This window comes from Delftia sp. RIT313 (assembly GCF_000632165.1).
GTDB lineage: Bacteria > Pseudomonadota > Gammaproteobacteria > Burkholderiales > Burkholderiaceae_C > Comamonas > Comamonas acidovorans.
This window is the reverse complement of the sequence record NZ_JFYT01000079.1, coordinates 110,447-167,127: the sequence shown is the minus strand read 5'-3', so window position 1 is coordinate 167,127 and position 56,681 is coordinate 110,447. Positions and strand designations below refer to the sequence as shown.

Genomic DNA, 56,681 nt, shown 5'->3' with positions numbered 1-56,681 from the left:
GGAGCAGCGCGCCAACGCATCGCTGCAGGCGTTCGGCCTGTCCGAGAGCAAGCTCGACGTGCTCATGATCTTCGGCCTGGCCGAGCGCGGGCTGCTGGGCGACACGGTGGTCACGCCGTCCTATATTGCCAGCTACGTCGGCGTGACGCGCTCGTCGGTGACGGGCCTGCTGGACTGGCTGGAAAAGCGCTCGCTGCTGGCGCGCAGCCTGAGCCAGGAAGACCGCCGCAGCTTCGACCTGGCGCTCACCGACCAGGGCCGCGAGGTGCTGGCCCGCGCGCTGCCGGCCTTCTGGCGCATGTGCGAGTCCCTGGTCGACTACCTGGACGAGGGCGAGCGTGCCAGCCTTCAGTCCATCCTCTTCAAGGCCTGGACGAGGATGAAGGCGCAACAGGGCGCTTGATCCTGGGAGCGCGGCATGCCGCCCTGGCTGCCGCAAGCCTGCGCAGCCGGCACGGTGCCATATTTCGCGCGGGCATAAGCTCAATCTTGCCTGTGCAAAATTTCCTTTGCGATCAATGCCTTGCGCCGCACATGGCTCGCTATAAGGAAATGTGAATTCCGTCGTGGTGCGCGCCGGGGCCGGGTGTTGCAATGCCTTCAGAGGCCATGCCGGCAGGCGCCATGTGGGCGCCGGCGCCGGGCCTGGCCGAGCTGGAGGAACCACGCCTTGCCCACGCGCAGAAACACATTGCTCTGGTCGCTCGCCGCCACGCTGGCGCTGCCCGGCCTTGCGGCGGCCGCCGCGCTGAAGATAGGCGTCACGCCCGGCTCGCTGGCCGACTCCGTGGAGGTCGCCGCCAAGGAGGCGCGCGCCCAGGGGCTGGACGTGCAGGTCATCGAGTTTACCGACTGGACCACGCCCAACACGGCACTGGCGGCCGGCGACATCGACCTCAACTACTTCCAGCACCAGGCCTTCCTGGACAACGCCATCCGCGAGCGCGGCTATGCCTTCACCAGCGTGGCCACGGGCCTGCTGCCCAACATCGGCCTGTACTCGCTCAAGACCCAGCGCTTTGCCGACCTGAAGGAGGGAGCGCGCGTGGGCGTGGCCAACGACCCCGTTAACCAGGGGCGCGGCCTGCTGCTGCTGGAGAAGGCCGGCCTGATCCAGCTGCGCGAAGGCAAGGGCCCGCGCGCGGGGCTGGACGACATCGTGTCCAACCCGCGCAGGCTGCGCTTTGTCGAGATCGAAGGGCCGCAGCTGGTGCGCGCGCTGGACGATGTGGACCTGGCCCAGGGCTACCCGGCCCACTTCGTCAACGCCGGGCGGCCGCAGGTGGCCGGCAATGCGCTGCTGTATTCGGGCATTGACGACCTGTACTACGCCATCCGCTTCGTCTCGCGCCAGGACAACGCCCGGGACCCGCGCATTGCGCAGTTCGTGCGCATCTACCAGACCTCGGGCGCCGTGCAGGCGCAGATCCACAAGTCATTCGCCGCCAACGACAGGCTGTACAGCCTGCCGTGGCGCAAGCCGTGACGCGGCCCCTTCCTGCCTTTTTCGAACCTTTTTTTCCGGAGATCCCGATGAAGCTTTCCCGTGCCCTGATCGCCCCGCTGGCCGCCCTGGCCCTGTTCTCCGCCCACGCTGCCGACAAGCTGCGCATCGGCGTGGTGCCCGGCGCCTACGCCGACTCGGTGGCCGTGGCCGCCAAGGAGGCCAAGGCCCAGGGCATCGATGTGCAGGTGGTGGAGTTCACCGACTGGACCACGCCCAACGTGGCCGTGGACTCGGGCGACCTGGACATCAACTACTTCCAGCACCAGCCCTTCCTGGACAACGCCATCCAGAAGAACGGCTACAAGCTGGCCAGCGCGGGCACGGGCATCCTGGCCAACGTGGGCCTGTACTCGCTCAAGCACAAGGCCATCGCCCAGGTGCCGCAGGGCGGCAAGGTGGGCATTGCCAACGACCCCGTGAACCAGGGCCGCGGCCTGCTCTTGCTGCAGAAGGTGGGGCTGATCAAGCTCAAGCCCGGCGTGGGCTACCTGGGCAGCCTGGACGACATCGTCGAGAACCCGAAGAAGCTCAGCTTCGTCGAGGTCGAGGGGCCGCAGCTGGTGCGCATCACGGGCGACGTGGACATCGCACAGGGCTACCCGCACTTCATCGTGGCGGCCAAGGCCTTCGATCCTTCCAGCGGGCTTGCGTATTCGGGCATCGAGGACGCGCGCTTTTCCATCCAGTTCGTGGTCAAGGCCAACCGCACGCAGGACCCCGTGGTGCAGAAGTTCATCCGCATCTACCAGAGCTCCGATGCGGTGAAGGCCGAGGCCCAGCGCGCCTTCTCCAACGACAAGCGCCTGTACAACCTGGCCTGGGTCAAGCCCTGAGCGGCGCGGGGAGGACTTCAGCCATGTCAACCAGCATTGCAGCCAGGCAGCCCCTGGCGGACAGGCCGGCCCACGAGGCGGACAGGCCGGCCCATGAGGCGGGCAGGCGCTCATCGGCAGCGGCCGGCACCACGCGGGAATCCATCCGTGGACCCGGCGCCGTGGCCTTCAGCGGCGTGGGCAAGACCTACCAGTCTTCGGCCGGGCCCGTACAGGCGCTGGACGCGATCAGCCTGGAGATCGCGCCGGGCAGCATCTTCGGCATCATCGGGCGCAGCGGCGCGGGAAAGTCCAGCCTGCTGCGCACCATCAACCGGCTGGAGCAGCCCAGCAGCGGCCAGGTGCGGGTCGACGGCGTGGACATCGGCACGCTGGACGAATCGCAACTGGTGCAGCTGCGCCGGCGCATCGGCATGATCTTCCAGCACTTCAACCTGCTGTCGGCCAAGACGGTGCATGACAACGTGGCCCTGCCCCTGCAGGTGGCGGGCCTGCCGCGCGCACGCATCGATGCGCGGGTGAAAGAGCTGCTGGCCCTGGTGGGCCTGCAGGAGAAGGCAGACACCTATCCGAGCCGGCTGTCTGGCGGGCAAAAGCAGCGCGTGGGCATTGCCCGCGCCCTGGCCACCGACCCCGAGATCCTGCTGTGCGACGAGGCCACCTCGGCCCTGGACCCCGAGACCACGCAGTCCATCCTGGAGCTGCTGCGCACCATCAACCGCAAGCTGGGCATCACCATCATCCTGATCACGCACGAGATGAGCGTGATCCGCGAGATCGCCGACCGCGTGCTGGTGCTGGAGCAGGGCCGCATCGCCGAGCTGGGCGAGGTCTGGAAGGTCTTCGGCAACCCGCAGCACCCGGCCACGCGCGCCCTGCTGGCACCGCTGCAGCATGGCCTGCCCGACGACCTGCGCCAGCGCCTGCTGAGCACCGCGCCCGCAGGCCGCCACGAACGCATCCTGCAGCTGACCTACCGCGGCGAGGACGGGCTGGAGCCCGACTTCCCGCGCATCGCCCAGGCCCTGGGCGGCCGGGTTCGCCTGCTGCATGGCGGCGTGGACCGCATCCAGGGCCATGCCCAGGGGCAGCTGCTGATCGCGCTGGGCGGCGGCACGACCGCGCATGACTGGCACACATTGACGCAGGGCCCGGCGGCCATTGCGCATGACATCAAGGATCTCGGATATGTCGCTGAATCTGTCCATTCCCATTGAGCGCTACGGCAACGCGCTGGCCGACACGCTGATGATGGTCGGCGTCTCGGGCGGCATCGCGCTGGCGGCGGGCATTCCGCTGGCGGTGCTGCTCATCGTCACCGCGCCCGGCGGCTTCCTGGCCTCGCCGCGCACGCACCGCGCGCTGGGCAGCGTGATCAACGGCTTCCGTGCCACGCCCTTCATCGTGCTGCTGGTGGCGCTGATCCCGTTCACGCGGCTGGTGACGGGCACCACCATCGGCGTGTGGGCGGCCATCGTGCCGCTGGCCATCAGCGCCACGCCGTTCTTTGCGCGCATCGTCGAGGTCAGCCTGCGCGAGGTCGATCCCGGCCTCATCGAAGCCGCCCAGGCCATGGGCTGCCGCAAGTGGGACATCGTGCGCCACGTCTACCTGCCCGAGGCCCTGCCCGGCATCGTGGGCGGCTTCACCATCACCCTGGTGGCGCTGATCAGTTCCTCGGCCATGGCCGGCGCCGTGGGCGCGGGCGGCCTGGGCGACCTGGCCATCCGCTACGGCTACCAGCGCTTCGACACCCAGGTGATGCTGCTGGTGATTGCCGTGCTGATCGCGCTGGTCACCGTGGTCCAGGTGCTGGGCGACCGCTACGTGCGCCGGCTGCGCAGCCGCTGACGCTGAAAACAGGCACCACGCCTTTCCCTCCGGGGCCGCCGCCTGGCGGCCCTCTCCCCACCGACTCAGCAACGAGGCACGGAATGACCACACCGGATGCCCTGGGCGCAGCCTTGCCCGGCAACACACACCACACCCCGGGCGGGGCGCTGCGGCGCCTGCCCCTGCCGCCCTCCACCCCGCACCGCATCACCAGCGAGGCCGAGGCCCTGCAGGCCGCCCAGGCCCTGGCCGATGAATGGCGCGTGAACGCAGCGGCCCGCGACCACGAGCGGCGCCTGCCCTGGCAGGAAATCGAGCGCTACACGGCCAGCGGGCTGGGCGCCATCACCGTGCCCCGCGCCTACGGCGGCCTGGGCGCTTCCTACGAGACGCTGGCCCAGGTCTTCGTCACGCTGTGCGCGGCCGACCCTTCGCTGGGCCAGATTCCGCAGAACCATTTCGCCGTGCTGCAGAACCTGCGGGACATGGGCAGCGAGCCCCAGAAGCGCCGCTGGTTCGCCGACGTGCTGGCCGGCCACCGCCTGGGCAATGCCGGGCCGGAGCGCAAGGGCCGCGCGGCCCATGTGCTGGAGGCCACGGCGCGCCTGTCGCGCGATGCCGCAGGCGGCCTGCGCGTCAGCGGCACGCGCTTTTACTCCACGGGCTCGGCCTTCGCGCACTGGGTGCCGTTTCGCGCCCAGGACGAGGAGGGCCGCATCGTGCAGGTCTGGGTGCGGCGCGATGCGCCGGGCGTGACCGTGTTCGACGACTGGGACTCCTTCGGCCAGCGCACCACGGCCAGCGGCAGCGTGCAGCTGGACCAGGTGCAGGTACAGCCCGAGGACGTGGTGCCTGCCTGGCAGTTCGAGGCCACGCCCTCGCTGTCCGGCCCGGTGTCGCAGCTGATCCAGGCCTCCATCGACGCGGGCATTGCCCAGGGCGCGCTGCGCGACGCGGTGGACTTCGTGCGCGACAAGAGCCGGCCCTGGATGGACTCGGGCGTGGCGCGTGCCAGCGACGATCCTCACCTCATCCACGAGGTCGGCCAGCTGCAGATCGAGGTGGACGCGGCCCATGCCGTGCTGCTGGAGGCCGCGCGCGCGCTGGATGCGCTGGCTGCAGCGGCTGGTGGCGCGGTGGACGAGCAGGCCAGCGCCCAGGCCTCGGTGGCCGTGGCCGAGGCCAAGATCCTCACCACCGAGGCCGCGCTGCAGGCCGGCGAGCACCTGTTCGCGCTGGCCGGCTCCTCGGCCAGCCGCGCTGCCCACCGCCTGGACCGCCACTGGCGCAACGCCCGCGTGCACACGCTGCACGACCCCGTGCGCTGGAAATACCACCTGCTGGGCAACTACCTGCTCAACGGCGCCCTGCCGCGCCGCCACCAGTGGAACTGACCGCCATGACACAGACATCGACCCAAGAGCTGCAGGCCCTGGCCTCCACACCGGGCAGCCAGCCCGCTCCCGCAGCGCCTCCGGCCCGGCCCGCCCACATCATCGGCAGCGAGGCCGAGGCCCTCGAAGCGGCCAGCCGCTTTGCCGCCCTCATCGGCCCCGGCGCGCTGGCGCGCGACCGCGACCGCCTGCTGCCCTGGCAGGAGGTGGAGCAGTTCAGCCAGAGCGGCCTGTGGGGCATCACCATTCCCCGGGAGTACGGCGGCGCGGGCGTGTCCACGGCCACGCTGGCGCGGGCCATTGCCCTGATTGCGGCGGCCGATGGCAACTTCGGCCACATTCCGCAGAACCACTATTACTCGCTGGAAGTGCTGCGCGTGGGCGGATCGCCCGCGCAAAAGGCCTTCTTCTATGACCGTGTGCTGCGCGGCGAACGCCTGGGCAATGCGCTGGCCGAGATCGGCCACCGCGACTTCCAGCGCCGCACCCGGCTGCTGCGCGAGAGCGGCGGCTGGTTCGTGCAGGGGCGCAAGTTCTATTGCACGGGCGCCCTGTTCGCGCACTGGATTCCCACCCTGGTCAGCGCGCAGGAAGAGGCGCCGGGGCAAGGCGAGCGCATGTATCTGGTCTTCATCCCGCGCGATGCGGCCGGCGTCACCGTCACCGACGACTGGGATGGCTTTGGCCAGCGCGTGACGGGCAGCGGCTCGGTGCAGTTCGACCGCGTGCGCGTGGAGCCCGAATGGGTGGTGCCCTTCACCAGTTCCTTCGAGCGGCCCACCACCATCGGCCCCTTTGCCCAGATCATCCATGCCGCCCTGGACGCGGGCATTGGCCACGGCGCGCTGCAGGCTGCCCTGCCCTTCATCCGCGAGCATGCGCGGCCCTGGGTGGACGCGGGCGTGGCCAGCGCCACGCAGGACCCGCTGCTGCTGCAGCAACTGGGCAATGTCCACGTGCGCCTGCGCGCCGCCGATGCCCTAGTGGCCCGCGCGGCCCTGGCCGTGGACGCCGCCCAGCGCGCGCCCACGGACGACAGCGTGGCCGCCGCCTCGGTGGCCGTGGCCCAGGCCAAGGCGCTGAGCACCAGCGCCAGCCTGCTGGCGGGCAGCAAGCTGTTCGAGCTGGCGGGCACGGCCTCCACCCTGGCGGGACAGGGCCTGGACCGCTTCTGGCGCAACGCGCGCACCCACACCCTGCACGACCCCGTGCGCTGGAAATACCACGCCGTGGGCAACTACGTGCTCAACGGCATACGCCCGCCGCGCCATGGCGCGCTCTGACCTTTATCAACGACACAGGAATGCAATGATGACAACGACCTCCCCCACACTCTGGCCCCGGCTGGCCGCCTTCCTGGGCGCTGCCCTGCTCGCGGGCAGCGCCCTGGCCGCGCCCCTGAAGATCGGCGTGGTGCCGGGCATCTTCGCGGACTCGGTGGAAGCCGCCGCCAAGGAAGCCAAGAAGCAGGGCCTGGACGTGCAGGTGGTGGAATTCACGGACTGGGCCACGCCCAACGTGGCGCTGGACGCGGGCGACATCGACCTCAACTACTACCAGAACAGCAACTACCTGGCCAATGCAGCGCGCAGCAAGGGCTTCAAGTTCACCAGCGTGCAGGCGGGCATCCTGTCCTACCTGGGCCTGTACTCCACGCGCCACAAATCCCTGGCCGACCTGCCCACGGGCGCCAAGGTGGCCATTGCCAGCGACCCCGTCAACGTGGGCCGCGGCCTGCGCCTGCTTCAGCACGCGGGCCTGATCACGCTGCGCCCCGACACCGGGCTGCTGGGCACCCAGGCGGACATCGTCTCCAACCCCAGGAAGCTGCAGTTCGTGGAGATCGAAGGCCCGCAGCTGGCGCGCACCACGCCCGACGTGGACCTGGCCCAGGGCTTTCCGTACTTCATCATCGCCTCCAAGGCCTTCGATGCCAGCAAGGGCCTGGCCTACACCAGCTACGAGGACGACTCCTGGGCCATCCAGTTCGTGGCCCGCAGCGACCGCGCGGCCGACCCGCGCATCGCCCGCTTCCTGGACATCTACAAAAACTCCGACGTGGTGCGCAAGACCATCCACGCCTTCTACCTGAACGACCAGAAGCTCTACCGCCTGGCCTGGTTGAAGAACTGACGCAACGGACTGCAGGACCCGCCCCATGACGCAAGCCAAGCGCCACATCCACGTCAACGCCTTCAACATGAACTGCGTGGGCCACATACACCACGGCCTGTGGACCCATCCGCGCGACCGCTCCACCGAGTACGGCACGCTGGCCTACTGGACCCACATCGCCAGGGTGCTGGAGGAAGGCCTGTTCGACGGCATCTTCATCGCCGACGTGGTCGGCTACTACGACGTCTACCAGGGCGGCGTGGACCTGACCCTGCGCGAAGGCATACAGCTGCCCGTCAACAACCCCTGGCTGCTGGTCTCGGCCATGGCGGCGGTGACGCGGCACATCGGCTTCGGCCTCACGGCCACCGTGGGCGCGCACCAGCCCTATACCTTCGCGCGCGACGTGACCACGCTGGACCAGCTGACCAATGGCCGCATCGGCTGGAACATCGTCACCGGCTATGTGGACAGCGGCGCGCGCGGACTGGGCCAGAACGGCCTGGCCGAGCACGACAGCCGCTACGACCGGGCCGACGACTTCCTGGAGCTTTCCTACAAGCTCTGGGAAGGCAGTTGGGAAGAGGGTGCCGTGATCGCCGACAAGGCGCGGCGCATCCACGCCCTGCCCGACAAGGTGCACCCGGTGGTGCACGAGGGGCCGTTCTACCGCGCCAACGCCATCCACATGAGCGCGCCTTCGCCCCAGCGCACGCCCGTGCTGTTCCAGGCCGGCACCTCGCCGCGCGGGCTGCGCTTTGCGGGCCGGCATGCCGAGGGCATCTTCATCGGCGCGCGCACGCCCGAGGCCGCGCGCGAGGCCTCGCGCCAGCTGCGCCAGGCCGCCGTGGACGCGGGCCGGCGCCCCGAGGACATCAAGATCTACGCCGGCGTGGCCGTGGTGCCCGGCCCCACCGAGGCCGAGGCGCGCGAGAAATACGCCGACTACCTGGCCCACGCCAGCGCGGAAAGCGGGCTGGCCCACTTTGCCGCCAGCACCGGCGTGGACTTTGCGCAGTACGGGCTGGACGACCCCATCTCCTTCGGCAACACCAACGCCATCCAGTCGGCGGCGCAGGCCGCGCAGAAGCAGGGCTGGACCACGCGGCGCAAGCTGCTGGAGCAGTTCACGCTGGGCAGCCGCTACGCCACCATCGTGGGCGACCCGTCCCAGGTGGCCGACGAGCTGGAGCGCTGGATCGACGTGGGCGAGATCGACGGCTTCACCCTGACCCGCATCGTCGCGCCCGAGACCTGGGAAGACTTCGCCCGCCTGGTCGTGCCCGAGCTGCAGAACCGGGGCCGCTACCGCACCAGCTACGGCGACGACGCCACGCTGCGCCAGCGCCTGTTCGGCCAGGGCGACCGCCTGCCCGCCAGCCACGCCGCCGCGCGCTGGCGGCGTTGAAGTCCTTAGCCACCCTCCCCCACCGGCCCGTGGCCCGGCTCTGCCTTGCAGGCAGGCCGGGTTGGCGGGCCTTTGAATTTGCAAAGCCATGACCACCACCCTCCCCTGCGCCACCGAGCCTGCGGCCTACGCGGCGCCCGGCCCAACCACAGACGGCCCGGCCGATCCCGACGCGCCCTCGCTGCCATCCCTGCAGGCGCGCTTTCGCCCTGTGTTCGACCGCATCGCCCAGGGTGCGGCCGAGCGCGAACGCACGCGCAGCCTGGCCCATGAACCCATCGCCTGGCTGCGTGACAGCGGCTTCACCGCGCTGCGCGTGCCGCGCCGCCTTGGCGGGGCCGGCGCCAGCGTGGAGCAGCTGTTCGCGCTGTGGACCGAGCTGGCCGAGGCCGACTCCAACGTCGCCCAGATCCTGCGCCCGCACTTCGGCTTTCTGGACCGCGTGCTCATCGACCGCGATGCCGCCACCCAGGCCCGCTGGCTGCCGCTGGCCGCGCGCGGCGCCGTGTTCGGCAATGCCACCACCGAGGTCGGCGCAGGCACCCTGGGCACGCTGCAGACCACCCTGGTGCCCGACACGCAGCCCGGCTGGTGGCGGCTGGACGGGCGCAAGTTCTACAGCACGGGCACGCTGTATGCCGACTGGGTGACCGTGGTGGCGCGCGCGGTGGAGCCGGGCAAGGAGGACCAGACCGTGCACGCCGTCGTGCCCACCTCGGAGGCCGGCGTGCAGCGCTTCGATGACTGGCGCGGCTTTGGCCAGCGCCTGACCGGCTCGGGCACCACCGTGCTCAGCCAGGTGCGCGTGCCCGACGACGCCGTGATCCGCTTCCCGCGCGCCCAGCCCACACCCCTGGTGGCCTATTTCCAGCTGGCCCACCTGGCCACCCTGGCCGGCATTGCCCGGGCCTTGCAGCGCGATGCCATCGCCTATGTGCAGGCGCGCCGCCGCGTGTTCAGTCACGGCAGCGCCACCCTGCCCAAGGACGATCCGCTGGTGCAGCACATCGTCGGCCAGCTGGCCGGCACGGCCTACATCGCGGGCCTGGCCGTGGCCGACGTGGCCGCCGAACTGGGCCGCATCGCGCGCGAGCGCGAGGCCGGGCGCGAGGTGCCGCTGCAGCAGCTGCATGCCCTGGAGCTGCGCACGGCCCAGGCCCAGGTGGCCGTGGTCGATCCCGTGCTGCAGGCGGCCGCGCGGCTGTTCGAGGTGGGCGGCTCCAGCGCCCTGTCCGAAGACCTGGCACTGGACCGCCACTGGCGCAATGCGCGCACCCTGGCCTCGCACAACCCCGTGCTGTACAAGGCCCGCTCGGCGGGCGACATCCTGCTCAACGGCGCCGACCCCATCTACTACTGGCACGTGGGCGTGACGGGCGTGGCGGGCTGAAGGCCCTTGCGCGGCCGCGCTGCGCAGGGACGGGCGCAGCGGCCGTGCGCATATCGCCAGAACGCATTAGCACATGCCATGCGCCACAAAATTCCTTTCAGAAACAAGCACTTGCCAAGGCACCCAAACCGATAAGCAAATGCGTTAAGTTTCTTTCGCCATACCGGCGTTCGGCCCTGTAATGAAGGCATCCATCCCACCTCATCCGGGCTGGCAGTCTTCGCAAACCGCATGCCGCGCTGCCTCCTGGAACCCACGCCAAGGAGTTTCCATGAGCCGATCGCTGAAGACTGTCATCGTCAATGGCAGCCTGAGCCGCCCCTCCCGCACCCGTGTCCTGCTGGACGCCCTGCATGCCCGCCTGGGCCAGGAGCTGCCGCTGCAGGCACAGGTCATCGACCTGCTGGACCTGCAGCCCCACCTGGGCGCGGCCCTGTCCAAGAGCGACCTGCCGCCGGCCACGCTGCAGGCCATCGAAGCCATCGAGCAGGCCGACTTCCTGATCGTCGGCGCGCCGGTCTTCCGCGCCAGCCTGCCGGGCCTGCTCAAGCACCTGTTCGACCTCATCGACCTGGACGCGCTGCAGGGCACGCCCGTGCTGCTGGCCGCCACCGGCGGCAGCCCGCGCCACGCCCTCATCCTGGACCACCAGCTGCGCCCGCTGTTCGGCTTTTTCTCGGCCCTCACCCTGCCCATTGGCGTGTACTCCACGCCCGAGGACATCCAGGACGGCCAGGTCCACAGCGAATCGCTGCGCCAGCGCATCGAGCTGACCGTGCAGCTGTCGGCCCCGGTGCTGCGCGGTGCGCTGCAGCAGCTGGTGCAGGCCCAGGCACAGGCCGAGGCACAGCGGCCCGTTCCCGAAGCCGCCGACCTGGCCCTGGCCGGGCAGCCCGCGTGAGCCAGGCAGAGGCTGTCCCTGCGGACCCGATAGCCACTGCGCAGGATCTGGCGCAGCGCCTTGCCGCCACGGCGGCCCGGCGCGATGCCGCAGGCGGCACGCCCAAGGCCGAGCGCGATGCGCTGCGCGCCAGCGGCCTGCTGGCACTGAGCATTCCGCGCGAGCTGGGCGGCCTGGGCGCGGACTGGGTGCAGACGCTGGAGACGGTGCGCATCCTGGCCACGGCAGACGGCTCGCTGGCCCATGTCTACGGCTTCCAGCACCTGCACCTGGCCACCGTGCAGCTGTTCGGCCAGCCCGCCCAGTGGCGGCCCTGGCTGCTGCAGACGGCACGCCACCGCTGGTTCTGGGGCAATACGCTGAACCCTCTGGACCGCCGCACCACGGCCACGCGCCAGCCCGGCCACTGGGAGTTCTCGGGCAAGAAAAGCTTTACCTCGGGCGCGCTGGACTCGCAGATGCTGGTGGCCTCGGCCATCGATGCCGACAGCGGCCAGCTGCTGATCGGCGTGGTGCCCACGGAGCGCACGGGCATCACCTTGCTGCGCGACTGGGACAACATGGGCCAGCGCCAGACCGACAGCGGCTCGGCCCTGTTCGAGCGCGTGCGCGTGGAGGCGGCCGAGCTGCTGCTCGACCCCGGCCCGCTGTCCACTCCCCATGCCGCGCTGCGCCCGCTGCTGGCCCAGCTCATCCTGGCCCATCTGTTCCTGGGCATTGCCCAGGGTGCGCTGGAGCAGGCGCGCGGCTACACGCTGAACGAGGCGCGGCCCTGGTTCAAGTCCCCTGCCGATGCAGCCAGCGCAGACCCCCACATCCAGGCGCTGTATGGCGAGCTGTGGGCCGCGCTGGAAGGCGCGCGCCTGCTGACCCTGCAGGCCGCGCAGCGCTTTGACGCCGCCTGGCGCCGGGGCCCGGCGCTGACCGCCCACCAGCGCGGCGAAGTCGCCGTGGCCGTGACGGCCGCCAAGATTGCCACCACGCGCTCGGGGCTGGACCTGTCCAGCCGCATCTTCGAGGCCACGGGCGCGCGCGCCACGCACGCGGCGCTGCGCTTTGACCGCTTCTGGCGCAACCTGCGCACGCAGACGCTGCACGACCCGCTGCACTACAAGCTGCAGGAGCTGGGCGACTGGGTGCTCAACGGAACCCATCCGCAGCCCAGCTTCTACTCGTGACGCCGCGCCATGAACACCCGTCTGCCCACCTGGCCGCCCGGCAAGTCCTCGGCAACACCTGCGCCCGCGCCCGCAGCCTCTGCCGCGCACGATGACGGCGCCGCGCCCGCGCCGTGGATACTGCAAGACCCGGCCTCGCAGGCCCTGCTCAAGACCATGGGACAGGTGGCCGCCAGCGAGGCCGGCGTCCTCATCCTGGGCGACAGCGGCGCCGACAAGGAAATGGTGGCCCGCCACATCCACCGCCTGAGCCCGCGCCGCCACGGCCCCTTTGTCGCCGTCAACTGCGGCGCGCTGTCCGAGGCCCTGATCAACGCCGAGCTCTTCGGCCACGAAAGCGGTGCGCTGACGGGTGCCTTCGGCAACCTGCCCGGCCGCTTCGAGGACGCCCACGGCGGCACCCTGCTGCTGGACGAGATCGACGACCTGCCCCTGCACATCCAGAGCAAGCTGGTGCGCGTGCTGCAGGACAAGGCGGTCACCCGCATCGGCGCCAGCCAGCGCACGCCGGCCGATGTGCGCGTGCTCGCGGCCAGCAGCGCGCCGCTGCACACCAAGGTGGCGGCGCGGCGCTTTCGCGAAGACCTGTACTACCTGCTCGATGTCGTCACCCTCACCGTGCTGCCGCTGCGCCAGCGCCCGGCCGACATCCTGCCGCTGGCGCGCCACTTCATCGAGAGCTACTGCCAGCGCATGCGCTACGCGCCCATGGCACTGAGCCAGGACGCGCAGCGCAAGCTGCTGGAGCACGACTGGCCCGGCAACAGCCGCGAGCTGGAGAACGTCATCCACCGCAGCCTGCTGCTGACCCAGGGCATGCACATCGGCGCGGGCGACCTGCACATCGCCAGCAGCCAGGGCGAGCCCGATCCCGTCCCCACACGCGAGGCCGAACACGGCGCCCAGGCCGCCGCCGCCGAACTGGCCCTGGGCGAAGCGCTGGACAGCCTGTGCGACGTGCATGCCGAAGGCCTGGAGCAGCACGTGCTGGGCGCCCTGCTGCTCAAGGCCTGGCAGCGCAACCGCGGCAACCAGGTGCAGACCGCGCGCCAGCTGGGCATCAGCCGCAGCGTGGTGCGCGCGCGGCTGCAGCGCCTGGGCCAGGTGCCGGGCGAGGCCGCGCCACCGTCTTTTCCATCGTCCCCGGAGATCCCATGAGCCAAGACCCCCACGCATCGCCAGACATCTTCTGGTTCCTGCCCACCTCGGGCGACACGCGCTACCTCGGCACCTCCGACTTCGGCCGCGCCCCCACCAACGCCTACATGCGCCAGATCGCCGTCACGGCAGAGGAGCTGGGCTACGACGGCCTGCTGATCCCCACCGGCAGTTCCTGCCTGGACCCCTGGGTGGTCGCCTCCAGCCTGGTGCCCGTCACGCAGCGCATCAAGCTGCTGGTGGCCCTGCGCACCTCGCTGGGCGCGCCCGTGTCCAGCGCGCGCCAGGCCGCCACGCTGGACCAGGCCCTGGGCGGGCGCCTGCTGCTCAACGTGGTGCCCGGGGGCGATGCCACCGAGCTGGAGGCCGACGGCATCTTCCTGGCCCACGACGAACGCTATGCCTACGCCGATGAATTCCTGACCATCTGGCGCCGCCTGCTCGCCGGCGAGGCCGTGGATTTCGACGGCAAATACTTCAAGGTCAAGCAGGGCCGCAACTTCTTTCCCCCGGTGCAAAAGCCGCATCCGCCGCTGTACTTCGGCGGCTCCTCGGACGCCGCCCATGACCTGGCCGCGCGCCAGGTGGACGCCTACCTCACCTGGGGCGAGCCCCCCGCCGCCGTGGCCGAAAAGTTCGCCGACATCCGCCGCCGCGCCGCGCAGCAGGGCCGCCAGGTGCGCCTGGGCGTGCGGCTGCACGTCATCGTGCGCGAGACCAACGAAGAGGCCTGGGCCGATGCCGAGCGCCTGATCAGCAAGCTCACCGACGAGGACATCGCCCGCGCCCAGGCCGGCTATGCGCGCATGGACTCCGTGGGCCAGTCGCGCATGGCCGCGCTGCACGGCGGGCGGCGCGACCGGCTGGAGGTGGCGCCCAACCTCTGGGCCGGCGTGGGCCTGGTGCGCGGCGGCGCCGGCACGGCCCTGGTCGGCGATGCCGCCACCGTGGCCGAGCGCCTGCGCGAGTACGCCGCGTTGGGTGCGGACAGCTTCGTGCTTTCGGGCTACCCGCACCTGGAGGAATCCATCCGCTTTGCCGAGCTGGTCTTCCCCCTGCTCGGCAAGCGGGCGGTCACCACCAGCGACCAGGCCCAGACCGGCGGCGCCTTCGATATCCGCAGCATCCAGCGCAGCCAATCCGCATCGTGAGCCGCCCGGGGCCGCGCCCCCGGACAGACCGGAGTCTGTGCACGCAACGCGATCAACGCCACAATCCGCCCGTCCCCCACGATGAGAGCGTGACGTTGCCATGAGCCTGAGAATCGATGACGAAATAACCTTCCGCAGACTGGAGGTGCTGCTCGCCTTCCTGGAGACAGGCAATCTCGCCAAGACGGCGGAACGGCTGGAGACCAGTTCGGTCAGCGTGCACCGCGCCCTGCACGCGCTGGAGGCCGGCATGCGCTGCGCCCTGTTCCGGCACGAGGGGCGCAACCTCAAGCCCACCGAGGCAGCGCAGACCCTGGCCGATGTCTCCAGGGAAGTGCTGGCCACCATGTCCGAGGGCATACGCGCCACGCGCGAGGTGGCAGGCTACTCGGCGGACCGCATCCGCATCGGCTCGCTGTACTCCCTGACCAACCGCACCGTGCCGGCGCTGGTGATGGCGCTGAAGCTGCGCCGCCCCGATCTGCAGACCGAACTGGTGCTGGGCTCGAACGCCGGCCTGCTGGAGCGGCTGCGCAACGGAACGCTGGACGCGGCGCTGATGGCCATGCCGGACAACGCCGCCGACATGCAGACGCAGCTGCTGTTCGAGGACGACATTTTCTTTGCCGCGCCCGTGGGCTCGCCCTATGCGCATCTGGCCGAGGTCGATCTGGGCGCCATGGCGCGCGAGAACTTCGTGAGCCTGGGCGAAGGCTTTGCGACCTATGGCGGCTTCATCGAGTCCTTCCGGGTGGCCGGCTTCACGCCCAACGTGGTGATGAAGACGGATGACATCTTCTCGCTGATGAACCTGGTCAGCGGCGGCGTCGGCTACACGCTGCTGCCCGGGCGGGTGCGCGGCGTGATGCCGCAGAAGGTGCAGCTGATACCGCTGCAGGCCAGGTACCTGATGCGCCAGACCATCGTGCTGACCTTTTTGCGCTCCCGCGAACGCGACCCCAACCTGCTGGCCCTGCTCAGCGTGTGCCGGCTCGCGGACGGGCAGCTCGGCTGACCCGCCATACCGGGGGCGACAGCCCCGCTTCGCCGGGTTAACCCTTCATTGTTTCTCTCTGCGTAATTGTTGGCGCTCGCGCTTTATTGATGCGCTCCGGGCCGCCGCGTACCGTGCATACCAGCATGCACACGTATTGCAGGCGCATAAAAAACCGGAGACATCGCATGAATTCCCATTGGATATCGATTGGCGCGTTGATAGGCATGTTCGTCCTGGCGACGGCACTGCCCATCAACATGGGCCTGCTGGCCTTTGTCGGGGCCTTCCTGGTCGGCACCCTGGTGGCCGGCATGGGGACCAAGGCCATCATTGGCGGCTTTCCCGCCGACCTGTTTCTGACGCTGGCGGGCATCACCTACCTGTTCGCGCTGGCGCAGAACAACGGAACCATCGACTGGCTGGTCCGCATGGCGGTGCGCGCCGTGCGCGGGCGCATTGCCGCCATACCGTGGATCATGTTCTTCATTGCGGCCCTGCTGACGGCGGTGGGCGCCGTCAGCCCTGCGGCCGTGGCCATCATCGCGCCCATTGCCCTGGGCTTTGCCGCCAAGTACGGCATCAATCCGCTGATGATGGGTCTGCTGGTGATCCATGGCGCGCAGGGCGGCGGCTTCTCGCCCATCAGCATCTACGGCGGCATCACCAACAAGATCGTGGCCAAGGCGGGCCTGCCGCTCAACGAGATGGCCACCATGCTGGCCAGCATGGGGGTCAACCTGGCCGTGGCCGTGCTGCTGTTCTTCCTGATGGGCGGCGCCCGGCTGATGCGCATGAAGGCCGACGCCGATGGCAGCGTGCCCGCCACGCCGCGCGTCTCGCATGCCCAGGGCGGCGCCCAGGTGTATGGAGACGCCGAAGGCGAGGCCCTGTCCGAGGAGCGCAACACGGCTGCACGCTCCAGCGACTCGCTGATGCGCGCCGCCCCTGAACAGGACGCCGCCCCGCAATCGCGCAGCTACCAGGTGGCCACCGTGGTCGGCCTGCTGGCGCTCGCGGTCCTCACCCTGTTCTTCAAGCAGGACATCGGCTTTGTCTCCATCACCATCGGCCTGGTGCTGACGCTGATGGCGCCCAACCTGCAAAAGCGCGCGCTGGGCCAGGTGTCCTGGCCCGAGATCATGCTCATCGTGGGTGTCAGCACCTATGTGGGCGTGATGGACAAGATGGGCACCATCGACTTCGTAGGCCACAGCGTGGCGCAGCTGACCTCGCCCCTGGTGGCGGCCTTGCTGCTGTGCTTCGTGGGCGCCGTGGTGTCGGCCTTCGCCTCCTCGACGGCGGTGCTGGGCTCGCTGATTCCGCTGGCCGTGCCCTTCCTGCAGGGCGGCTCCGATGTGAGCGCCGTCGGCTTCATCGCGGCCATGGCCGTGTCCTCGACCATCGTGGATGTCAGCCCCTTCTCGACCAACGGCGCCCTCGTCCTGGCCAATGCCAAGGGCGTGGATCGCGACCGCTTCTTCCGCCAGCTGATGGTCTACGGCGGCCTTGTCACCCTGGTGGCGCCGCTGCTCGTGTGGCTGCTGTTCGTGGTCCTCTAGCCAGGCACTTCGACCGGGACGCACGCCCCCTGCCCCCTCCATGTCACGCCAACCCCTGATATCCCATGACTGACCCCTCCTGGAACCTCAAAGCCGGGGAGCGCGCCGCCAGGCTGGCGCGCGCCCGGGCCGCCCTCGGGCCGCGTCTGGCCGGCAAGCGCGTCGATGCCGGCGCCATCACCGAGCTGCTGCACGCCGTGCTGGCGCCCGGCGACCGCGTCTGCCTCGAAGGCAACAACCAGAAGCAGGCCGACTTCCTGGCCCGCGCCCTGGTCCAGCTCGATCCGCAGCAGGTGCACGACCTGCACATGGTGCAGTCGGTGCTGGCGCTGCCGGAGCACCTGGATGTGTTTGAAAACGGCATCGCGCGGCGGCTGGACTTCAGCTTCTCCGGCCCGCAAGGGGCGCGGCTGGCCAAGCTGGTCTCGGCCCGGCAGCTGGAGATCGGGGCCATCCACACCTACCTGGAGCTGTTCGCGCGCTACTTCGTGGACCTGACGCCCAAGGTGGCCCTGGTGGCGGCCCACGCGGCCGATGCCCAGGGCAACCTGTACACCGGCCCCAACACCGAGGACACGCCGGCCATCGTCGAGGCCACGGCCTTTTCGGGCGGCATCGTCATCGCCCAGGTCAACGAGATGGTGGATGGCACCACCACGGCGCTGCCGCGCGTGGACATTCCCTCGGACTGGGTGCATTTCGTCGTGCAGGCGCCCCGGCCCAACGTCATCGAGCCGCTGTTCACGCGCGACCCGGCCCAGATCAGCGAAATCCAGGTGCTGATGGCCATGATGGCCATCAAGGGCATCTACGCCGAGTACGAGGTCCAGCGCCTGAACCATGGCATCGGCTTCGACACGGCGGCCATCGAGCTGCTGCTGCCGACCTACGGCGAATCGCTGGGGCTGAAGGGCCGCATTGCGCGGCACTGGGCGCTGAACCCGCATCCGGCGCTGATACCGGCCATCGAGGCCGGCTGGGTGGAGTCCATCCATTCGTTCGGCTCCGAGCTGGGCATGGAGGACTACATCCGGGCGCGCTCGGACGTGTTCTTCACCGGCGCCGACGGCAGCCTGCGCAGCAACCGCGCCTTCTGCCAGGCGGCGGGCCACTATGCCTGCGACCTGTTCATCGGCTCGACGCTGCAGATCGACCTGGACGGCAACAGCTCCACCGCGACGCTGGGGCGCATTGCCGGCTTCGGCGGCGCCCCCAACATGGGCGCGGACGCGCGCGGCCGGCGCCATGCCAGCGCCGCCTGGCTCAAGGCCGGGCGCGAGGCGCGGGCGGGCCGCAGCGGCGCGGCAGGCACGCCGCGCGGGCAAAAGCTGGTGGTGCAGATGGTGGAGACCTTCCGCGAGCACATGCAGCCCGCCTTCGTGGAGCGGCTCGATGCCTGGACGCTGCAGGAGCAGGCCGGCATGGACCTGCCGCCCATCATGATCTACGGCGAGGACGTGACCCACATCCTGACGGAGGAAGGCATTGCCAACCTGCTGCTGTGCCGCAGCGACGAAGAGCGCGAGCAGGCCATCCGCGGCGTGGCCGGCTACACGGCCGTGGGCCTGGCGCGCGACCGTCGCATGGTGGAGAACCTGCGCGACCGCGGGGTGATCCGCCGTCCGCAGGACCTGGGCATCGACCCGCGCCAGGCCACGCGCAATCTGCTGGCCGCGCGCAGCATGCGCGATCTGGCCCAGGCCTCGGGCGGGCTGTACCAGCCTCCCCGCCGATTCAGGAACTGGTAGGAGAGACGATATGAGCGAGATACCCGCAGGGCTGGAGTCCCTGAGCTATTGCTTCGCAGGCGGCCGGCCGGCCGGCGGCTTTGCCCCCGTCCTGGTCGGCGTGGTCGGCTCGGGCAACCTGGAGGTGATGCTGGAGAGCACGGGCGGCGATGGCTGCGAAGTGCAGGTGCAGACCTCGGCACACGGCTTCGGCGCCATATGGCAGGCCGTGGTGGAGGATTTCCGCGAGCGCCACCCCGTGGGCGGCGTGCGCGTGTCCATCAACGACATGGGGGCCACGCCGGCCGTGGTCAGCCTGCGGCTGGACCAGGCCCTGGCCGAACTGCAGGGAGGCCAGCCATGATCAGCTACGCGGAATGCACGGCGCGCGAGCGCCTGGCGAAGCTGCTGGATGCCGGCAGCTTCCATGAATGGCTGCCGCCCTCCGAGCGTCTGACCAGCCCGCATCTGGCACAGCTGGGCGTGCCCAGCGCCTTTGACGACGGCGTGGCCATCGGCCGGGGCCTGCTGGGCGGGCGCACGGTGTTCGTGGCCGCGCAGGAGGGCGAATTCATGGGCGGCGGCGTGGGCGAGGTGCATGGCGCCAAGCTCGTGGGCCTGCTGCGCCGCGCCCTGCTGGAGCGGCCCGCGGCCGTGCTGCTGCTGGCCGAGTCGGGCGGCGTTCGGCTGCATGAGGCCAATGCCGGGCTGATCGCGGTGTCGGAGGTCATGCGCGCCCTGCTGGACGTGCGCGCCTCTGGCATCCCTGTGGTGGTCCTCATCGGCGGGGCCAACGGCTGCTTCGGCGGCATGGGCATCGTGGCGCGCTGCGCCGACCAGGTGGTGATGAGCGACATAGGCCGCCTGGCCATGTCGGGACCGGAAGTGATCGAGGCCTCGCACGGCGTCGATGAATTCGATGCGCGCGATCGCGCCCTGGTCTGGCGCACCACCGGCGGCAAGCACCGCTGGCTGTGCGGCGACTGCGATGCGCTGGTGGCCGACGATGTCGAGGCCTTCCGCGCCGCCGCCATCGCCGCGCTGGACCACTCCCGTCCGGTGACTCTTGAAGGGCTGCTGCACGAGCATGCGCTGCTGCGCGCGCGGCTGGACACCCTGGACGCCCTCAAGGCGGGCAGCGCCATCGGCCCGCAGGACGAGGCCATGCGCCTGTGGCAGGCCCTGGGCGTGCCCGACGCCTGGCGCGTGCCCGACCTGGACGCCGCCGCCGTGCGTGCCTTGCGCACGACGCCCGCCACGGGCATTTCACAGGAGTAGCCGCCATGCAATGGAACACACTTGCCGAGCACCTGTTCGGCCCGGGCCACCAGATTCAGGCCAACGGCGATTTCCTCGAAGGCCACGCCGTGTTCGATGGCCAGACCCTCGCCATCGTCGGCACCACGGGCCACGCGCCCATCGGCGTGCGGCTGGCCCTGGCCCAGGCCCGGGTGGTGCTGGAGACGGTCGGCGCGCACCCTGGCCGCCCCATCGTGCTGCTGATCGACACGCAGGGCCAGCAACTGCGCCGCCATGACGAGCTGCTGGGCATCAACCGCGCCATGGCCCACCTGGGCACCTGCATCGACCTGGCTCGGCGCCGGGGCCACCGCGTCATCGGCCTGGTCTATGACCAGGCGCTGTCGGGCGGCTTCATCACCTCGGGCCTGATCGCCGATGCCTGCTACGCCCTGCCCGAAGCCGAGATCCGCGTGATGCGCATCCCCGCCATGTCGCGCATCACCAAGCTGCCCGAATCCCTGCTCAATGCCCTGTCCGAGTCCAACCCGGTGTTCGCACCCGGCGTGGGCAACTACGTGGCCATGGGCGGCGTGCGCGGCCTGTGGCAAGGCGATCTGCAGGCGGCGCTGCGCGACGCCCTGGCCCACAGCCCGCGCGAGGACATGCGCGCATTGGACGGCGCCGAGCGCGGCGGCCGCAAGCTGGCCGCCGAGGTGGTGCAGCGCGTCCTGGCCGCTGGATGAAGGCAGGCCGCAGCATGCTGGACACCCTGCACCGCCACCAGCTGGTGGACCTGGGCCCGCAGGCCTGGGCGGACCTGCTGGAACGCCCCTGGGATGCGCAGGCGCGCGAGATCCTCACGCACTGGCGCGACCATGCACTGCCGCTGGTGGTCGCGCGGCAGTCGGCCGACCATGCCGCCGCCGGCCTGATGGCGCTGGGCCTGCCTGCGCCCGGGCGCTGGCAGCGGCGGCGCATGGGCTTCGATGTGGCGCGCGGCGCGGCCATCGGCACCCGCGAATTTCCCTCGCTGGATGGGCTGATGGCCTCGCCCCTGGCGGTGTCCGGCGCCCTGCGGCAGGCGCTGGACTCCTTGCAGCAGCGATTGCACACGGCCGGTGCGACGGGCTTTGTCTTCGGCAGCCACGGATGGCAGTGCATCACGGGCCTGCCCTATCTGCGGCCCGGCTCGGACATCGACCTCTGGGTGCCGGTCGATGGCGCCGAACAGGGCGATCGGCTGGCCAGCCTGCTGCAGGCCATGCCGCAGGAAGGCCCGCGCGTGGATGCCGAGCTGGTGTTTCCCGGCGGCTGGGCCGTGGTCTGGCGCGAATGGGCCGCCTGGCGTGCAGGCAAGGTGCGATCGGTCCTGGTCAAGGGCCTGCACGGGGTGGCACTGCGTGAAGACCATGACTGGTGTGCGTCGGCTGCGGCGCCTGGAGTTCCTGCATGAAACCTGCCCTTCTCCACCCGGCCCGGACCTTGCCATCGACCGGGCATATCGGCCGCGCGGCCACGCTGGCCCTCTACGACGAGCTGTCGCTGACACCCAAGCCCGGCCTGGTGACCCTGGTGGACCGCGGCAGCCATGACGACATGGATGCCCACAGCTTCATGCGCAGCCTGTTCGCGCTGCGCAGCTACTTCCCCAAAATGGCCCAGGCAGGCAGCCAGGGCGCATCGTTTCCCGTGCTGGAGCGCCTGGGCATCGAGGCGGAGCAGCGCATGCTGGCCGCCACCGGCGGCATCAACACCCACCGTGGCGCCGTCTTCATGCTGGGTCTGCTGTGCGCGGCCGGCGGCGCGGTGCTGGCCGAGCAGGCCTGCATTCCCGGCGCCGCATGGCTGCGCGAGGCCCTGTGCCGCCACTGGGGGGAGGCGCTGCAGCAGCGCAGCCTGCGGACCTCCGCCCTGCCCGGCGGCATCGCCGCGCGCCGCCACGGCCTGCGGGGCGCCTCGCAGGAGGCTGCCCTGGGTTTCCCCATCCTGTTCGAGACCGCCGTGCCGGCGCTGGCCAGAGCGCATGCCAGCGGGCTGCCCGCTCCCTTGGCGCGGCTGGAGGCCCTGTTCCACATCATGGCGGTGCTGGACGACTGCAACCTGGCCCACCGCGCGGGCATGCAGGGGCTGCGCCATGGCCAGGATGCCGCGCGGCGCTTTCTCCAGGCGGGCGGCTGCGCGCATCCCGAAGGCCTGTCCAGGGCGCAGGCCATTTGCGACGATTTCGTGGCGCGCCGCCTTTCGCCGGGCGGCGCGGCCGATACCCTGGCGGCGGCCTGCTGGGTGCTGCGTGTCTGCGAGCGGCCATGAGCTTTGCACTGCTGTTTTCGGGCCAGGGTACGCAGCATCCCGCCATGCTCCCCTGGCTGGCGGACGATGCATGGACACAGGCAGTCTGCGAACAGCTGCAGGTTTCGCACTGGCGCGACAGGTTGGCCGATGCGCCGTGGGCCGAGTCCAACGCCGTGGCCCAGCCGCTGCTGGCGGGCCTGGCCATGGCCGCGTGGATGCAGCTGTCCCCGCAACTGCCCGCGCCTTCGGCCGTGGCGGGCTACAGCGTGGGGGAACTGCCCGCATTCGGTGCCGCGGGCGCGCTGGATGCCTGCGACATCGTTGCCCTGGCCACGCGCCGCGCGGCGGCCATGGACCGCTGCGCGCAGCAAATGCCCGGCGGCGGGCTGCTGGCCGTCAGCGGCCTGCCGCCCGCACGCATGGCCGCCCTGCTGGAGACGACCGGGCTGGCCGTGGCCATACGCAACGGCCCAGAGAACCTCATCCTGGGCGGCCCCCATGCGGCGCTGGAGCAGGCGCAGGCGCTGGCGGCCCGCCAGGGCGCGCATGCCACCCGGCTGCGCGTGCAGGTGGCGTCCCACACCCCGTGGATGCGACAGGCCGCACAGGCCTTCGCACAGGACCTGGGCCAGGTGGCCGTGCACGCGCCCGCCGTGGCGCTGTTCAGCAACACGGCCCGGCGGGTGCGTGATGCCGCAGGAGCCCGTGCAGCCCTGTCCGAGCAGATAGCGGGCACGGTGCACTGGGACGACTGCATGGACAGCATTGCCGCACGCCAGGTGCGGTGCGTTCTGGAAATCGGCCCCGGCCAGGCGCTGGCACGCCTGTGGAACCAGCGCCATCCGGACATTCCGGCCCGCTCCTGCGACGACTTCCGCAGCGCGGCGGCCATTGCAGGCTGGATAGGCAGGCACTGCGGGGACTGAAGCCCCGGAGCCTTGCGCCGCAGCCTTTGCGCCTGAGCTTTTTGCACCGGCTTCGTGCCCCTTGATTTCTAGACCCAGGAGACAACCACCATGAGCCAAGACCTTGCACCGTCCCTTGCACCGTCCTATCCCCCATCTGCAGAGCTGGCCCGCAATGCGCGCGTGAGCGGGCGCGCCGCCTATGACCGGCTCGTCGCGGAGGCGGACGCCGACCCCCAGGCGTTCTGGGGCCGGCTCGCGCGCGAGTTCGTCGCGTGGAAGCACCCGTTCACGCGCGTGCTCGATGAAAGCCGCGCCCCGTTCTACGAATGGTTCAATGACGGCACGCTCAACGCCAGCTGGAACTGCCTGGAGCGCAACATCCAGCGGGGGTTGGGCGAGCGCACGGCCCTCATTTTCGAAGCCGATGACGGCGCGGTGACGCAGGTGACCTATGCGCAGCTTCTCGCCAGGGTCAATCGCCTGGCCAACGCCCTGCGCAGCCTGGGCGTCGGCAAGGGCGACCGCGTCGTCATCTACATGGCCATGTCGATTGACGGCGTGGCCGCCATGCAGGCCTGTGCACGCATAGGTGCCATTCACTGCGTGGTGTTCGGCGGCTTCTCCGCCACGGCGCTGCGCGACCGCATTGCGGACACGGGTGCCTGCGCCGTCATCACGGCAGACCAGCAAGTGCGGGGAGGACGGCAATTGCCCCTCAAGAGCATCGTGGACGAGGCCCTGGCCCAGTCCGGCTGCGAGCAGGTCCGCCACGTGCTGGTGGCACGGCGCACGGGCGCCGCCATCGCCATGCACCAGCCCCGGGACCTGTGGCTTGAAGAAATCACCGCAGCCCAGAGCGATGTCTGCGAACCGGAATGGGTGCCGGCCGAGCATCCGCTGTTCCTGCTGTACACCTCGGGCTCCACCGGAACCCCCAAGGGCGTCCAGCACGCCACGGGAGGCTATCTGCTGCATGCCGCCGTGACCTGCGCCTGGACCTTCGACCTGCAGCCCTCCGACATCTTCTGGTGTACGGCGGACATCGGATGGGTGACCGGCCATACCTATATCGCCTACGGCCCGCTGGCGCTGGGCGCCACGCAGGTGGTGTTCGAGGGCGTGCCCACCTACCCGGACGCGGGACGCTTCTGGAAAATGATCGAGGCCCATGGGGTGACGGTCTTCTACACGGCGCCCACGGCCATTCGCTCGCTGATCAAGGCCGCCGACGCCGATGCGCAGGTGCATCCCGCGCGCTACGACCTGGGCAGCCTGCGCATCCTGGGGTCCGTGGGCGAGCCTATCAATCCCGCCGCCTGGCACTGGTACCACGAGCAGGTGGGCAGGTGCCGCTGCCCCATCGTCGATACGTTCTGGCAGACGGAGACGGGCGGGCACATGATCACGCCGCTGCCCGGAGCCACGGACCTGGTGCCCGGCTCCTGCACGCTGGCCTTCCCGGGCATTGCCGCCGCCGTGGTGGACGAGGCCGGCAACGAGCTGCCCTGGGGCGACAGCGGCATCCTGGTGATCAAGCGCCCCTGGCCCTCCATGATCAGGAACATCTGGGGCCATCCCGAGCGGTTTGTCGCCAGCTACTTTCCCGAAGAATTCAAGGGCCGCTACTACCTGGCGGGAGACGGTGCGGTCCGCGATGCGCGCACCGGCTACTTCACCATCACCGGCCGCATCGACGATGTGCTCAACGTCAGCGGTCACCGCATGGGCACGATGGAGATCGAGTCCGCCCTGGTGGCCATGACCGACCTGGTGGCGGAGGCCGCCGTCGTGGGGCGGCCCGATGACACGACGGGAGAGGCCATATGCGCCTTCGTCGTCCTCAAGCGTTCGCGGCCCAGCGGCGCCGAGGCGGCCGACATCGCCAGGCTGCTGCGGGAGTGGGTGGCCAAGGAGATCGGGCCGATCGCCAAGCCCAGGGACATCCGGTTCGGAGACAACCTGCCCAAGACCCGCAGCGGCAAGATCATGCGGCGATTGCTGCGCAGCATTGCACGCGGCGAGCCCATCGTGCAGGACACCTCCACCCTGGAGAACCCGGCGATCCTGGAGCAGCTGTCACAGGCCTGCTGAAGGCCAGGCTGCAATCCACAAGCGATGCAGCCCTGTCAGGCCGCGAGGCCTGCAAGGCAGCCCGCCCGTTCAAGCTCCCAGATGTTGGAAAGCAGTTGCCGGGCACGTCCCTCGCCAGCGACGGGCGCGGCAAGCTCGATGAACTTGTCCTCCAGCTCCCCATCCGACAACGGCAGCTCGGGATCGCCCTTGCGGTCCGGCTGGAACCAGCCATGGCAGCGGCCATCCCTGTTGACGATCTCCACGCGCGCCGATCTCTTTCCCGGAAAGGCCCGGTCGATTTGCGGGTCCACGGCCACCTGGACACGCCCAAGCAATGCGCGAACGGCGGGATCGGCCAGGCGCTCCGGGGTGTACGCCGAAAGCCGCACGCTGCCATGGACCAGGGCCGTGGCCACCACGAAACGAAGACTGAAGCGGGCTTCGTTTTCCGTCGCAGGATCGGTGTAGCAGGCGATATCCAGGGCCGGGCCATAGGTGGCCACGGCCACGCTGCAGATGTCGTCCGCCCGCAGGGCATGCTGGCTGCGCAAGGCCAGCGCGGCGTCGATGGCGGCGAACGTATGGCCGCAGCCGACGTGGTTCTTGAAGGTGAGCCGGGTGATGTGGAAGTCCCTGCCCAGCGTCGCACCGATGTCTGACCAGTCGGGTCCGTCGCTGACTGCGCGGCCCAGGCCCAGCTCTCCATCCAGCACGTCCAGCGATCCCGTCACCCCCTGGTGCGCAAGCTGCGCGGCCAGCAGGCCGGCCTCCGCTGCGCGCCCGGCATGCAAGGGCTTGGACATCGAATCCATGCGAAATGCCTGCTGCAACCCGGCAGAGAAGGTGGCCGCCGTGGCCAGTGCATGGGCGAATTGCCCCGCATCCAGCCGCAGCGCATACCCTGCGGCCGCCGCTGCCCCGAAGACGCCCACGGTGCCGGTGTTGTGCCAGAAGCGGTAGTGGGCCCGGCCCAGGGTCACGCCAATGCGGGTGGAGACCTCATAGCCCAGCACCACGGCACGCAGGAAGTCCAGGCCCCTCGCCCCTGCCTGCTGGCTTGCCGCCAACGCCGCCGCAATGGTTGCGGCCCCGGGGTGGTACATGGCATCGCGGAAGCTGTCGTCCACCTCGGCGGCATGGGCCGCCGAACCGTTGAACAGTGCCGCCGCCCGCGCCGTGGTCATGCGGCCGTTTCCAAGCCGGCAGGACCCGCGGTCCAGATCCTCGGCAAGCACCTGCTCCAACTGTGCAAGAGGGGCCGCGCCCAGCCCCGGGAACAAAGCGGCATACCAGTCGATCACGGCACGCTTGGCATGGTGGATGACGGCTTCGGGAAGCTCGGTACGGTGGTATTGAGCGGCAAACTGCCCGAACACTTCGGTCGCATGCATGCGTGGTCTCCTTGGATTGGCCCTCAATGAGGCAGTCTTTTTTTTTGGAAGAAATGTGCAGTACCTGGCGCCCTCAGGCCAGAACCAGCACACCATCGGCAGCGCACACGCCCTGGCCCTGCGGCAGCACGAACACCGGGTTGATCTCCGCTTCGATCACGCGGTCGCCAAGCCGGGCGGCCATTGCAGAGAACGCGACGATGGCATGGGCCAGCGCATCGACATCGGCCCTGGGCCGGCCGCGAAAGCCGTCCAGCAGCGGCCAGGTCTTGAGCTCCCTGGCCATCTCCAGCGCGTCAGACAGGCTCAGTACCCCCAGCTGTGAGCCGTCGTCCGGCAGCAACCGCAGCGTGGTGTCCTGGAACAGCTCGGCCGTCACGCCTCCCATGCCCAGCATCACGGCGGTGCCCAGCGCATCCTTGTGCAGGCCAAGAATCAGCTCGATGCCGCCGGCCACCATCTGCTGCACCAGGAACCGGTCCGGGCGCACGCCCGCCCTGGCCTGCACGTCGTCCACCATCGCGCCCCACCGGGCACCTATGGTTTGCGCAGTCAGGCCGACGGCGACACCGCCCACATCGCTCTTGTGCGTGATCCGGGACGAAAGGATCTTGAGCACCACCCGGCCGCCCAGTTCGCGCGCGGCGGCTTCGGCCTCTTCGGCGGTGCACACCACACGCTCGGCCGCGCACGGCACGCCGAAACGGCGGAAAACGGCCTTGGCCTGCGCTTCATCGAGGCAGCCAACGGGCAGATCCGGTTCCTGCAGGGTGTCCTTGCCGACGACCGGCTCGGAAGGCGCACCCTGGAAGCCGTTGACGTGCAGCATGCCCGCCAGCGCGGCCGTGCAGCTTTCCGCCGCAGCGAAGGCCGGCACGCCGCGTTGCGTGAGCAGCGCGCCGATCTCCGGCGCATGCGGGCTGACGTAGGCCAGCACCGGCTTGTCGGAGTGGGGCAGGCAGTCCTGGATGGCACCGGCCAGCAGCTCGGGCATGGCCAGGCTGGAGGAGCCGACGATGATCACCAGCGCGTCGTAGCTGGGGCTTGCCAGCAAGGCATGGATGGCGCCGCGCAGCAGGTCGGGACGCAGGCCCGCCAGGGTCACGTCGATGGGGTTGCGGTCCAGCACGGCCTCGCTGCCGGTCTGCAGCGCGCGCAGTGCGTCGGCCGTCGCCTGGTCAGGGGCCGGCGTGTCGAATCCGGCCACGCCCAGATCGTCCGACACCAGGGTGCCCGCACCGCCGGTGGAAGTCAGGATGGCGATGCGCCTGCCACGCAGCCTGCGGCCCGTGGCCAGCGCAGCGGGCACGTCCAGCAGGTCGGCAAAGCTTTGCGCACGGATCACGCCGACCTGCCGGAACAGCGCGTCGTACATGCGATCCGCACCGGCCATGGCGCCCGTGTGCGATACGGCGGCCTTGGCGCCGGCCTCGGAGCGGCCGATCTTGAAGGCCACCACGGGCTTGCCGGCACGCGCGGCCTTCAGGCAGGCGGCACGGAACCTGGCGGGATGGCGCACCGTCTCCACATACAGCGCGATCACCTTGGTGGCCGGGTCATCGGCCAGGTGGTCTATGAAGTCGGCCAGTTCCAGATCCACTTCGTTGCTGGTGGAGATGAGCTTGGACAGGCCGATGCCACGCGCGGCGGCACGCGACAGCAGCGAGCCCAGGATGCCGCCGCTTTGCGAGACGACGCCGATGCCTCCGACGGGGAACTCGTCCATCTCCAGCGCGCCCGAGGGCGACAGCACGATCCGGTCGGTCAGGTTGACCAGCCCGATGGTGTTGGGCCCCAGCAGGCGCATGCTGCCGGCCGCCTCGATCAGCTGCCGCTGGCGGTGCGCCCCGTCCTCGCCCGTTTCCGTGTAGCCGCTGGCCAGCACGATGGCTGCCGCGCAGCCCAGCGCCGACAGCTCCCTGACGGCCTGGTGCGCACGCTCGGCGCCAAGCAGCACCACGGCCACATCAGGCACTTCAGGCAACGAGGCCACATCGGGATAGCAGGGCAGATCGCCGATGCGCTCCACGCGCGGATTGACGGGAAGAATGCGGCCGGCAAACCCGTGCTTTTGCAGGTAGGCCACCGGGCGGCCCGTGGTCTTTTTCAGGTCGGCGGAGGCGCCTATGACGGCGACGCTGCGCGGCGACAGCAGCTTGGCAATGGCTTCGCTCATGGCATCACTCCTTGCCGGCCGTCTTGGCCAGGAAGGCCTCCACCGATGCGCGGTGTTCACTGCTGGTGTAGCAGATGCCCTGGGCCTGGCTACCCTGGGCGAAGACATCGTGCGAAGACAGCTCGAAGCTCTGGTTCAGGATGGTCTTGGTCAAGGCCAGCGCGGTGGAAGAAGCCGAGGACAGCTCGCGCGCCCAGGCCTGGGCGTCTGCCACCAAGGTCTCGGCACTGGCCTGGCGGTCCACGATGCCCAGGGCCAGGGCTTCCGGCAGCTTGACCTGGCGGCCCGTGAAGATCAGCTCCTTGGCCTTGGCCAGGCCCACACGGCGCGGCAGGAAGTACATGCCGCCGCCGTCCGGGATGATGCCGCGCAGCACATAGCTCCACGCGAAGCTGGCCCATTCGCTGGCGATCACGAAGTCGCAGGCCAGCGCCGTGTCTGCCCCCAGGCCCGACGCTGCGCCGTTGACGGCGGCGATCACGGGCTTGGGCATGGTGTGCAGCAGGGCCTGGACATGGTGCACGCGCTGCTGGCGCTGCCAGCCGTTGAAGCCCACCTCGCCCGCGGGAGCATTCATGCGCCTTTGCATTCCGGCAATGTCCCCGCCTGCGCAAAATCCCTTGCCCGCGCCTGTCAGCACCAGGGCCTTGATGGCCTTGTCTGCCGCCACGCGCTCCAGGGCATCGATGAACTCGGTGCGCATGTCGTCACTCATGGCGTTGCGCTTGTCGGGGCGGTTCAGGGTCACGGTTGCCACCGCATCGGCGACATTCAGTTGGATCAGTTCGTAGTTCATGGAGTGCTTTGAAAGCGATCGCAGCCAGTGCGATCAATCGGGATGGATGTTGTTTTGCTTGACGATCTGCGCCCAGCGCTTTTCCTCGGCCTGCACATAGGTGTCCAGTTCCGCCGCAGGTCCGGCATTGACCATCAGGCCCTCGTGCTCCAGCTTGCGAACGAAGTCCGGCGAGCGGGCCGCCTTGCGGGCTGCGGCGTTCAGGCGGTCGATCACGGCGGCAGGTGTGGCTGCCGGCGCGTACAGGCCGTACCAGCTCTCGACGCGGTAGCCCGGGACGGTGACGGCGATGGGTGGCACGTTCTTGAAGGCCGCAGACGGCTCGACCGTGGTGACCCCCAGCACGCGCAGCTTGCCGTTGTCGATGAAGGTGGACACCGCAGCCGCCGTGGCGAACATCATGTCCACCTGCCCGCCCATGAGATCGGTGAGCGCCGGGCCTGCGCCGCGGTAGGGCACATGGGTGAGCCTGACCTTGGCAAGGTTGGCAAACAGCTCACCCGCCAGATGCGCCGAAGTCCCGGCGCCCTGCGAGGCATAGGTCAGCTTGTCGGGACTGGCCTTGGCGGCGGCCATCACGTCCGCCACCGTCTTGTACGGGCTGGCGGAGGGCACCACCAGCACGTTGGGGCCGCGGCCGATCAGGATCACCGGAGCAAAGGCCTTGTTGCTCCCGTACGGCAGCTTGGCCTGCAACGCCGGATTGACGGCGTGCGCGAACGAAGCCACGACCAAGGAATATCCGTCCGGCGCACTCTTGGCAACGTTGTCGGTGCCGATGATCGTGCCGGCACCGGGCTTGTTGTCCACGATGACGGGCTGGCCCAGGTCCTTGGCCATCTCGGCCCCCAGCGTGCGGGCGATCAGGTCCGTTCCACCGCCTGGCGCAAAGGGCACGACGAGGCGCACGGGCTTTTCCGGGAAGGCTGCAGATGCTGCGCTGCAGACAGTCGCGAGCACGGCAATGAACGCAATGGCCCTTGCACAACGGCGGGCGGCGAAACTGGGCATGGTGTGTCTCCTGGTTCTATGGACAGAGGTCCGGTCACTGCGCCAGCGTTGCGATGACGCTGGCGACTGGCTTGTGAAAGCTTAGGGAAACGCACCGCACTTGTGACCCCCCATATTCCAACCAGTGAAATTCCAAAGCGGGCGCGCCAGAGCCTGCGGCTGCATTTCCCTTGCATTCGGTGGAATACTTGGCTTCCATCAGGCGCCCGTACCCGGGCAGGAAGAACACAGCTTTCGACACCGGGGCAAGCGCGTTCCCCCACCAGCGGCAGCAGCATGACGAACAGGCGATCCCCCATCCTCCATGACAAGCCGGGACAGTCCCCGAGCAACCGCTCCCTGGAAAGAGGCGTCGAAATACTGCGTGCGTTCAGGCCCGGCTCGGAACTGCTGGGCAACAGCGACCTGGCGGAACGCACCGGCCTGTCCAAGGCCACGGTCACCCGGCTGACGCAGACCCTGGTGGGCTGCGGCATGCTGCAGGCCGACCACCCAAGCCGGGCCTTTCGCCTGGCCCCGGCGGTCCTGAGCCTGGCGCACGCCATGCGCACGGGCTCGACGGTGCTGTCGATTGCGGCGCCCCTGATGCGCACCCTCGCCGAGACACGCCGGATCAACGTGGGCCTGGCATGTCCCGACAGGGACGAGATGGTCTACCTGGAATCCATCCGCTACAACCGCCGGATCGTGCTCAGGCATGTGGTCTCGGGGCAGCGTGTTCCCATGGAACTGACGTCGCTGGGGCGCGCCTACCTGGCAGCGGCGCCATCGGCCAGGCGCAAGGCCTTGCTCGACAGCTTCAGGCTCAAGAGAGGCGCCCAATGGCCTGCGCTGGAGCAGCAGATCCAGGCGGCGATCAAGTCCGTTAAAAGCCAAGGCTTCTGCGCCGCATCGTGGCAGCCGGAAGTGGTTGCGCTGGCCACGCCGCTGGTGACACCCGATGCCATCTATGTCCTGAACTGCAGCGTCTCCACCACGGAGCCTTTGCCGGCCATCGTGCAGGAGCTGCACCCGGCCTTGCTGCAACTGGGCCGGCAGATTGGAAGCCTGCTGGAAAAACTGTAATGCTCTCCCAGCAATATGCGCCCACCGCTGGCAAGCAGGGTTTCCAAAAATCGCTCAGACTAGGCACAAACGACTTTTGGCACTCCAAAAATGAGTGCAACCGTCTGAAAAACCCACGGAACTTTGGCTTTAGCACTCGGTCATAACGAGTGCTAATATGAAGGAATGGAAGAAAGGAACTCTGCAATGACAAACGCCTCCGGCTCCATTGCGACCACCTTGGCACCCGCTAACCCCTGGGCCCTGGTGCCGCCTCTGGGCAATCTGGATGCCTACATTTCCGCGGTCAACCGCCTGCCCATGCTCACCCTTGAGGAAGAGCAGGACTACGCCCGCAAGCTCAAAGAACACAGCGATCTGGACGCCGCAGGGCGTCTGGTGATGTCCCACCTGCGCCTGGTGGTGTCCATCTCGCGCCAGTACCTGGGTTACGGCCTGCCGCACGGCGACCTGATCCAGGAAGGCAACGTGGGCCTGATGAAGGCCGTCAAGCGCTTCGACCCCGATCAGAACGTGCGCCTGGTGAGCTACGCCATGCACTGGATCAAGGCCGAGATCCACGAGTACATCCTCAAGAACTGGCGCATGGTCAAGGTCGCCACGACCAAGGCCCAGCGCAAGCTGTTCTTCAACCTGCGTTCCATGAAGCAGGGCCTGAAGTCCGACGCCGCCATGGCCGAGGACGGCGCCATGCTGCGTGACACGCTGACCTCGGGCGAGATCGACGCCGTGGCCGAGAAGCTCAACGTCAAGCGCGAAGAAGTCATGGAGATGGAAACGCGCCTGGCCGGTGGCGACGTGCTGCTGGACCCCTCGCCCAGCGACGATGGCGAGCAGGCCTTCGGCCCCATCGCCTACCTGGCCGATGGCGCCCACGAACCCACGGCCATGATCGAGTCGCGCCAGCGCGACCACCTGGCCACCGACGGCATTGCCATGGCGCTGGATTCGCTGGACGACCGCAGCCGCCGCATCGTCGAGGAGCGCTGGCTCAAGGTCAACGACGACGGCTCGGGCGGCATGACGCTGCATGAGCTGGCCGCCGTCTACGGTGTCAGCGCCGAGCGCATCCGCCAGATCGAGGTGGCTGCCATGAAGAAGATGAAGAAGGCCCTGGCCGAGTTCGCCTGATGGCCTGACGGCCTGGGCTGACAGGCCGCTTCACGACAAACCCGGATAATCTCCGGGTTTTTTATTGCCCGCAGCCTTTGCGGCCCCCACGTACCCCATGCCCGCCAGCGCCATCTCGCCACTACGCCGCCTCTTCGCCAATGCCTTGGCCACCGCCCTGGCTTCGGCCCTGCTGCCTTGCGCTGCCGTGGCGGGCGACAACTGGCCCAGCAAGCCGCTGCACCTGATCGTCGGCTTTCCCGCAGGATCTTCCCCGGACCTCACGGCGCGCGCACTGGCCGAGCCGCTGGAAAAGCGCCTGGGCCAGCCCGTCATCGTCGAGAACAAGGTGGGCGCAGGCGGCAACATCGCAGGCGAGCAGGTGGCCCGTGCGCGCGACGGCCATACCTTCAGCGTGATGATCAACGGCAACCTGACGATTGCCCGCCTGCTCAACCCCGCCGTGCGCTACGACCCTGTGAAGGACCTGCAGCCCGTCAGCCTGATCGGCGTGGCGCCCCTGGTGCTGGTGGCTCCGGCCGGCGCGCCCGAGGGCCGGGCCTTCCTGGAAGCCGCGGCCCAGGCCGGCAGCCGCTGGAGCTACGGCTCCCCTGGCGTGGGCACGGTGGGCCACCTGGGCATGGAGCTGCTCAAGAGCCGCTCCGCGCTCAGGCCCGAACACATTCCCTACCCCGGCTATCCGCAGGTGTTCAACGCCATCCAGGGCGGCGACCTGCAGCTGTCCATGCTGCCGCCCGCGCTGGCCATGGCCCAGGTGCAGGCCGGCAAGCTGCGCGGCGTGGCCGTGACCTCGGCCGCGCGCAGCCCGCTGGCGCCGGGACTGCCCAGCCTCAAGGAGCTGGGCGTGGGGGATTTCGATCTGGAGATCTGGAACGCCGTGGCCGCGCCCAAGGCCATGCCCGCCGCCCATGTGCAGAAGCTGGCCGAAGCGGTCAGCGAGATCGTGCGCTCGCCCGAGATGCGTGCACGCCTGGCCGCCCAGGGCTGGCAGGCTGTCGGCAGCTCGCCCGAGGGCCTGGCCCTGCGCATACGCCAGGACGTGACGGCACTGGGCCGCATCATCCGCGAACAGGGAATCCACGCGCAATGACGTGCTCGATCACACTGCCATGACCGCTGCCCAAGCCTTCACCGAACTCAACGCCTGGCAGGTCATGGCCTGGGGCCTGCTCTTCTTCGGCGTGCTGTACACGGCCGGCGGCTGGGGCATGACGGCGCTCACGCGCTGGCTGCAGCGGCGCGGCGTGGGCCGCGTGCTGGACACGCGCCCGCTCAAGCCCGACCAGTTGCGCCGCGAATGGCGCCAGTCGCTGCATTCGGTGCTGATCTTCGGCATCGGCATGATCGTGCCCTGGGGCCTTCTGCAACTGGGCTGGGCGCGGCTGGAGCCCGATGCAGGCCCCTGGCGCATTGCCGTCGAAATCGTGGTGCTGCTGATCTGGAACGATGTGCATTTCTGGATCAACCACCGCCTGCTGCATACGCGGCTGCTGGGGCGCTTTCATGGTGACCACCACCGCTCCATCGTCACCACGCCGTGGTCCACCTACAGCTTCCATCCCATCGAGGCGCTGATGCTGGGCAACGTCATCCTGCTGCCCATGGTGGTGCATGACTTCAGTTTCTGGTCGCTGGCCTCGGTGCCGGTACTCAGCCTGCTGCTGAACGTCATAGGCCACTCCAACTACGACTTCTTTCCCGGGGTGTCCGACACGCATGCGCTGGCCGCCAGCCGGCGCCACCATCTGCACCATGCCCGGCCCAATGGCAACTACGGCTTTGCGCTGGCCTTCATGGACCGGCTGATGCGCACGCGCGTGGCACTGCCCGCCACGGCACGGCCCAGGACGGAATGAGCCGACCGCCTGCTCGCCACGTCCAGCCACGGCTGCCCCGGCTGCGCCACTGGCGCGACCTGCAGTCGCTGGCCTATCTGGTGGCGCTGCCGCTGATCGTGTGGTGGCAGTGGCAGCATGGCTGGAACCTGTGGCTCTACGGGATCGAGCTGTTCCTCACGCTGGGCGTGGGCGTCATCCATCACAACCACACGCATTTGCGCATGTGGCGCGGGCGCTGGGCCAACCGCTTCACCGACTACTGGCTGACCCTGCTGCAGGGCCACCCGACCTTTGTGTTCTGGCCCGCCCATGTGGCCAACCACCACCGCTTCCGCCACGGCCCGCGCGACATGGCACGCACCTACCGCTTCGGCGGCGACCACAACCATCTGCTGGGCTACCTGCTCCACCCGCTGCAGGCCGGCTGGGTGCTGTACCCGCTGTTCCTGCGCTGGCTGGGCCAGCTGCGGCGGCATTGGCCCGGCGCCTTTCGCTACTGCATGGGCCAGTACCTGCTGTGGCTGGGCAGTTGGGCACTGCTGCTGTCGCTGGATTGGCAAAAGGCCTTGCTGCTGGTGATCGTTGCCCAGCTGCATGGCCTGCACTGGCTGCTGGCCACCAACTACCTGCAGCACGCCCATGCCGATGGCCGGCCGCTGACGCGCGGCCAGCGGCTGGACAGCGCCACGCCACTGAACTACGCGCGCAATTTCGAGGGCTGGGTCAATCCGCTGCTGTTCAACATCGGCCTGCACACGGCCCACCACGAGCGGCCCCAGGCCCACTGGTCCGAGCTCACGCGCCTGCACAGCGAACACTACCGCCAGCGCGTGGCCCCTGCGCTCAACGAAGGCGGACTGCTACCCTACATGGCCCGCGTCTTCGTGCTCGGCACGGTCTGGCCGCCGGCGCGCACGCGTGCGCAAATGCCTCCCGGAACATACGACTGATACGACCCTGAACCCATGCCCGTCGCCTATTCCAACGTCTATCTGCATGCCGCAGGCATGTTCCTGCCCGGTGAACCCGTGGACAACGCAGGCATGGATGCCTACGTGGCGCCGCTCAACCGCCTGTCCGAGCGCCTCAAGCGCCGCATCCTGGCCGAGAACGGCATTGTCCAGCGCCACTACGCCATAGACGCCGAAGGCCGCACCGTCCACAGCAACACGGCCATGGCCGCCCAGGCCATCCATGACTGCCTGGCGCAGGCCGGGCGTGCGCTGGGCGATGTCGGCTTCCTGGCCAGCGGCTCGTCGGGCGGCGATGCGCTCATGCCCGGCTTTGCCAACATGATCCAGGGCGAGATGGCCGCGCCGCCCATGGAGACCCTGTCCGTGCACGGCGTCTGCGCCGCCAGCGTGGGCGCGCTGCAGGCGGCGGCCCAGGCCGTGGACCGCGCGCCCGACTCGCTGGCCCTGGCCGTGGCCAGCGAAATGCCCTCGCGCCTGTTCAAGCGCTCGCGCTTCGCGGCCCAGGGATACAACACGGATTTCGACGCCCACTTCCTGCGCTGGATGCTGTCCGATGGCGCAGGCGCCGTGCTGCTGGGCGGCCCTCAGGCCCTGCCCCAGGCGCCGGGCCTGCGCCTGAAGCTGCGCTGGACGCACCTGCGCAGCTTTGCCGGCGACTACCCGGTCTGCATGCAGCTGGGCCTGACGCCCGACCGCGCCACCAGCCACCTGGACTTTGCCGCCTGGGGCGATGCCGAGGCCGCAGGCGCGCTGTCGCTGCGCCAGGACATCCGCCTGCTGCCGCACCTGTTCGATGTCTGCATCCACGAATACGCCCACCTGGCCCACACGGGCTGGGTGCCCGAGCGCGGCATCGACCATTTCCTGTGCCACTACTCGTCCGAGCGCTTCATCCCCGTGGTCGATGAGCTGCTGGGCAAGGCCCAGCTCGGCATCCCGCGCGAGCGCTGGTGGAGCAACCTGGCCTGGCGTGGCAACACGGGCGCGGCCTCCATCTTCGTGATGCTGTCCGAGTTCCTGCGCACGCAATCGGCACGCCTGAAGCACGGCGACACCGTGCTGTGCTTCATTCCCGAATCGGGCCGCTTCACGGCCGGCTACATGCTGCTGGAAGTGGAGGATGCGGCCCAGGCTCCCACCGCCACCCCGGCCAAGGCCACAGCACGCAGTGCCACCGCCGAAGCTCCCGCTGCCCCGGACCTGCTGCCCGATGTCTCCACCATCGCCCCGCCCCACGACCCGAACCAGGCCCCGGCCACGCTGGCGCCGCTGCTGACCGAACTGGCCAGCCTCTGGCAGGACTACCGCTCGCGCGTGTGGCGCACGCCGCTGCTGCAGCGCATACGCACAGGCAGGCTGCAGACGGCGGACTACGTGCGCTGGATGAGCCACTGGGTTCCCCAGGTGCGCGAGGGCAGCCTGTGGATGCGCGAGGGCGCTGCCTCGCTGACCGGCGAGCACGCGGCGCTGGCCGCGCTGATCGACGTGCACGCGGGCGAGGAGCAGAACGACTTCCGCATCCTGCACGAGGACTACCTCAAGGCCGGCGGCACCGAGACCGACCTCACCCGCCTGCGCCGCAACCCCGGCGGCGAGGCGCTCAACGCCTACCTGCACGGCCTGGCCGCCACGCCCAATCCGATCGGCCTGCTGGGCGCCATCTACATCATCGAAGGCACGGGCCAGCGCATCGTGCCCAGCCTGCTGCCGCTGCTGCGCGCCAGCCTGCCGCTGCCGCCCGATGCCTTCCGCTTCCTGGAATACCACGGAGCCAACGACGAACACCACCTGGAGCGCTGGCTCATAGCCGTGCAGATGGTGATGGCGCTGGACGGCACAGACGACACAGACGGCAGCGGGGGCACGGCGGCGCAGGCCATCGTGCGCACCGCGCGCCACACGGCGGCGCTGTACCTGATGCAGTTCGAGCATGTCCTGCCCGAGGAGCACTGATGCAACCACCAGACTTCATCGAACCGCCCCACGACGAGCGCGACCCCAGCCCCTGGCGCGCGCTGTACCTGGATCAGAGCACGCCGCTGCCCGACGACGTCAAGGCCGCCTGGCTGCGTGACTGCAGCAGCGGCTCGCGCCAGTACCTGCTGCCCTTCCTGCGGCCGCTGGCACGCACCAGCATCGTGCTCATCCAGATCCTCAAGGTGCTGCTGCCGCGCAACTGGGCGCACTCCAGGCTGCTGCACCGGCTGCTGGCATTCAGCATGAACCGCTTCGTCTCGCCCGAGGCCAACTGGCTGATCCTGCGCCATTTCCACCTGGGCTCGCAGATCCTGGCCTTTGTCGCGGCCAACGCGCCCACGCCCGTGTCCACCACACCGCTGGAGCCGGACAGCATCGACGACATCAAGGACGACCTGTTCCTCAGGCACGACCTGAACCTGTTCAACTTCGTCATCCGCCTTAACAACGCGCTGCGCGCCGCAGGCCAGGAACTGCAGCCCGTGGCCGAGCCCGACTTCGCCATGCTGCGCAACCCGCCCCTGCGCCTTGAGGACATGCCGCGCGGGCGCCTGAACCTGCTGGACCTGCAAAGCGCCATCGAGGTCTACACGCCCGTCTACCAGCTGCTGCTGACCGACAACGACTTCTGGCGCGCCAGCAACTCGCTGCAGCTGGACGAGACCGTGGCCATCTATGCGGCCAAGATTCTCGCCTCGCCCGAGCACCTGGTCATGCTCAACAACAAGCACCCGCTGGTGCCCCTGTCCACCCTGCGCGCCGGCCACCGCCTGGTGCTGCACGGCCTGTCCACCGAAATGCTGCACTGCCTGCTGATGAAGGTCGCCAGCGGCGACATCCCGCTGCCCGCACGCGAGTTGGCACGCATGCGCGAGGCGGCACGCGCCCACGGCAGTGGCAGCAGTGACAGCAGCGGCAGCGCCAACAACGCCGACAGCACCGCAGCCGTCTGACCCAGGTCAAGAAACAGCGGCAGATGGCCGCCATCCCGCGCGAAACGCGTTACATCGCGTTGCATTCAACGGCATAGCCCGCTAGCCTGCACGGCTTCTCCCGGGGCGCGCCGCCCGGGTCCACTGCCGGTGCCCTGGGTGGCTGTCTGCCTGCCCAGGCTGCGGCGCATCCTAGCCTGCGTGCCCCATGCCATCGTCGTCCTCCACGCCTTCAGCGGTTCGCTGCAGCGAATGCATGCGTTCGTCCCATTGCCTGCTGGGCCAATTGCCCGCGCCCGCATTCCAGCAATGGCTGCCGCACATCCGCGAACGCGGCTTGGCAAAGGGCCAGAAGCTCCAGGCGCAGGGCAGCGTCGCCCGTGAATTCCAGGTGATCAAGATCGGCTTCGTCCTGGCCATCCGCCGTGGCGGCGACGGCGTGCAGCGGCCCGTGGCGCTGTTCGGCAACGGCCACGCGCTGGGCAGCCCGGGCTGGCTGCAGCAGCCCTCGGCCATGCACTTCGAGGCACTGGGCCCGGGGCGCATCTGCTGCGTGGACATCGCCACCATCACGCGCCGCGGCCTGGTCGATGCCGCCTTCGTGCGCGCGCTGGCTACCAGCTACACCTGCAACAACGCCCTGCTGGCGGAATGGGCCCACATCGTCCGCATCCCCGGCGTGCTGCGCCAGCTGGCCGCCACCCTGATGCAACTGGCCGCACTGCAGTCAAGCCTGCTCGTGCGCCTGCCCAGCCAGGGCGCCCTGGCTGGGCAGGCGCACGAGCAGGCTTGACTGCAGTGCGGCCAGTTGCATCAGGGTGGCGGCCAGCTGGCGCAGCACGCCGGGGATGCGGACGATGTGGGCCCATTCCGCCAGCAGGGCGTTGTTGCAGGTGTAGCTGGTAGCCAGCGCGCGCACGAAGGCGGCATCGACCAGGCCGCGGCGCGTGATGGTGGCGATGTCCACGCAGCAGATGCGCCCCGGGCCCAGTGCCTCGAAGTGCATGGCCGAGGGCTGCTGCAGCCAGCCCGGGCTGCCCAGCGCGTGGCCGTTGCCGAACAGCGCCACGGGCCGCTGCACGCCGTCGCCGCCACGGCGGATGGCCAGGACGAAGCCGATCTTGATCACCTGGAATTCACGGGCGACGCTGCCCTGCGCCTGGAGCTTCTGGCCCTTTGCCAAGCCGCGTTCGCGGATGTGCGGCAGCCATTGCTGGAATGCGGGCGCGGGCAATTGGCCCAGCAGGCAATGGGACGAACGCATGCATTCGCTGCAGCGAACCGCTGAAGGCGTGGAGGACGACGATGGCATGGGGCACGCAGGCTAGGATGCGCCGCAGCCTGGGCAGGCAGACAGCCACCCAGGGCACCGGCAGTGGACCCGGGCGGCGCGCCCCGGGAGAAGCCGTGCAGGCTAGCGGGCTATGCCGTTGAATGCAACGCGATGTAACGCGTTTCGCGCGGGATGGCGGCCATCTGCCGCTGTTTCTTGACCTGGGTCAGACGGCTGCGGTGCTGTCGGCGTTGTTGGCGCTGCCGCTGCTGTCACTGCTGCCACTGCCGTGGGCGCGTGCCGCCTCGCGCATGCGTGCCAACTCGCGTGCGGGCAGCGGGATGTCGCCGCTGGCGACCTTCATCAGCAGGCAGTGCAGCATTTCGGTGGACAGGCCGTGCAGCACCAGGCGGTGGCCGGCGCGCAGGGTGGACAGGGGCACCAGCGGGTGCTTGTTGTTGAGCATGACCAGGTGCTCGGGCGAGGCGAGAATCTTGGCCGCATAGATGGCCACGGTCTCGTCCAGCTGCAGCGAGTTGCTGGCGCGCCAGAAGTCGTTGTCGGTCAGCAGCAGCTGGTAGACGGGCGTGTAGACCTCGATGGCGCTTTGCAGGTCCAGCAGGTTCAGGCGCCCGCGCGGCATGTCCTCAAGGCGCAGGGGCGGGTTGCGCAGCATGGCGAAGTCGGGCTCGGCCACGGGCTGCAGTTCCTGGCCTGCGGCGCGCAGCGCGTTGTTAAGGCGGATGACGAAGTTGAACAGGTTCAGGTCGTGCCTGAGGAACAGGTCGTCCTTGATGTCGTCGATGCTGTCCGGCTCCAGCGGTGTGGTGGACACGGGCGTGGGCGCGTTGGCCGCGACAAAGGCCAGGATCTGCGAGCCCAGGTGGAAATGGCGCAGGATCAGCCAGTTGGCCTCGGGCGAGACGAAGCGGTTCATGCTGAATGCCAGCAGCCGGTGCAGCAGCCTGGAGTGCGCCCAGTTGCGCGGCAGCAGCACCTTGAGGATCTGGATGAGCACGATGCTGGTGCGTGCCAGCGGCCGCAGGAAGGGCAGCAGGTACTGGCGCGAGCCGCTGCTGCAGTCACGCAGCCAGGCGGCCTTGACGTCGTCGGGCAGCGGCGTGCTCTGATCCAGGTACAGCGCGCGCCAGGGGCTGGGGTCGCGCTCGTCGTGGGGCGGTTCGATGAAGTCTGGTGGTTGCATCAGTGCTCCTCGGGCAGGACATGCTCGAACTGCATCAGGTACAGCGCCGCCGTGTGGCGCGCGGTGCGCACGATGGCCTGCGCCGCCGTGCCCCCGCTGCCGTCTGTGTCGTCTGTGCCGTCCAGCGCCATCACCATCTGCACGGCTATGAGCCAGCGCTCCAGGTGGTGTTCGTCGTTGGCTCCGTGGTATTCCAGGAAGCGGAAGGCATCGGGCGGCAGCGGCAGGCTGGCGCGCAGCAGCGGCAGCAGGCTGGGCACGATGCGCTGGCCCGTGCCTTCGATGATGTAGATGGCGCCCAGCAGGCCGATCGGATTGGGCGTGGCGGCCAGGCCGTGCAGGTAGGCGTTGAGCGCCTCGCCGCCGGGGTTGCGGCGCAGGCGGGTGAGGTCGGTCTCGGTGCCGCCGGCCTTGAGGTAGTCCTCGTGCAGGATGCGGAAGTCGTTCTGCTCCTCGCCCGCGTGCACGTCGATCAGCGCGGCCAGCGCCGCGTGCTCGCCGGTCAGCGAGGCAGCGCCCTCGCGCATCCACAGGCTGCCCTCGCGCACCTGGGGAACCCAGTGGCTCATCCAGCGCACGTAGTCCGCCGTCTGCAGCCTGCCTGTGCGTATGCGCTGCAGCAGCGGCGTGCGCCACACGCGCGAGCGGTAGTCCTGCCAGAGGCTGGCCAGTTCGGTCAGCAGCGGCGCCAGCGTGGCCGGGGCCTGGTTCGGGTCGTGGGGCGGGGCGATGGTGGAGACATCGGGCAGCAGGTCCGGGGCAGCGGGAGCTTCGGCGGTGGCACTGCGTGCTGTGGCCTTGGCCGGGGTGGCGGTGGGAGCCTGGGCCGCATCCTCCACTTCCAGCAGCATGTAGCCGGCCGTGAAGCGGCCCGATTCGGGAATGAAGCACAGCACGGTGTCGCCGTGCTTCAGGCGTGCCGATTGCGTGCGCAGGAACTCGGACAGCATCACGAAGATGGAGGCCGCGCCCGTGTTGCCACGCCAGGCCAGGTTGCTCCACCAGCGCTCGCGCGGGATGCCGAGCTGGGCCTTGCCCAGCAGCTCATCGACCACGGGGATGAAGCGCTCGGACGAGTAGTGGCACAGGAAATGGTCGATGCCGCGCTCGGGCACCCAGCCCGTGTGGGCCAGGTGGGCGTATTCGTGGATGCAGACATCGAACAGGTGCGGCAGCAGGCGGATGTCCTGGCGCAGCGACAGCGCGCCTGCGGCCTCGGCATCGCCCCAGGCGGCAAAGTCCAGGTGGCTGGTGGCGCGGTCGGGCGTCAGGCCCAGCTGCATGCAGACCGGGTAGTCGCCGGCAAAGCTGCGCAGGTGCGTCCAGCGCAGCTTCAGGCGCAGGCCCGGCGCCTGGGGCAGGGCCTGAGGGCCGCCCAGCAGCACGGCGCCTGCGCCATCGGACAGCATCCAGCGCAGGAAGTGGGCGTCGAAATCCGTGTTGTATCCCTGGGCCGCGAAGCGCGAGCGCTTGAACAGGCGCGAGGGCATTTCGCTGGCCACGGCCAGGGCCAGCGAGTCGGGCGCGCGGTCCACGGCCTGGGCCGCCGCCTGCAGCGCGCCCACGCTGGCGGCGCAGACGCCGTGCACGGACAGGGTCTCCATGGGCGGCGCGGCCATCTCGCCCTGGATCATGTTGGCAAAGCCGGGCATGAGCGCATCGCCGCCCGACGAGCCGCTGGCCAGGAAGCCGACATCGCCCAGCGCACGCCCGGCCTGCGCCAGGCAGTCATGGATGGCCTGGGCGGCCATGGCCGTGTTGCTGTGGACGGTGCGGCCTTCGGCGTCTATGGCGTAGTGGCGCTGGACAATGCCGTTCTCGGCCAGGATGCGGCGCTTGAGGCGCTCGGACAGGCGGTTGAGCGGCGCCACGTAGGCATCCATGCCTGCGTTGTCCACGGGTTCACCGGGCAGGAACATGCCTGCGGCATGCAGATAGACGTTGGAATAGGCGACGGGCATGGGTTCAGGGTCGTATCAGTCGTATGTTCCGGGAGGCATTTGCGCACGCGTGCGCGCCGGCGGCCAGACCGTGCCGAGCACGAAGACGCGGGCCATGTAGGGTAGCAGTCCGCCTTCGTTGAGCGCAGGGGCCACGCGCTGGCGGTAGTGTTCGCTGTGCAGGCGCGTGAGCTCGGACCAGTGGGCCTGGGGCCGCTCGTGGTGGGCCGTGTGCAGGCCGATGTTGAACAGCAGCGGATTGACCCAGCCCTCGAAATTGCGCGCGTAGTTCAGTGGCGTGGCGCTGTCCAGCCGCTGGCCGCGCGTCAGCGGCCGGCCATCGGCATGGGCGTGCTGCAGGTAGTTGGTGGCCAGCAGCCAGTGCAGGCCATGCAGCTGGGCAACGATCACCAGCAGCAAGGCCTTTTGCCAATCCAGCGACAGCAGCAGTGCCCAACTGCCCAGCCACAGCAGGTACTGGCCCATGCAGTAGCGAAAGGCGCCGGGCCAATGCCGCCGCAGCTGGCCCAGCCAGCGCAGGAACAGCGGGTACAGCACCCAGCCGGCCTGCAGCGGGTGGAGCAGGTAGCCCAGCAGATGGTTGTGGTCGCCGCCGAAGCGGTAGGTGCGTGCCATGTCGCGCGGGCCGTGGCGGAAGCGGTGGTGGTTGGCCACATGGGCGGGCCAGAACACAAAGGTCGGGTGGCCCTGCAGCAGGGTCAGCCAGTAGTCGGTGAAGCGGTTGGCCCAGCGCCCGCGCCACATGCGCAAATGCGTGTGGTTGTGATGGATGACGCCCACGCCCAGCGTGAGGAACAGCTCGATCCCGTAGAGCCACAGGTTCCAGCCATGCTGCCACTGCCACCACACGATCAGCGGCAGCGCCACCAGATAGGCCAGCGACTGCAGGTCGCGCCAGTGGCGCAGCCGGGGCAGCCGTGGCTGGACGTGGCGAGCAGGCGGTCGGCTCATTCCGTCCTGGGCCGTGCCGTGGCGGGCAGTGCCACGCGCGTGCGCATCAGCCGGTCCATGAAGGCCAGCGCAAAGCCGTAGTTGCCATTGGGCCGGGCATGGTGCAGATGGTGGCGCCGGCTGGCGGCCAGCGCATGCGTGTCGGACACCCCGGGAAAGAAGTCGTAGTTGGAGTGGCCTATGACGTTCAGCAGCAGGCTGAGTACCGGCACCGAGGCCAGCGACCAGAAACTGAAGTCATGCACCACCATGGGCAGCAGGATGACGTTGCCCAGCATCAGCGCCTCGATGGGATGGAAGCTGTAGGTGGACCACGGCGTGGTGACGATGGAGCGGTGGTGGTCACCATGAAAGCGCCCCAGCAGCCGCGTATGCAGCAGGCGGTGGTTGATCCAGAAATGCACATCGTTCCAGATCAGCAGCACCACGATTTCGACGGCAATGCGCCAGGGGCCTGCATCGGGCTCCAGCCGCGCCCAGCCCAGTTGCAGAAGGCCCCAGGGCACGATCATGCCGATGCCGAAGATCAGCACCGAATGCAGCGACTGGCGCCATTCGCGGCGCAACTGGTCGGGCTTGAGCGGGCGCGTGTCCAGCACGCGGCCCACGCCGCGCCGCTGCAGCCAGCGCGTGAGCGCCGTCATGCCCCAGCCGCCGGCCGTGTACAGCACGCCGAAGAAGAGCAGGCCCCAGGCCATGACCTGCCAGGCGTTGAGTTCGGTGAAGGCTTGGGCAGCGGTCATGGCAGTGTGATCGAGCACGTCATTGCGCGTGGATTCCCTGTTCGCGGATGATGCGGCCCAGTGCCGTCACGTCCTGGCGTATGCGCAGGGCCAGGCCCTCGGGCGAGCTGCCGACAGCCTGCCAGCCCTGGGCGGCCAGGCGTGCACGCATCTCGGGCGAGCGCACGATCTCGCTGACCGCTTCGGCCAGCTTCTGCACATGGGCGGCGGGCATGGCCTTGGGCGCGGCCACGGCGTTCCAGATCTCCAGATCGAAATCCCCCACGCCCAGCTCCTTGAGGCTGGGCAGTCCCGGCGCCAGCGGGCTGCGCGCGGCCGAGGTCACGGCCACGCCGCGCAGCTTGCCGGCCTGCACCTGGGCCATGGCCAGCGCGGGCGGCAGCATGGACAGCTGCAGGTCGCCGCCCTGGATGGCGTTGAACACCTGCGGATAGCCGGGGTAGGGAATGTGTTCGGGCCTGAGCGCGGAGCGGCTCTTGAGCAGCTCCATGCCCAGGTGGCCCACCGTGCCCACGCCAGGGGAGCCGTAGCTCCAGCGGCTGCCGGCCTGGGCCGCGGCTTCCAGGAAGGCCCGGCCCTCGGGCGCGCCGGCCGGAGCCACCAGCACCAGGGGCGCCACGCCGATCAGGCTGACGGGCTGCAGGTCCTTCACAGGGTCGTAGCGCACGGCGGGGTTGAGCAGGCGGGCAATCGTCAGGTTGCCGTTGATCATCACGCTGAAGGTATGGCCGTCGCGCGCACGGGCCACCTGCTCGCCTGCGATGTTGCCGCCTGCGCCCACCTTGTTCTCGACGATGACGGGCTGGCCCAGGCGCTTTTCCAGCGGCTCGGCCAGTGCGCGCGCCGTGAGGTCCGGGGAAGATCCTGCGGGAAAGCCGACGATCAGGTGCAGCGGCTTGCTGGGCCAGTTGTCGCCCGCCACGGCAGCGCAAGGCAGCAGGGCCGAAGCCAGGGCGGTGGCCAAGGCATTGGCGAAGAGGCGGCGTAGTGGCGAGATGGCGCTGGCGGGCATGGGGTACGTGGGGGCCGCAAAGGCTGCGGGCAATAAAAAACCCGGAGATTATCCGGGTTTGTCGTGAAGCGGCCTGTCAGCCCAGGCCGTCAGGCCATCAGGCGAACTCGGCCAGGGCCTTCTTCATCTTCTTCATGGCAGCCACCTCGATCTGGCGGATGCGCTCGGCGCTGACACCGTAGACGGCGGCCAGCTCATGCAGCGTCATGCCGCCCGAGCCGTCGTCGTTGACCTTGAGCCAGCGCTCCTCGACGATGCGGCGGCTGCGGTCGTCCAGCGAATCCAGCGCCATGGCAATGCCGTCGGTGGCCAGGTGGTCGCGCTGGCGCGACTCGATCATGGCCGTGGGTTCGTGGGCGCCATCGGCCAGGTAGGCGATGGGGCCGAAGGCCTGCTCGCCATCGTCGCTGGGCGAGGGGTCCAGCAGCACGTCGCCACCGGCCAGGCGCGTTTCCATCTCCATGACTTCTTCGCGCTTGACGTTGAGCTTCTCGGCCACGGCGTCGATCTCGCCCGAGGTCAGCGTGTCACGCAGCATGGCGCCGTCCTCGGCCATGGCGGCGTCGGACTTCAGGCCCTGCTTCATGGAACGCAGGTTGAAGAACAGCTTGCGCTGGGCCTTGGTCGTGGCGACCTTGACCATGCGCCAGTTCTTGAGGATGTACTCGTGGATCTCGGCCTTGATCCAGTGCATGGCGTAGCTCACCAGGCGCACGTTCTGATCGGGGTCGAAGCGCTTGACGGCCTTCATCAGGCCCACGTTGCCTTCCTGGATCAGGTCGCCGTGCGGCAGGCCGTAACCCAGGTACTGGCGCGAGATGGACACCACCAGGCGCAGGTGGGACATCACCAGACGCCCTGCGGCGTCCAGATCGCTGTGTTCTTTGAGCTTGCGGGCGTAGTCCTGCTCTTCCTCAAGGGTGAGCATGGGCAGGCGGTTGACCGCGGAAATGTAGGCATCCAGATTGCCCAGAGGCGGCACCAGGGCCCAGGGGTTAGCGGGTGCCAAGGTGGTCGCAATGGAGCCGGAGGCGTTTGTCATTGCAGAGTTCCTTTCTTCCATTCCTTCATATTAGCACTCGTTATGACCGAGTGCTAAAGCCAAAGTTCCGTGGGTTTTTCAGACGGTTGCACTCATTTTTGGAGTGCCAAAAGTCGTTTGTGCCTAGTCTGAGCGATTTTTGGAAACCCTGCTTGCCAGCGGTGGGCGCATATTGCTGGGAGAGCATTACAGTTTTTCCAGCAGGCTTCCAATCTGCCGGCCCAGTTGCAGCAAGGCCGGGTGCAGCTCCTGCACGATGGCCGGCAAAGGCTCCGTGGTGGAGACGCTGCAGTTCAGGACATAGATGGCATCGGGTGTCACCAGCGGCGTGGCCAGCGCAACCACTTCCGGCTGCCACGATGCGGCGCAGAAGCCTTGGCTTTTAACGGACTTGATCGCCGCCTGGATCTGCTGCTCCAGCGCAGGCCATTGGGCGCCTCTCTTGAGCCTGAAGCTGTCGAGCAAGGCCTTGCGCCTGGCCGATGGCGCCGCTGCCAGGTAGGCGCGCCCCAGCGACGTCAGTTCCATGGGAACACGCTGCCCCGAGACCACATGCCTGAGCACGATCCGGCGGTTGTAGCGGATGGATTCCAGGTAGACCATCTCGTCCCTGTCGGGACATGCCAGGCCCACGTTGATCCGGCGTGTCTCGGCGAGGGTGCGCATCAGGGGCGCCGCAATCGACAGCACCGTCGAGCCCGTGCGCATGGCGTGCGCCAGGCTCAGGACCGCCGGGGCCAGGCGAAAGGCCCGGCTTGGGTGGTCGGCCTGCAGCATGCCGCAGCCCACCAGGGTCTGCGTCAGCCGGGTGACCGTGGCCTTGGACAGGCCGGTGCGTTCCGCCAGGTCGCTGTTGCCCAGCAGTTCCGAGCCGGGCCTGAACGCACGCAGTATTTCGACGCCTCTTTCCAGGGAGCGGTTGCTCGGGGACTGTCCCGGCTTGTCATGGAGGATGGGGGATCGCCTGTTCGTCATGCTGCTGCCGCTGGTGGGGGAACGCGCTTGCCCCGGTGTCGAAAGCTGTGTTCTTCCTGCCCGGGTACGGGCGCCTGATGGAAGCCAAGTATTCCACCGAATGCAAGGGAAATGCAGCCGCAGGCTCTGGCGCGCCCGCTTTGGAATTTCACTGGTTGGAATATGGGGGGTCACAAGTGCGGTGCGTTTCCCTAAGCTTTCACAAGCCAGTCGCCAGCGTCATCGCAACGCTGGCGCAGTGACCGGACCTCTGTCCATAGAACCAGGAGACACACCATGCCCAGTTTCGCCGCCCGCCGTTGTGCAAGGGCCATTGCGTTCATTGCCGTGCTCGCGACTGTCTGCAGCGCAGCATCTGCAGCCTTCCCGGAAAAGCCCGTGCGCCTCGTCGTGCCCTTTGCGCCAGGCGGTGGAACGGACCTGATCGCCCGCACGCTGGGGGCCGAGATGGCCAAGGACCTGGGCCAGCCCGTCATCGTGGACAACAAGCCCGGTGCCGGCACGATCATCGGCACCGACAACGTTGCCAAGAGTGCGCCGGACGGATATTCCTTGGTCGTGGCTTCGTTCGCGCACGCCGTCAATCCGGCGTTGCAGGCCAAGCTGCCGTACGGGAGCAACAAGGCCTTTGCTCCGGTGATCCTGATCGGCCGCGGCCCCAACGTGCTGGTGGTGCCCTCCGCCAGCCCGTACAAGACGGTGGCGGACGTGATGGCCGCCGCCAAGGCCAGTCCCGACAAGCTGACCTATGCCTCGCAGGGCGCCGGGACTTCGGCGCATCTGGCGGGTGAGCTGTTTGCCAACCTTGCCAAGGTCAGGCTCACCCATGTGCCCTACCGCGGCGCAGGCCCGGCGCTCACCGATCTCATGGGCGGGCAGGTGGACATGATGTTCGCCACGGCGGCTGCGGTGTCCACCTTCATCGACAACGGCAAGCTGCGCGTGCTGGGGGTCACCACGGTCGAGCCGTCTGCGGCCTTCAAGAACGTGCCACCCATCGCCGTCACCGTCCCGGGCTACCGCGTCGAGAGCTGGTACGGCCTGTACGCGCCGGCAGCCACACCTGCCGCCGTGATCGACCGCCTGAACGCCGCAGCCCGCAAGGCGGCCCGCTCGCCGGACTTCGTTCGCAAGCTGGAGCACGAGGGCCTGATGGTCAATGCCGGACCTGCGGCGGAACTGGACACCTATGTGCAGGCCGAGGAAAAGCGCTGGGCGCAGATCGTCAAGCAAAACAACATCCATCCCGATTGATCGCACTGGCTGCGATCGCTTTCAAAGCACTCCATGAACTACGAACTGATCCAACTGAATGTCGCCGATGCGGTGGCAACCGTGACCCTGAACCGCCCCGACAAGCGCAACGCCATGAGTGACGACATGCGCACCGAGTTCATCGATGCCCTGGAGCGCGTGGCGGCAGACAAGGCCATCAAGGCCCTGGTGCTGACAGGCGCGGGCAAGGGATTTTGCGCAGGCGGGGACATTGCCGGAATGCAAAGGCGCATGAATGCTCCCGCGGGCGAGGTGGGCTTCAACGGCTGGCAGCGCCAGCAGCGCGTGCACCATGTCCAGGCCCTGCTGCACACCATGCCCAAGCCCGTGATCGCCGCCGTCAACGGCGCAGCGTCGGGCCTGGGGGCAGACACGGCGCTGGCCTGCGACTTCGTGATCGCCAGCGAATGGGCCAGCTTCGCGTGGAGCTATGTGCTGCGCGGCATCATCCCGGACGGCGGCGGCATGTACTTCCTGCCGCGCCGTGTGGGCCTGGCCAAGGCCAAGGAGCTGATCTTCACGGGCCGCCAGGTCAAGCTGCCGGAAGCCCTGGCCCTGGGCATCGTGGACCGCCAGGCCAGTGCCGAGACCTTGGTGGCAGACGCCCAGGCCTGGGCGCGCGAGCTGTCCTCGGCTTCTTCCACCGCGCTGGCCTTGACCAAGACCATCCTGAACCAGAGCTTCGAGCTGTCTTCGCACGATGTCTTCGCCCAGGGTAGCCAGGCCCAGGGCATCTGCTACACCAGCAGTGAACACCGCGCATCGGTGGAGGCCTTCCTGGCCAAGACGGCCGGCAAGGAGTGATGCCATGAGCGAAGCCATTGCCAAGCTGCTGTCGCCGCGCAGCGTCGCCGTCATAGGCGCCTCCGCCGACCTGAAAAAGACCACGGGCCGCCCGGTGGCCTACCTGCAAAAGCACGGGTTTGCCGGCCGCATTCTTCCCGTCAATCCGCGCGTGGAGCGCATCGGCGATCTGCCCTGCTATCCCGATGTGGCCTCGTTGCCTGAAGTGCCTGATGTGGCCGTGGTGCTGCTTGGCGCCGAGCGTGCGCACCAGGCCGTCAGGGAGCTGTCGGCGCTGGGCTGCGCGGCAGCCATCGTGCTGGCCAGCGGCTACACGGAAACGGGCGAGGACGGGGCGCACCGCCAGCGGCAGCTGATCGAGGCGGCCGGCAGCATGCGCCTGCTGGGGCCCAACACCATCGGGCTGGTCAACCTGACCGACCGGATCGTGCTGTCGCCCTCGGGCGCGCTGGAGATGGACGAGTTCCCCGTCGGAGGCATCGGCGTCGTCTCGCAAAGCGGCGGCATCCTGGGCTCGCTGCTGTCGCGTGCCGCCGCGCGTGGCATCGGCCTGTCCAAGCTCATCTCCACCAGCAACGAAGTGGATCTGGAACTGGCCGACTTCATAGACCACCTGGCCGATGACCCGGCCACCAAGGTGATCGCGCTGTATGTGGAGACGGTGCGCCATCCCGCCAGGTTCCGTGCCGCCTGCCTGAAGGCCGCGCGTGCCGGCAAGCCCGTGGTGGCCTTCAAGATCGGCCGCTCCGAGGCCGGCGCCAAGGCCGCCGTATCGCACACGGGCGCCATGGCCGGTGCGGATCGCATGTACGACGCGCTGTTCCGGCAGGTCGGCGTGATCCGTGCGCAAAGCTTTGCCGACCTGCTGGACGTGCCCGCTGCGCTGGCCACGGGCCGCAGGCTGCGTGGCAGGCGCATCGCCATCCTGACTTCCACCGGCGGTGCGGGCACCCTGGTGTCGGACGATCTGGGCGTGGCCGGATTCGACACGCCGGCCCCTGACCAGGCGACGGCCGACGCACTGCGCGCGCTGCAGACCGGCAGCGAGGCCGTGCTGGACCGCAACCCCATCGACGTGACCCTGGCGGGCCTGCGTCCCGACCTGCTGCGCGGCGCCATCCATGCCTTGCTGGCAAGCCCCAGCTACGACGCGCTGGTGATCATCGTCGGCTCCTCCAGCCTGGCCATGCCCGAGCTGCTGGCCGGTGCCATCCAGGACTGCCTGCCCCACTCCGACAAGCCGGTGCTGGCCTACGTCAGCCCGCATGCGCCGGAGATCGGCGCGCTGCTCACGCAACGCGGCGTGCCGGCCTTCGCTGCGGCGGAAAGCTGCACGGCCGCGCTGGCGGGCATGCTGCACGTCAACGGCTTCCAGGGTGCGCCTTCCGAGCCGGTCGTCGGCAAGGACACCCTGCAGGAACCGGATCTGCCCGTTGGCTGCCTCGATGAAGCGCAGGCCAAGGCCGTTTTCCGCCGTTTCGGCGTGCCGTGCGCGGCCGAGCGTGTGGTGTGCACCGCCGAAGAGGCCGAAGCCGCCGCGCGCGAACTGGGCGGCCGGGTGGTGCTCAAGATCCTTTCGTCCCGGATCACGCACAAGAGCGATGTGGGCGGTGTCGCCGTCGGCCTGACTGCGCAAACCATAGGTGCCCGGTGGGGCGCGATGGTGGACGACGTGCAGGCCAGGGCGGGCGTGCGCCCGGACCGGTTCCTGGTGCAGCAGATGGTGGCCGGCGGCATCGAGCTGATTCTTGGCCTGCACAAGGATGCGCTGGGCACCGCCGTGATGCTGGGCATGGGAGGCGTGACGGCCGAGCTGTTCCAGGACACCACGCTGCGGTTGCTGCCGGACGACGGCTCACAGCTGGGGGTACTGAGCCTGTCTGACGCGCTGGAGATGGCCAGGGAGCTCAAGACCTGGCCGCTGCTGGACGGCTTTCGCGGCCGGCCCAGGGCCGATGTCGATGCGCTGGCCCATGCCATCGTCGCGTTCTCTGCAATGGCCGCCCGGCTTGGCGACCGCGTGATCGAAGCGGAGATCAACCCGGTGTTCGTGCTGCCGCAGGGCCAGGGCGTGTGCGCTGCCGATGGTGTGCTGGTTCTGGCCTGAGGGCGCCAGGTACTGCACATTTCTTCCAAAAAAAAAGACTGCCTCATTGAGGGCCAATCCAAGGAGACCACGCATGCATGCGACCGAAGTGTTCGGGCAGTTTGCCGCTCAATACCACCGTACCGAGCTTCCCGAAGCCGTCATCCACCATGCCAAGCGTGCCGTGATCGACTGGTATGCCGCTTTGTTCCCGGGGCTGGGCGCGGCCCCTCTTGCACAGTTGGAGCAGGTGCTTGCCGAGGATCTGGACCGCGGGTCCTGCCGGCTTGGAAACGGCCGCATGACCACGGCGCGGGCGGCGGCACTGTTCAACGGTTCGGCGGCCCATGCCGCCGAGGTGGACGACAGCTTCCGCGATGCCATGTACCACCCCGGGGCCGCAACCATTGCGGCGGCGTTGGCGGCAAGCCAGCAGGCAGGGGCGAGGGGCCTGGACTTCCTGCGTGCCGTGGTGCTGGGCTATGAGGTCTCCACCCGCATTGGCGTGACCCTGGGCCGGGCCCACTACCGCTTCTGGCACAACACCGGCACCGTGGGCGTCTTCGGGGCAGCGGCGGCCGCAGGGTATGCGCTGCGGCTGGATGCGGGGCAATTCGCCCATGCACTGGCCACGGCGGCCACCTTCTCTGCCGGGTTGCAGCAGGCATTTCGCATGGATTCGATGTCCAAGCCCTTGCATGCCGGGCGCGCAGCGGAGGCCGGCCTGCTGGCCGCGCAGCTTGCGCACCAGGGGGTGACGGGATCGCTGGACGTGCTGGATGGAGAGCTGGGCCTGGGCCGCGCAGTCAGCGACGGACCCGACTGGTCAGACATCGGTGCGACGCTGGGCAGGGACTTCCACATCACCCGGCTCACCTTCAAGAACCACGTCGGCTGCGGCCATACGTTCGCCGCCATCGACGCCGCGCTGGCCTTGCGCAGCCAGCATGCCCTGCGGGCGGACGACATCTGCAGCGTGGCCGTGGCCACCTATGGCCCGGCCCTGGATATCGCCTGCTACACCGATCCTGCGACGGAAAACGAAGCCCGCTTCAGTCTTCGTTTCGTGGTGGCCACGGCCCTGGTCCATGGCAGCGTGCGGCTTTCGGCGTACACCCCGGAGCGCCTGGCCGATCCCGCCGTTCGCGCATTGCTTGGGCGTGTCCAGGTGGCCGTGGACCCGCAAATCGACCGGGCCTTTCCGGGAAAGAGATCGGCGCGCGTGGAGATCGTCAACAGGGATGGCCGCTGCCATGGCTGGTTCCAGCCGGACCGCAAGGGCGATCCCGAGCTGCCGTTGTCGGATGGGGAGCTGGAGGACAAGTTCATCGAGCTTGCCGCGCCCGTCGCTGGCGAGGGACGTGCCCGGCAACTGCTTTCCAACATCTGGGAGCTTGAACGGGCGGGCTGCCTTGCAGGCCTCGCGGCCTGACAGGGCTGCATCGCTTGTGGATTGCAGCCTGGCCTTCAGCAGGCCTGTGACAGCTGCTCCAGGATCGCCGGGTTCTCCAGGGTGGAGGTGTCCTGCACGATGGGCTCGCCGCGTGCAATGCTGCGCAGCAATCGCCGCATGATCTTGCCGCTGCGGGTCTTGGGCAGGTTGTCTCCGAACCGGATGTCCCTGGGCTTGGCGATCGGCCCGATCTCCTTGGCCACCCACTCCCGCAGCAGCCTGGCGATGTCGGCCGCCTCGGCGCCGCTGGGCCGCGAACGCTTGAGGACGACGAAGGCGCATATGGCCTCTCCCGTCGTGTCATCGGGCCGCCCCACGACGGCGGCCTCCGCCACCAGGTCGGTCATGGCCACCAGGGCGGACTCGATCTCCATCGTGCCCATGCGGTGACCGCTGACGTTGAGCACATCGTCGATGCGGCCGGTGATGGTGAAGTAGCCGGTGCGCGCATCGCGGACCGCACCGTCTCCCGCCAGGTAGTAGCGGCCCTTGAATTCTTCGGGAAAGTAGCTGGCGACAAACCGCTCGGGATGGCCCCAGATGTTCCTGATCATGGAGGGCCAGGGGCGCTTGATCACCAGGATGCCGCTGTCGCCCCAGGGCAGCTCGTTGCCGGCCTCGTCCACCACGGCGGCGGCAATGCCCGGGAAGGCCAGCGTGCAGGAGCCGGGCACCAGGTCCGTGGCTCCGGGCAGCGGCGTGATCATGTGCCCGCCCGTCTCCGTCTGCCAGAACGTATCGACGATGGGGCAGCGGCACCTGCCCACCTGCTCGTGGTACCAGTGCCAGGCGGCGGGATTGATAGGCTCGCCCACGGACCCCAGGATGCGCAGGCTGCCCAGGTCGTAGCGCGCGGGATGCACCTGCGCATCGGCGTCGGCGGCCTTGATCAGCGAGCGAATGGCCGTGGGCGCCGTGTAGAAGACCGTCACCCCATGGGCCTCGATCATTTTCCAGAAGCGTCCCGCGTCCGGGTAGGTGGGCACGCCCTCGAACACCACCTGCGTGGCGCCCAGCGCCAGCGGGCCGTAGGCGATATAGGTATGGCCGGTCACCCATCCGATGTCCGCCGTACACCAGAAGATGTCGGAGGGCTGCAGGTCGAAGGTCCAGGCGCAGGTCACGGCGGCATGCAGCAGATAGCCTCCCGTGGCGTGCTGGACGCCCTTGGGGGTTCCGGTGGAGCCCGAGGTGTACAGCAGGAACAGCGGATGCTCGGCCGGCACCCATTCCGGTTCGCAGACATCGCTCTGGGCTGCGGTGATTTCTTCAAGCCACAGGTCCCGGGGCTGGTGCATGGCGATGGCGGCGCCCGTGCGCCGTGCCACCAGCACGTGGCGGACCTGCTCGCAGCCGGACTGGGCCAGGGCCTCGTCCACGATGCTCTTGAGGGGCAATTGCCGTCCTCCCCGCACTTGCTGGTCTGCCGTGATGACGGCGCAGGCACCCGTGTCCGCAATGCGGTCGCGCAGCGCCGTGGCGGAGAAGCCGCCGAACACCACGCAGTGAATGGCACCTATGCGTGCACAGGCCTGCATGGCGGCCACGCCGTCAATCGACATGGCCATGTAGATGACGACGCGGTCGCCCTTGCCGACGCCCAGGCTGCGCAGGGCGTTGGCCAGGCGATTGACCCTGGCGAGAAGCTGCGCATAGGTCACCTGCGTCACCGCGCCGTCATCGGCTTCGAAAATGAGGGCCGTGCGCTCGCCCAACCCCCGCTGGATGTTGCGCTCCAGGCAGTTCCAGCTGGCGTTGAGCGTGCCGTCATTGAACCATTCGTAGAACGGGGCGCGGCTTTCATCGAGCACGCGCGTGAACGGGTGCTTCCACGCGACGAACTCGCGCGCGAGCCGGCCCCAGAACGCCTGGGGGTCGGCGTCCGCCTCCGCGACGAGCCGGTCATAGGCGGCGCGCCCGCTCACGCGCGCATTGCGGGCCAGCTCTGCAGATGGGGGATAGGACGGTGCAAGGGACGGTGCAAGGTCTTGGCTCATGGTGGTTGTCTCCTGGGTCTAGAAATCAAGGGGCACGAAGCCGGTGCAAAAAGCTCAGGCGCAAAGGCTGCGGCGCAAGGCTCCGGGGCTTCAGTCCCCGCAGTGCCTGCCTATCCAGCCTGCAATGGCCGCCGCGCTGCGGAAGTCGTCGCAGGAGCGGGCCGGAATGTCCGGATGGCGCTGGTTCCACAGGCGTGCCAGCGCCTGGCCGGGGCCGATTTCCAGAACGCACCGCACCTGGCGTGCGGCAATGCTGTCCATGCAGTCGTCCCAGTGCACCGTGCCCGCTATCTGCTCGGACAGGGCTGCACGGGCTCCTGCGGCATCACGCACCCGCCGGGCCGTGTTGCTGAACAGCGCCACGGCGGGCGCGTGCACGGCCACCTGGCCCAGGTCCTGTGCGAAGGCCTGTGCGGCCTGTCGCATCCACGGGGTGTGGGACGCCACCTGCACGCGCAGCCGGGTGGCATGCGCGCCCTGGCGGGCCGCCAGCGCCTGCGCCTGCTCCAGCGCCGCATGGGGGCCGCCCAGGATGAGGTTCTCTGGGCCGTTGCGTATGGCCACGGCCAGCCCGGTCGTCTCCAGCAGGGCGGCCATGCGTGCGGGCGGCAGGCCGCTGACGGCCAGCAGCCCGCCGCCGGGCATTTGCTGCGCGCAGCGGTCCATGGCCGCCGCGCGGCGCGTGGCCAGGGCAACGATGTCGCAGGCATCCAGCGCGCCCGCGGCACCGAATGCGGGCAGTTCCCCCACGCTGTAGCCCGCCACGGCCGAAGGCGCGGGCAGTTGCGGGGACAGCTGCATCCACGCGGCCATGGCCAGGCCCGCCAGCAGCGGCTGGGCCACGGCGTTGGACTCGGCCCACGGCGCATCGGCCAACCTGTCGCGCCAGTGCGAAACCTGCAGCTGTTCGCAGACTGCCTGTGTCCATGCATCGTCCGCCAGCCAGGG

50 protein-coding genes (2 of these 50 running past the window's edge) are annotated in these 56,681 nt (G+C 69.0%); 36 read left to right on the top strand and 14 right to left on the bottom strand.

Annotated features, from left to right (window positions below):
• The 24 genes from BW39_RS23605 to acs (BW39_RS23720) all read left to right on the top strand — a co-directional run.
• A protein-coding gene (locus BW39_RS23605; RefSeq protein ID WP_043824620.1) for a MarR family winged helix-turn-helix transcriptional regulator crosses the window boundary here: on the top strand, positions 1-403 show its 3' portion. 170 nt of this gene lie to the left of the window's left edge; 403 of the gene's 573 nt are visible here — the last part of the coding sequence; the start codon falls outside the window, past its left edge; its stop codon occupies positions 401-403.
• Positions 404-670: 267 nt separating this feature from the next.
• Complete coding sequence (locus BW39_RS23610) at positions 671-1,486, top strand: MetQ/NlpA family ABC transporter substrate-binding protein (protein WP_016449091.1); 816 nt, start codon at positions 671-673, stop codon at positions 1,484-1,486.
• Positions 1,487-1,533: 47 nt separating this feature from the next.
• Positions 1,534-2,340, top strand: coding sequence for a MetQ/NlpA family ABC transporter substrate-binding protein (locus BW39_RS23615; RefSeq protein WP_043824623.1), 807 nt, complete (start codon positions 1,534-1,536; stop codon positions 2,338-2,340).
• Positions 2,341-2,363: 23 nt separating this feature from the next.
• Entirely contained in the window at positions 2,364-3,557 is a 1,194-nt protein-coding gene (locus BW39_RS23620) for a methionine ABC transporter ATP-binding protein (RefSeq protein WP_043824624.1), read from the top strand.
• Positions 3,529-4,191, top strand: a complete 663-nt coding sequence (locus tag BW39_RS23625; RefSeq protein ID WP_012203707.1) for a methionine ABC transporter permease — start codon at positions 3,529-3,531, stop codon at positions 4,189-4,191. The genes BW39_RS23620 and BW39_RS23625 overlap by 29 nt, the downstream gene beginning before the upstream one ends.
• Positions 4,192-4,274: 83 nt before the next feature.
• A complete protein-coding gene (locus BW39_RS23630) occupies positions 4,275-5,567 on the top strand; it encodes an SfnB family sulfur acquisition oxidoreductase (RefSeq protein ID WP_043824626.1) in 1,293 nt (430 codons plus the stop codon).
• A 5-nt stretch (positions 5,568-5,572) separates the two neighbouring features.
• Positions 5,573-6,850: an SfnB family sulfur acquisition oxidoreductase gene (locus tag BW39_RS23635; protein WP_043824682.1), complete on the top strand. Its 1,278-nt coding sequence runs from the start codon at positions 5,573-5,575 to the stop codon at positions 6,848-6,850.
• 25 nt (positions 6,851-6,875) lie between these two features.
• On the top strand, positions 6,876-7,700 hold the full coding sequence (locus tag BW39_RS23640; protein WP_012203704.1) for a MetQ/NlpA family ABC transporter substrate-binding protein: 825 nt from the start codon (positions 6,876-6,878) through the stop codon (positions 7,698-7,700).
• Positions 7,701-7,725: 25 nt separating this feature from the next.
• Positions 7,726-9,090: an LLM class flavin-dependent oxidoreductase gene (locus BW39_RS23645; RefSeq protein WP_043824668.1), complete on the top strand. Its 1,365-nt coding sequence runs from the start codon at positions 7,726-7,728 to the stop codon at positions 9,088-9,090.
• Positions 9,091-9,178: 88 nt separating this feature from the next.
• The gene (locus BW39_RS23650; protein WP_043824632.1) at positions 9,179-10,480 is read left to right on the top strand and encodes an acyl-CoA dehydrogenase family protein; all 1,302 of its coding nucleotides are present in this window, start codon (positions 9,179-9,181) and stop codon (positions 10,478-10,480) included.
• 271 nt (positions 10,481-10,751) lie between these two features.
• Positions 10,752-11,381 (top strand): FMN reductase, encoded by a 630-nt coding sequence (msuE, locus tag BW39_RS23655; protein WP_043824634.1) that lies wholly within the window; start codon positions 10,752-10,754, stop codon positions 11,379-11,381.
• A complete protein-coding gene (locus tag BW39_RS23660) occupies positions 11,378-12,559 on the top strand; it encodes an acyl-CoA dehydrogenase family protein (RefSeq protein WP_043824636.1) in 1,182 nt (393 codons plus the stop codon). The genes msuE and BW39_RS23660 overlap by 4 nt, the downstream gene beginning before the upstream one ends.
• Before the next feature lie 9 nt (positions 12,560-12,568).
• Positions 12,569-13,717: a sigma 54-interacting transcriptional regulator gene (locus BW39_RS23665; protein WP_043824638.1), complete on the top strand. Its 1,149-nt coding sequence runs from the start codon at positions 12,569-12,571 to the stop codon at positions 13,715-13,717.
• The gene (gene ssuD / locus BW39_RS23670; RefSeq protein ID WP_012203698.1) at positions 13,714-14,868 is read left to right on the top strand and encodes an FMNH2-dependent alkanesulfonate monooxygenase; all 1,155 of its coding nucleotides are present in this window, start codon (positions 13,714-13,716) and stop codon (positions 14,866-14,868) included. The genes BW39_RS23665 and ssuD overlap by 4 nt, the downstream gene beginning before the upstream one ends.
• Positions 14,869-14,968: 100 nt before the next feature.
• Positions 14,969-15,883 carry a LysR family transcriptional regulator gene (locus BW39_RS23675; RefSeq protein WP_043824640.1) on the top strand — a complete coding sequence of 305 codons (915 nt, stop codon included), beginning with the start codon at positions 14,969-14,971 and terminating at the stop codon, positions 15,881-15,883.
• Positions 15,884-16,050: 167 nt separating this feature from the next.
• Complete coding sequence (locus tag BW39_RS23680; protein WP_012203696.1) at positions 16,051-17,424, top strand: SLC13 family permease; 1,374 nt, start codon at positions 16,051-16,053, stop codon at positions 17,422-17,424.
• Between the two features lie 65 nt (positions 17,425-17,489).
• Positions 17,490-19,172, top strand: coding sequence for a malonate decarboxylase subunit alpha (gene mdcA / locus BW39_RS23685; protein WP_013803961.1), 1,683 nt, complete (start codon positions 17,490-17,492; stop codon positions 19,170-19,172).
• Positions 19,173-19,182: 10 nt separating this feature from the next.
• Complete coding sequence (gene mdcC / locus BW39_RS23690) at positions 19,183-19,515, top strand: malonate decarboxylase acyl carrier protein (protein ID WP_043824641.1); 333 nt, start codon at positions 19,183-19,185, stop codon at positions 19,513-19,515.
• On the top strand, positions 19,512-20,429 hold the full coding sequence (locus BW39_RS23695) for a biotin-independent malonate decarboxylase subunit beta (protein WP_043824643.1): 918 nt from the start codon (positions 19,512-19,514) through the stop codon (positions 20,427-20,429). Before mdcC ends, BW39_RS23695 begins: the two co-directional genes overlap by 4 nt.
• A 5-nt stretch (positions 20,430-20,434) precedes the next feature.
• On the top strand, positions 20,435-21,136 hold the full coding sequence (locus tag BW39_RS23700; protein WP_043824644.1) for a biotin-independent malonate decarboxylase subunit gamma: 702 nt from the start codon (positions 20,435-20,437) through the stop codon (positions 21,134-21,136).
• A gap of 14 nt (positions 21,137-21,150) precedes the next feature.
• On the top strand, positions 21,151-21,846 hold the full coding sequence (gene mdcG, locus BW39_RS23705) for a malonate decarboxylase holo-[acyl-carrier-protein] synthase (protein ID WP_235264275.1): 696 nt from the start codon (positions 21,151-21,153) through the stop codon (positions 21,844-21,846).
• Positions 21,843-22,703 (top strand): triphosphoribosyl-dephospho-CoA synthase MdcB, encoded by an 861-nt coding sequence (mdcB, locus tag BW39_RS23710; RefSeq protein WP_043824647.1) that lies wholly within the window; start codon positions 21,843-21,845, stop codon positions 22,701-22,703. Before mdcG ends, mdcB begins: the two co-directional genes overlap by 4 nt.
• Entirely contained in the window at positions 22,700-23,611 is a 912-nt protein-coding gene (locus BW39_RS23715) for an acyltransferase domain-containing protein (protein ID WP_043824648.1), read from the top strand. The genes mdcB and BW39_RS23715 overlap by 4 nt, the downstream gene beginning before the upstream one ends.
• Positions 23,612-23,701: 90 nt before the next feature.
• Positions 23,702-25,684 (top strand): acetate--CoA ligase, encoded by a 1,983-nt coding sequence (gene acs, locus BW39_RS23720; protein ID WP_043824651.1) that lies wholly within the window; start codon positions 23,702-23,704, stop codon positions 25,682-25,684.
• 35 nt (positions 25,685-25,719) lie between these two features.
• Here acs (BW39_RS23720) and BW39_RS23725 read toward each other — a convergent pair whose 3' ends face one another.
• The 4 genes from BW39_RS23725 to BW39_RS23740 form a co-directional block, all read right to left on the bottom strand.
• The gene (locus BW39_RS23725; protein ID WP_043824652.1) at positions 25,720-27,057 is read right to left on the bottom strand and encodes an MmgE/PrpD family protein; all 1,338 of its coding nucleotides are present in this window, start codon (positions 27,055-27,057) and stop codon (positions 25,720-25,722) included.
• A 73-nt stretch (positions 27,058-27,130) separates the two neighbouring features.
• On the bottom strand, positions 27,131-29,233 hold the full coding sequence (locus BW39_RS23730; RefSeq protein ID WP_043824654.1) for an acetate--CoA ligase family protein: 2,103 nt from the start codon (positions 29,231-29,233) through the stop codon (positions 27,131-27,133).
• A 4-nt stretch (positions 29,234-29,237) separates the two neighbouring features.
• Positions 29,238-30,029 (bottom strand): enoyl-CoA hydratase/isomerase family protein, encoded by a 792-nt coding sequence (locus BW39_RS23735; RefSeq protein ID WP_043824655.1) that lies wholly within the window; start codon positions 30,027-30,029, stop codon positions 29,238-29,240.
• A 33-nt stretch (positions 30,030-30,062) separates the two neighbouring features.
• Complete coding sequence (locus BW39_RS23740; protein WP_043824656.1) at positions 30,063-31,040, bottom strand: tripartite tricarboxylate transporter substrate binding protein; 978 nt, start codon at positions 31,038-31,040, stop codon at positions 30,063-30,065.
• Positions 31,041-31,316: 276 nt separating this feature from the next.
• Here BW39_RS23740 and BW39_RS23745 point away from each other — a divergent pair, with 276 nt between their 5' ends.
• The 8 genes from BW39_RS23745 (at position 31,317) to BW39_RS23780 (ending at position 39,750) form a co-directional block, all read left to right on the top strand.
• Positions 31,317-32,105 carry an IclR family transcriptional regulator gene (locus BW39_RS23745; RefSeq protein ID WP_043824657.1) on the top strand — a complete coding sequence of 263 codons (789 nt, stop codon included), beginning with the start codon at positions 31,317-31,319 and terminating at the stop codon, positions 32,103-32,105.
• A gap of 186 nt (positions 32,106-32,291) precedes the next feature.
• Positions 32,292-33,236, top strand: a complete 945-nt coding sequence (gene rpoH, locus BW39_RS23750; RefSeq protein WP_012203622.1) for an RNA polymerase sigma factor RpoH — start codon at positions 32,292-32,294, stop codon at positions 33,234-33,236.
• A 97-nt stretch (positions 33,237-33,333) separates the two neighbouring features.
• Positions 33,334-34,326, top strand: coding sequence for a Bug family tripartite tricarboxylate transporter substrate binding protein (locus BW39_RS23755; protein WP_034390683.1), 993 nt, complete (start codon positions 33,334-33,336; stop codon positions 34,324-34,326).
• Between the two features lie 19 nt (positions 34,327-34,345).
• On the top strand, positions 34,346-35,092 hold the full coding sequence (locus tag BW39_RS23760) for a sterol desaturase family protein (RefSeq protein ID WP_043824659.1): 747 nt from the start codon (positions 34,346-34,348) through the stop codon (positions 35,090-35,092).
• Positions 35,089-36,024, top strand: coding sequence for a fatty acid desaturase (locus BW39_RS23765; RefSeq protein WP_043824661.1), 936 nt, complete (start codon positions 35,089-35,091; stop codon positions 36,022-36,024). Before BW39_RS23760 ends, BW39_RS23765 begins: the two co-directional genes overlap by 4 nt.
• A gap of 15 nt (positions 36,025-36,039) precedes the next feature.
• A complete protein-coding gene (locus tag BW39_RS23770) occupies positions 36,040-38,001 on the top strand; it encodes a StlD/DarB family beta-ketosynthase (protein WP_043824663.1) in 1,962 nt (653 codons plus the stop codon).
• A complete protein-coding gene (locus BW39_RS23775; protein WP_043824665.1) occupies positions 38,001-38,978 on the top strand; it encodes a DUF6999 family protein in 978 nt (325 codons plus the stop codon). The genes BW39_RS23770 and BW39_RS23775 overlap by 1 nt, the downstream gene beginning before the upstream one ends.
• Positions 38,979-39,213: 235 nt before the next feature.
• Complete coding sequence (locus BW39_RS23780; protein ID WP_043824666.1) at positions 39,214-39,750, top strand: Crp/Fnr family transcriptional regulator; 537 nt, start codon at positions 39,214-39,216, stop codon at positions 39,748-39,750.
• Here BW39_RS23780 and BW39_RS23785 read toward each other — a convergent pair.
• From BW39_RS23785 to BW39_RS23820, 8 genes are all read right to left on the bottom strand, one after another.
• A complete protein-coding gene (locus BW39_RS23785) occupies positions 39,685-40,221 on the bottom strand; it encodes a Crp/Fnr family transcriptional regulator (protein ID WP_043824666.1) in 537 nt (178 codons plus the stop codon). The two genes, BW39_RS23780 and BW39_RS23785, sit on opposite strands and share 66 nt — an antisense overlap.
• A gap of 235 nt (positions 40,222-40,456) precedes the next feature.
• Positions 40,457-41,434 (bottom strand): DUF6999 family protein, encoded by a 978-nt coding sequence (locus tag BW39_RS23790; RefSeq protein ID WP_043824665.1) that lies wholly within the window; start codon positions 41,432-41,434, stop codon positions 40,457-40,459.
• A complete protein-coding gene (locus tag BW39_RS23795; protein WP_043824663.1) occupies positions 41,434-43,395 on the bottom strand; it encodes a StlD/DarB family beta-ketosynthase in 1,962 nt (653 codons plus the stop codon). The genes BW39_RS23790 and BW39_RS23795 overlap by 1 nt, the downstream gene beginning before the upstream one ends.
• Positions 43,396-43,410: 15 nt before the next feature.
• Entirely contained in the window at positions 43,411-44,346 is a 936-nt protein-coding gene (locus BW39_RS23800) for a fatty acid desaturase (protein WP_043824661.1), read from the bottom strand.
• Entirely contained in the window at positions 44,343-45,089 is a 747-nt protein-coding gene (locus BW39_RS23805) for a sterol desaturase family protein (RefSeq protein WP_043824659.1), read from the bottom strand. The genes BW39_RS23800 and BW39_RS23805 overlap by 4 nt, the downstream gene beginning before the upstream one ends.
• Positions 45,090-45,108: 19 nt before the next feature.
• Entirely contained in the window at positions 45,109-46,101 is a 993-nt protein-coding gene (locus BW39_RS23810; RefSeq protein ID WP_034390683.1) for a Bug family tripartite tricarboxylate transporter substrate binding protein, read from the bottom strand.
• Positions 46,102-46,198: 97 nt separating this feature from the next.
• Positions 46,199-47,143 carry an RNA polymerase sigma factor RpoH gene (gene rpoH, locus BW39_RS23815; protein WP_012203622.1) on the bottom strand — a complete coding sequence of 315 codons (945 nt, stop codon included), beginning with the start codon at positions 47,141-47,143 and terminating at the stop codon, positions 46,199-46,201.
• Positions 47,144-47,329: 186 nt separating this feature from the next.
• Positions 47,330-48,118, bottom strand: a complete 789-nt coding sequence (locus BW39_RS23820) for an IclR family transcriptional regulator (RefSeq protein ID WP_043824657.1) — start codon at positions 48,116-48,118, stop codon at positions 47,330-47,332.
• A gap of 276 nt (positions 48,119-48,394) precedes the next feature.
• Between BW39_RS23820 and BW39_RS23825 the strand changes: the two genes are divergently transcribed.
• The 4 genes from BW39_RS23825 to BW39_RS23840 all read left to right on the top strand — a co-directional run bounded on the left by BW39_RS23825 (position 48,395) and on the right by BW39_RS23840 (position 53,715).
• A complete protein-coding gene (locus tag BW39_RS23825; protein ID WP_043824656.1) occupies positions 48,395-49,372 on the top strand; it encodes a tripartite tricarboxylate transporter substrate binding protein in 978 nt (325 codons plus the stop codon).
• 33 nt (positions 49,373-49,405) lie between these two features.
• Positions 49,406-50,197, top strand: coding sequence for an enoyl-CoA hydratase/isomerase family protein (locus BW39_RS23830; protein ID WP_043824655.1), 792 nt, complete (start codon positions 49,406-49,408; stop codon positions 50,195-50,197).
• A gap of 4 nt (positions 50,198-50,201) precedes the next feature.
• Positions 50,202-52,304 carry an acetate--CoA ligase family protein gene (locus tag BW39_RS23835; RefSeq protein ID WP_043824654.1) on the top strand — a complete coding sequence of 701 codons (2,103 nt, stop codon included), beginning with the start codon at positions 50,202-50,204 and terminating at the stop codon, positions 52,302-52,304.
• Positions 52,305-52,377: 73 nt separating this feature from the next.
• Entirely contained in the window at positions 52,378-53,715 is a 1,338-nt protein-coding gene (locus BW39_RS23840) for an MmgE/PrpD family protein (protein ID WP_043824652.1), read from the top strand.
• A gap of 35 nt (positions 53,716-53,750) precedes the next feature.
• Here BW39_RS23840 and acs (BW39_RS23845) read toward each other — a convergent pair whose 3' ends face one another.
• Positions 53,751-55,733, bottom strand: coding sequence for an acetate--CoA ligase (acs, locus tag BW39_RS23845; RefSeq protein ID WP_043824651.1), 1,983 nt, complete (start codon positions 55,731-55,733; stop codon positions 53,751-53,753).
• A 90-nt stretch (positions 55,734-55,823) separates the two neighbouring features.
• Positions 55,824-56,681, bottom strand: partial view of an acyltransferase domain-containing protein gene (locus BW39_RS23850; protein WP_043824648.1) — the 3' portion only. The gene runs 54 nt beyond the window's last position; only the last 858 of its 912 coding nucleotides appear in the window; its start codon lies beyond the right edge, outside the window; its stop codon occupies positions 55,824-55,826.

Excerpts from the sequence above, each read along its gene's own strand:
- BW39_RS23740 (WP_043824656.1), bottom strand. The coding sequence starts at position 31,040 with ATGCCCAGTTTCGCCGCCCGCCGTTGTGCAAGGGCCATTGCGTTCATT.
- BW39_RS23770 (WP_043824663.1), top strand. The coding sequence starts at position 36,040 with ATGCCCGTCGCCTATTCCAACGTCTATCTGCATGCCGCAGGCATGTTC.
- rpoH (WP_012203622.1), top strand. The coding sequence starts at position 32,292 with ATGACAAACGCCTCCGGCTCCATTGCGACCACCTTGGCACCCGCTAAC.
- BW39_RS23695 (WP_043824643.1), top strand. The coding sequence starts at position 19,512 with ATGATCAGCTACGCGGAATGCACGGCGCGCGAGCGCCTGGCGAAGCTG.
- mdcG (WP_235264275.1), top strand. The coding sequence starts at position 21,151 with ATGCTGGACACCCTGCACCGCCACCAGCTGGTGGACCTGGGCCCGCAG.
- BW39_RS23680 (WP_012203696.1), top strand. The coding sequence starts at position 16,051 with ATGAATTCCCATTGGATATCGATTGGCGCGTTGATAGGCATGTTCGTC.
- BW39_RS23760 (WP_043824659.1), top strand. The coding sequence starts at position 34,346 with ATGACCGCTGCCCAAGCCTTCACCGAACTCAACGCCTGGCAGGTCATG.
- BW39_RS23810 (WP_034390683.1), bottom strand. The coding sequence starts at position 46,101 with ATGCCCGCCAGCGCCATCTCGCCACTACGCCGCCTCTTCGCCAATGCC.
- BW39_RS23620 (WP_043824624.1), top strand. The coding sequence starts at position 2,364 with ATGTCAACCAGCATTGCAGCCAGGCAGCCCCTGGCGGACAGGCCGGCC.
- BW39_RS23765 (WP_043824661.1), top strand. The coding sequence starts at position 35,089 with ATGAGCCGACCGCCTGCTCGCCACGTCCAGCCACGGCTGCCCCGGCTG.
- BW39_RS23800 (WP_043824661.1), bottom strand. The coding sequence starts at position 44,346 with ATGAGCCGACCGCCTGCTCGCCACGTCCAGCCACGGCTGCCCCGGCTG.
- BW39_RS23640 (WP_012203704.1), top strand. The coding sequence starts at position 6,876 with ATGATGACAACGACCTCCCCCACACTCTGGCCCCGGCTGGCCGCCTTC.
- mdcC (WP_043824641.1), top strand. The coding sequence starts at position 19,183 with ATGAGCGAGATACCCGCAGGGCTGGAGTCCCTGAGCTATTGCTTCGCA.
- BW39_RS23615 (WP_043824623.1), top strand. The coding sequence starts at position 1,534 with ATGAAGCTTTCCCGTGCCCTGATCGCCCCGCTGGCCGCCCTGGCCCTG.
- acs (WP_043824651.1), top strand. The coding sequence starts at position 23,702 with ATGAGCCAAGACCTTGCACCGTCCCTTGCACCGTCCTATCCCCCATCT.
- BW39_RS23755 (WP_034390683.1), top strand. The coding sequence starts at position 33,334 with ATGCCCGCCAGCGCCATCTCGCCACTACGCCGCCTCTTCGCCAATGCC.
- acs (WP_043824651.1), bottom strand. The coding sequence starts at position 55,733 with ATGAGCCAAGACCTTGCACCGTCCCTTGCACCGTCCTATCCCCCATCT.
- BW39_RS23825 (WP_043824656.1), top strand. The coding sequence starts at position 48,395 with ATGCCCAGTTTCGCCGCCCGCCGTTGTGCAAGGGCCATTGCGTTCATT.
- BW39_RS23745 (WP_043824657.1), top strand. The coding sequence starts at position 31,317 with ATGACGAACAGGCGATCCCCCATCCTCCATGACAAGCCGGGACAGTCC.
- BW39_RS23730 (WP_043824654.1), bottom strand. The coding sequence starts at position 29,233 with ATGAGCGAAGCCATTGCCAAGCTGCTGTCGCCGCGCAGCGTCGCCGTC.
- BW39_RS23785 (WP_043824666.1), bottom strand. The coding sequence starts at position 40,221 with ATGCGTTCGTCCCATTGCCTGCTGGGCCAATTGCCCGCGCCCGCATTC.
- BW39_RS23635 (WP_043824682.1), top strand. The coding sequence starts at position 5,573 with ATGACACAGACATCGACCCAAGAGCTGCAGGCCCTGGCCTCCACACCG.
- BW39_RS23835 (WP_043824654.1), top strand. The coding sequence starts at position 50,202 with ATGAGCGAAGCCATTGCCAAGCTGCTGTCGCCGCGCAGCGTCGCCGTC.
- BW39_RS23840 (WP_043824652.1), top strand. The coding sequence starts at position 52,378 with ATGCATGCGACCGAAGTGTTCGGGCAGTTTGCCGCTCAATACCACCGT.
- mdcB (WP_043824647.1), top strand. The coding sequence starts at position 21,843 with ATGAAACCTGCCCTTCTCCACCCGGCCCGGACCTTGCCATCGACCGGG.
- BW39_RS23630 (WP_043824626.1), top strand. The coding sequence starts at position 4,275 with ATGACCACACCGGATGCCCTGGGCGCAGCCTTGCCCGGCAACACACAC.
- BW39_RS23700 (WP_043824644.1), top strand. The coding sequence starts at position 20,435 with ATGCAATGGAACACACTTGCCGAGCACCTGTTCGGCCCGGGCCACCAG.
- BW39_RS23725 (WP_043824652.1), bottom strand. The coding sequence starts at position 27,057 with ATGCATGCGACCGAAGTGTTCGGGCAGTTTGCCGCTCAATACCACCGT.
- BW39_RS23805 (WP_043824659.1), bottom strand. The coding sequence starts at position 45,089 with ATGACCGCTGCCCAAGCCTTCACCGAACTCAACGCCTGGCAGGTCATG.
- rpoH (WP_012203622.1), bottom strand. The coding sequence starts at position 47,143 with ATGACAAACGCCTCCGGCTCCATTGCGACCACCTTGGCACCCGCTAAC.
- BW39_RS23790 (WP_043824665.1), bottom strand. The coding sequence starts at position 41,434 with ATGCAACCACCAGACTTCATCGAACCGCCCCACGACGAGCGCGACCCC.
- mdcA (WP_013803961.1), top strand. The coding sequence starts at position 17,490 with ATGACTGACCCCTCCTGGAACCTCAAAGCCGGGGAGCGCGCCGCCAGG.
- BW39_RS23625 (WP_012203707.1), top strand. The coding sequence starts at position 3,529 with ATGTCGCTGAATCTGTCCATTCCCATTGAGCGCTACGGCAACGCGCTG.
- BW39_RS23715 (WP_043824648.1), top strand. The coding sequence starts at position 22,700 with ATGAGCTTTGCACTGCTGTTTTCGGGCCAGGGTACGCAGCATCCCGCC.
- BW39_RS23775 (WP_043824665.1), top strand. The coding sequence starts at position 38,001 with ATGCAACCACCAGACTTCATCGAACCGCCCCACGACGAGCGCGACCCC.
- BW39_RS23665 (WP_043824638.1), top strand. The coding sequence starts at position 12,569 with ATGAACACCCGTCTGCCCACCTGGCCGCCCGGCAAGTCCTCGGCAACA.
- msuE (WP_043824634.1), top strand. The coding sequence starts at position 10,752 with ATGAGCCGATCGCTGAAGACTGTCATCGTCAATGGCAGCCTGAGCCGC.
- BW39_RS23795 (WP_043824663.1), bottom strand. The coding sequence starts at position 43,395 with ATGCCCGTCGCCTATTCCAACGTCTATCTGCATGCCGCAGGCATGTTC.
- BW39_RS23780 (WP_043824666.1), top strand. The coding sequence starts at position 39,214 with ATGCGTTCGTCCCATTGCCTGCTGGGCCAATTGCCCGCGCCCGCATTC.
- BW39_RS23645 (WP_043824668.1), top strand. The coding sequence starts at position 7,726 with ATGACGCAAGCCAAGCGCCACATCCACGTCAACGCCTTCAACATGAAC.
- ssuD (WP_012203698.1), top strand. The coding sequence starts at position 13,714 with ATGAGCCAAGACCCCCACGCATCGCCAGACATCTTCTGGTTCCTGCCC.
- BW39_RS23735 (WP_043824655.1), bottom strand. The coding sequence starts at position 30,029 with ATGAACTACGAACTGATCCAACTGAATGTCGCCGATGCGGTGGCAACC.
- BW39_RS23820 (WP_043824657.1), bottom strand. The coding sequence starts at position 48,118 with ATGACGAACAGGCGATCCCCCATCCTCCATGACAAGCCGGGACAGTCC.
- BW39_RS23675 (WP_043824640.1), top strand. The coding sequence starts at position 14,969 with ATGAGCCTGAGAATCGATGACGAAATAACCTTCCGCAGACTGGAGGTG.
- BW39_RS23830 (WP_043824655.1), top strand. The coding sequence starts at position 49,406 with ATGAACTACGAACTGATCCAACTGAATGTCGCCGATGCGGTGGCAACC.
- BW39_RS23650 (WP_043824632.1), top strand. The coding sequence starts at position 9,179 with ATGACCACCACCCTCCCCTGCGCCACCGAGCCTGCGGCCTACGCGGCG.